Here is a 46846-nt window from a genome sequence, read left to right as displayed (position 1 = left end):
GCGCGCGGTCTGCTCCGCAGACGCGACGCGCCGCCGCTACGCGGCGGTTCAACTGCCCTGCTTCGCAGGACAGTTGATGGGGCGTCACTCCGTGACGCCTGGTTGGATCGCTCCGCGATCCAACCACTGGAATTCGCTCCGCGAATTCCAGAAAGGCGGCTGGCTGCGRGGTGGGGGCTCGTATTTCGGCTTCTCTTGGATTCTGGAATCCTGCAATGAATTCAAGAGTAATTATCGAGACTCTTCAGTGYGGCAATTGTGTTTCCATTCCTGACCTTCTGGAACCTCAAGAGGCCGTGGTGGCGCGGATCCTGAGTCTGTACCWGCAGAGGCACTCTGCTGACTGCCTTCTGTATGTCCAAGGTTCCTCGGTATTACCGGTTCGGCACGGAAAAACAGAGAGGTGCTGAACGCCCCTGTGCAGCACGACGGGAGGCTGCTGTTGGGCGTCTCCTCGGYGCTGGTGGCACTCGTGAGTTGATGTCTACTCATGTTCGGCTCATGTCATAGGACTTGAGTTGCTTGTGCGCTTTGTATGGCGGGCGGGCTGCTGGGCTCGACGGCAGGCATGGGTGGAGGCCGGCCGACGGGTCCACCATCACAGCAGGTATCCGGCAACTTCTAGCGCTGTGTGGCGACAACGCCTCACAGCACCATGCCGAGMTCATCGAGCGTGCTCAGGCCCATCTGTCGGGTAGGCCCGGTGCTCCTGGGGGGGCATTCTGCGGGGACTGACAGCAGATCAGCGGGCAGTCTCTAAGAACTCCTTATCGGCGTACGGCCTTAGATGGTGTCTCACGTGGCAATCTCGCCCGCTGCGGGGCCATAGGCGATGAGGGTGGGCTCAGTCGTCAGGACGGCCAGCTGAGCCGGCCGTCCACCACGGCCGGGAGAGACGTGGGCATCTCGTCGGTGACCCAGGCAAACTCCAGGGCCGCAAGCGTGGCTCCGCGGTCTGTCCAGACGAGGATCTCGCCGACGTAGGCGCCGGACGGGTCATGGACGTGCGCATCGACGGGCACGAGCGCTGTCGGTAGCGCTTCATGTTCGCAAGGTTCCCGGACCTGCAGGTCAACGCTCACAGAATCGGGTCCCCAGACGGCGGTCACCTCAGTGCGGTCCAGTTGACTCCGCAGTTGCGCCGCGCCGACGAACTCCGCCGACAGGATGTGTTCAAGTACTGCCCGTTCGTCGGCGTTCAACGAGCGCGGGTTGATGGATAGAGGAGCCATGCGCCCATTCTGAGGTGGCGGAGCGACCAGCCCAACGCCTCCACCGGCCGTCGCCGGGGTGGCCGGCAGCGGCATCATGATCGTTCATGGGTGGGGATCTGTCGCAGCGGCTCGTGCCGGATGATCTATGGGCCATGGTCGAGCCGGTACTGCCGCCCTTCCGCTCGCGCCCGCAGGGCGGTGGCACCGCGCCGGTCGACCAGCGTGCCGTGTTCACGGCCGTCGTGTATGTGCTGACCAGCGGGTGCGCGTGGCGGTATCTGCCACCGTCATTCGGCGTGTCGCCGGCGACGGCTCACCGGAGGTTCTCCGTCTGGACCGCATCCGGAGTGTGGCGTCGGCTTCACCGCGTGGTCCTGGACGAGATCGGAGCCCGTGGCGGACTCGACTGGCGTTCCGTGATCGCCGACGCCGCCTCGGTGCGCGCGAAAAGGGGGGTCCGCTGACAGGGCCGAATCCGGTCGACCGAGGCAAAGCGGGCAGCAAACTGCACGTTCTGACCGACGCGCAGGGGCTGCCTGTGGTCGTCGGGGTGTCTGCCGCGAACGTCAACGATGTCCAAGCGCTTCGCCCGCTCATCCTCGGGATCCCGGCCGTCCGCTCGCGCCGCGGCCCTCGTCGGCGACGTCCCGACAAGGTTCGTGCCGACAAGGCGTACCACTCGGCCGGCAACCTGGCGTGGCTGCGCGAACGCAACATCACTCCACGGATCGCTCGGCCGGGCGTGGAGTCCTCCGAACGCCTCGGAAGGCACCGGTGGAAGGTCGAGAGATCGATCTCCTGGCTCTTCGGATACCGCCGGCTGACCGTCCGCTACGAACGAAAGGGCAGCCACTTCCTCGCCTTCCTCGGACTCGCCGCAGTCATGACCTGCTACAAGAAGCTCGCCAAAATCGCCACGTGAGACACCGTCTTAGAGCGGTCGTCCACGTTGCCTCCTCATTCAGAACTGTCGGCAAGATCCTGCCACCCCGGCCTGTGGCCAGGATTACCGGTCCTGGACTTTGCCAGTGGCCGGACGGACCACTGGTCGCTCATCCTGTCCGTCTGGGCCTGGTGCCTTTCTGGTGATGCGCCGGCCAGGCGTATGCCTCACCCGTGGCTAGGACTCTGCCGACGTTGTCGACGTACAAGGAAGGGGCCCTGGCAAGAATTTCGTAGCCGTGGATCATCTTGGTGACACGGTCGGCCGGTCCGCGTAGCGGGCTGCCGGCAGTCATGTATTCCGCACAGGCGGTGCGTCAGATGTCTACACGGGTGGGTACTGCGTCCGCACGCCCATATCCGAGCACCTGAGCGAGGACTTCGCGGAACTGCCTGATGTCCTCGGACGGTGCTTCGATGACGGGTCTGCCGCACGATCGGGTGACATCTGAACTGGCTTGCCCTGTAGGGCAAGTGGGAAGGATGTCGCTGTGCCCAAGCCTTATCCGGAAGAGTTCCGTCAGGATGTCGTGCGGGTCGCGAGGAACCGCGGCCCGGGCGTGACCGTCGAGCAGGTGGCCGCCGACTTCGGTGTCCATGCGATGACGCTGTGGAAGTGGATGCGCCGCGCGGACATCGACGAGGGGACCAAGGCCGGAACGTCCAGCCAGGAGAGCGCGGAACTCCGCGAAGCGCGTCGGCGGATCAAATTGCTGGAACAGGAGAACGAGGTCCTGCGCCGGGCCGCGGCCTACCTGTCGCAGGCGAATCTGCCGGGAAAAGGATCTACCCGCTCGTGAAGGAGCTGGCCGGGGACGGGGTGCCCGTCACGGTGACGTGCCGGGTGATGAAGCTCGCCAGACAGCCTTACTACCGCTGGCTGGAGCGACCAGTGACCGACAGCGAGTTCGAGGAAGCCGCCCGAGCCAACGCGTTGTTCGACGCTCACCGCGAGGATCCGGAGTTTGGCTACCGGTTCCTGGCCGACGAAGCCCGCAGTCTGGGAGCTGGCATGGCGGACCGGACCGCGTGGCGGATCTGCCGGGACAACCGCTGGTGGAGCGTCTTCGGCAAGAAGCGCGGCAGGACCAGGAAGGCCGGACCGCCGGTGCACGACGACCTCGTCCGCCGTGACTTCACCGCGGACGGCCCGAACCAGCTGTGGCTCACCGACATCACCGAACACGCCACCGGGGAGGGGAAGCTGTATCTCTGCGCGGTCAAGGACGTCTTCAGCAAGAGGATCGTGGGCTACTCCATCGACGGGCGGATGAAGTCCCGCTTGGCCGTCGCCGCCCTGAACAATGCCGTGGCCCGCCGCGACAGCGTCGCCGGGTGCATTCTGCACAGCGATCGCGGATCGCAATTCCGATCACGGAAGTTCGTCCGGGCCCTCGTCGGCCATCAGATGACCGGTTCGATAGGGAGGGTCGGGGCGGCCGGCGACAACGCAGCCATGGAGTCCTTCTTCAGTTTGCTGCAGAAGAACGTCCTTGACCGCCGGCAGTGGGCCACCCGCCAGGAACTGCGGATCGCGATCGTGACCTGGATCGAGAAGACCTACCACCGCCGCCGCAGACAAGCCTCTCTCGGCCGTCTGACTCCCGTCGAATTCGAGACCGTCATGACCACACCGGCCCACCTGGCCGCGTGACACACCTGTCACCCAACCCTGCATCAGACCCGAGGGGCCAAGGGCCGCGAGCCGAGTCAGGCGGTGGTCCAGCGCATTACCGTCTCTCCGTCGGCGGAGAGCCACGTGCCGTCGCCGATCGGTACGGCGCAGACTCCGGGCGTCTGCGGGTAGTTGAGTTCGGCGAGGGGTCTGAGTGTGTGGGCGTCGAGCAGGAGGTGAGTGCCCTCCTCCGCCCACTGTTCCTCGGCTGCCGCGACCAGAATCCGCCTGTCGTCGACGAATCCCGGGGTGTAGCCGACGAAGACCCACTCGTCGGGGAGAACATCGCCTGCCTCGATCACGACGTCGTCTACACCCTCCTGCGTACGGCAGAGGTAGCCTCCGCCAACGTCCTGGCTGACCAGCACCCCGTCTGTACCGAGGCCGACGTACGGCTCCTCAGCGGTGCCCGCCGGCCGAGCGTCGAGCCTGCCGGCCGTGTAGGCGATCAGGAGACACTGCGTACCGTCCTGGCCCATGGACGCGGTGAGCAGAACCTCGGAGCGCGCGACCGGGAATTGCTGGAAGGCGTACGTCGCGGAGAAGGACTGCAGGACACGCTCGGCAAGTACCTCTCCGGTGTCCAGGTCGAGGGCGCGGCAGATGTCGCCCTTGGAAAGCCCGTCCGCCCCGAGGGGGCCGGCCATGGTCGCCAGAAGGACACGCCCGGCCGGGTCGGGCGTGCAGGCGCCGGAGGCCTCGGGTGAATGCTGCCAGTCCCGGTGCCGGCGTTCCCAGCGCACGGTTCCGTCGGGTTCTTGGACAGTGACGGCCTCCCGGGTGATGGTGGCCAAGGCACCATCGGGCAGGGGCGAGCAGTAGGTGTCGGAGCCGTCAGCGGCCGGGGCGGGCCACGTGGTGCGGTCGGCGACCACCTGAGAGTGATCGGTGCTGATCCTGCTGGTGGTGATCGTGCCCTCGTGCCGGGTGACGAGCCAGTGCGCGCCGTCGCGCAGAAGCCAGCCGTCCATGTTCCCCAGCGCCTCGGAAACACCAGGCAGGGACTCGCTGGCGAGGAGCCGTGCGGGTAGGCGGAGGTAGTTCATGTGCTCTTCCTGCTCCGTGTCCGGGGTGTAGCAGCTGGGCCAGTAGAACTGCCGCCGGTGGGTGGGTTTGTCGTCACCATACGTCGGTCCCGCGAGCATGCCCTCGATACGGATGATGGGTGCGCAGAAGTCGGGGCAGACGCTGCGTTGGGCCGCTCCGCGGGTGGGCAGCCAGTCGTCCGTGCCTTCGCTGTGCAGGCGGCTGAGGTAGTGGAGGTTGTTCTGTTCCGTGTGCCCGCCGGGGACCTTAGGCGGTCTCGGGGTCTGCGTACTGGCCGGGGAACCGCAACGGGGTGTGTGCGGAGGCATTGCGGTTCCAGGCGGTGGCGCCCCGCTGGGTGGCGCGGCTGTGCCAGGCGGTGGCACCGGTGTGGTCGACGAGTTCCGTGGGTGTGCCGACGAGGGCGGTGACGATCGCGAAGAAGCGGGCGTCGACGAGGTCCTGGTCGCCTTGGGGGTGTGGGGTGGTGCGGCGCTCGGCTTGGGCGATCGGGCGGTGACCGTCGTATTCCCAGGTCATGGTGGTGCTGTTCGATGAGTCGGTCTGTGCTGCCAAGCGGCTGCCGTCCCCGGTGAAGAGGGTCTCGGCTACGACGGTCCCATTGTCGGTGTGGGGCGCTTGGCGGTGCGGCGCCCGAGCAGGTCGTAGCGGTAGGTCCACCGGGTACCGTCGGACGTGGTACAGGCGGTCAGCCGGTCGGCCGTGTCCCACTCGGTTCGCCAGACGTCGGGCTTGCGGGGTATCCGCTTGTTGCGCCGTTCGATGATGCGGCCGGCTGCGTCGTAGGTCGAACCCCGCAGGCCTGCCGCGGGCCACCAACTCAGCTCGGATCGTCCGCTCCGGCCTCCATGAGGCACGCGTCCCGGGTGGCACAGAGCCTCGCTGCCCCGTAGGTCGGCGGTCAGCCCATGGGGCACCGCATGCGCCAACTGCCGCTCTGCTGCCGTAAGTTCATCAGCACCCCGCATCGTCCCCCGCGGGATCGACTCCGAGCCTCCGGAGGCCTACTCATCTGGGGAGCGGAACGGCTCCTGCTATTTCGCTACTTCCGTTGCGTAATTCGCCTGGGCGGCGCTAGTCTTCCTTTACGAAACGGTCGTAGCGTTGAAGGGTGGGGCTCATGGAACCGGGAGTACGGCGCGGCCGGCCGCGCAGCGAGGTGGTGGACGGGCGTATCGCGGGGGCGGCGCTCGAGTTGCTGCTCGAGCGCGGGTACGACCGGTTCTCCGTCGACGAGGTCGCCGTGCGGGCCGGAGTCGCGAAGACCACGCTGTACCGGCGGTGGCCCACCAAGGACCATCTCGTCGTCGCCGTGGTGGCGCGCCTTCAGGACGAGGTGCCCGTCGAGTACCGGGGTGATGTGCGCGCCGACCTCATCCGGTACCTCGAAGCCATCGTCGACGGGCTCAACCGGATGCGGCTCGCCGGTCGGCCCGAGGGTTCCGGTGACAGCTCCGCCGGGCTCGTCGCCGAGGTGGCCGCTGCGGCCGCCCGGCACGCGGACATCGGCGCCGCCGTGCACGCCATGTTCCTCCGGCGCAATGCGCTGGTGCTGCGCATGCTCGAACAGGCCCGTGAGAACGGCGAGCTGACTCCGGACGTGCAGCCCGAGGTCGTCTTCGACCAGCTCGCCGGAGCGCTGTACTACCGGCTGCTCATCACCGGGCAGCCCATCGACTACGCCTACGTCGACCGGCTCGTGACCGGTGCCCTGCGCGGCGCGTCCGCCTGACGGCCTCGCCCGTGGTCGGCAGCGGCGCCGTGGGCCCCGCCGGTCCGAACACCCCGTGCTCCGTATCCAGTTCTCCGACGAGAGGAAGAACCATGACCGCCATCCGCTTACCTTCCGCCACCGCGGCCGATCCGCACGCCGATCCTCTGCCCGCCCCCGCCCCGCGTCGGCGCCGACGGCGCCTGTGCCTCGGGGCCGGGGCCGCACTCGTCGCCCTTCTCGCCGGGTACACCGCCTGGACGCAGACCCACCCGGTCCGGCTTTCCGCTTCCATCGAGATCGAGGCCTCCTCCGAGGAGGTCTGGCAGGTGCTCACCGACCTGCCGGCCTACCCGCGATGGAACCCGTTCATCACCTCGACGGAGGTGACGTCGAAGGGCGGCCGTCTCGAAGAGGGCGCCACCCTGCGCAACGTGATGCACGACAGCAGTGGTGACACCGTCTTCACCCCGGAGCTACTGACCGTCGAGCCGGGCCGCGAGCTGCGCTGGCTCGGGAAGATGGGGCCCGGCTGGATCGCGGACGGGGAGCACCGGTTCGTGATCGAGGAGATCGGTGACCATCGCGTCCGTCTCACGCAGAGCGAGCGATTCACCGGTGTCGCGGTGCCCTTCGTCGCGGGGCGGCTCAAGACGGAAACGCTGTCGCAGTTCCGTGCGATGAACGAGGCGCTGGCTCAGAGGGCCGAAGCGGCCGGCTAGGGCCGGCCGGGGCCCCGCAGGGTCCTGGGCCGGCGCCTCCGGGGGTCGGCGGGGCCGCCCCGCCGTGCCTGTCCGTCGGCCCCGCCGTGCCCGTGGCCGAGGGTTCGGGTCGTCCCCGACGTGGAGCGTCGGCCGCAGGGCCGAGCGCAGCTAGGGCATCAGTGACGGCGCCAGCCCGTGGGCACCGGCTTTGACCTCGTTCACGTTCGGCCCGCATCGAGCGTCACATCCGTGGCTGGAGTTTCGTCGCCACAGCGTCGAGGACCCATTCCAGGCCTGTCGCGAAGGATGTCTCGGCGTCGACCTCCGTGCCGTCGTGTACGGCCTTGGTCAGGGCCGGGAAGCGGCCTGTGGCCAGCATTTTTGTCACATGCGGGCCGTGGGCGCGCTGCCACTCCTCTTTGGACAGGCCCGTGGCGCGTTCGGCGCGCAGGTTCGCGGTCTCGCGTCTGATGGCGCCGTTGAAGTAGGCGCTGACGGTCTCCGCGGCGCGCATGGCTGTGTCGATGTCGGTGCGTTCGACGAGGGCGGCGAGCGTGGCTTCGGTCACGGCGAGGCCGTTCGGGCCCAGGGTCGGGCGGCCCCCCAGCAGGTCGGCCAGCCACGGGTGGCGGAGAGCCGTCCGTCTGGTGCGGTGGGCGAGGGTGCGCAGTGCCTCCCGCCAGTCAGCGGGCTGCTCCTCGGGGAGGATCTCGCCCTGGACCTCGTCCAGCATGAGGTCGAGCAGTTCCTCCTTGGTGGAGATGTATCCGTACAGGCGCATCGGGCCGGCGTTGAGCCGGGCTGCGACCTTGCGCAACGACACCGCTTCCAGGCCGCCTTCGTCGGCCAGTGCGATGGCGGCGGCGACGATCCGTTGCCGGTCGAGCGGCACGGGGCGATTCGGCGGTTCCGGCCGGTCCCAGACAGTCATGGTCACACCGTACTCTTGCGATGCATCGTATCGAATCAATACAGTGTATCGCCATGAGACCTCGTATCGCTGTGATCGGGAGCGGCCCCGCCGGTCTTGCCTTCGCCCGCGTCCTGCACCGCCACGACTTCCCCGTCACCGTCTTCGAGCGCGACCCCTCCCCCGACGCGCGTCCCCCGGGCGGCACGCTGGACCTGCACGAAGGGCTGGGTCAGCTCGCGCTGGACAAGGCGGGGCTGCTGACGGAGTTCCAGGCACTGTCCCGCCCCGAGGGGCAGGCCATGCGCATCCTGGACCCGGACGGAACGGTTCTGCGCGACTGGCCGCCCCGTCCGGACGACCGGGCCAATCCCGAGATCGACCGCGGGCAACTCCGCGACCTGCTGCTCGGGCCTCTCGATGTCCAGTGGGGCCGGAGCGTGACGCGGGTGGCGGCAGGGACCGGAGATGGCGTACTGGTCCATTTCTCGGACGGCGGGCAGGAAGCCTTCGACCTCGTGGTCGGCGCGGACGGTGCCTGGTCCCGGACCCGCCCGGCCGTCTCGTCCGTGACGCCGCACTACACCGGCGTCACCTTCGTCGAGACCTCACTCGACAACGTCGACACCCGTCACCCCGGCCTCGCCCGGTTGATCTGCGACGGTTCCACGGCCGCCTACGGGGTGAACCGGGCTCTCGTCGCTCAGCGCAACAGCGGTGGTCACGTCAAGGTGTACGCGCAGTTCCGTGCACCCCTGGACTGGCACGCTGATCTGGACCTGGCCGACGCCGAGGACGTGCGAGCGAGTCTGCTGGCTCGGTTCGACGGCTGGGCCGCTCCCGTCCTCGATCTCCTCCGTCACGGCGACGCGTTCATCCACCGTCCCCTCTACGTCCTGCCCGTGTCCCACGCCTGGGGCCACGTTCCCGGGGTGACGCTTCTGGGTGACGCCGCCCACCTGATGCCCCCGTTGGGAGCGGGCGCGAACCTCGCGATGCTCGAGGGCGCCGAACTCGCCGAGGCCCTCGTCACCCGCCCCGGAGATCTCGACGAGACCGTCCGTGCGTTCGAGGAACAGATGTGGGCACGAGCCGGGAGGTGGGCGCAGATGACGACGGCCGGGCTCGACCGTCTCGTGAGCCCGGACCCCGCCCAAGCCCTTGCCCTCTTCGACGAAGTCCACCCCTCCTGAACCCCCAACACCATCCATCGCCACATTTGGAACGTACGTGCGTCAATTTGACGGCCTCTTGTTCATTCCTTCGGGTGGCGCGTGAACGCCAGGGGGTAGTGCCATCCGGTCAGTTCGGGAGGTACGCGCGTGTCTGGTGCTCCAGGGGTGGTTGGCCGGGTCTCCGGAGGCGGCTCGCGACCTGCGGCAGCGCCGTAACGCGCGATGTCACTGCGCGTAAACCCCATGGTGGGTGCTGGCCGGGACCCTTCCGCCCCGGCTGTACCCGGCGCTGCGGGTGCGCTGAGCTTCAGAGCGTTCCGACCCCTTGCCCCCGTGTCCGGGGCTCGTGAGGTCCCTCGCGCACCGTCGACCGATCGGAGACGTCACCATGAGCACACCTCCTTCCGTCCCGCTCCGGGTCGCCCTCGTCAACGGAAGTTTCGAGCAGCCGTCCGTCACCGACATGGCCTTCCTTCCCGACGCCTCCCAGACCCAGGCGCCGCGGCACGTCCCGGGCTGGCTCACCACCGCGACCGACCACATGGTCGAGGTATGGCACTCCGGGTTCAACGGCGTTCCCTCTGCGGAGGGCGAGCAGTTCGCCGAACTCAACGCCAACCAGGTCTCCACCCTCTACCAGGACCTGCCGACCACTCCCGGCACCAAGCTGTACTGGCGGCTCTACCATCGCGGTCGGCAAGGGCAGGACACCATGGCGCTGGACATCGGCGCCCCGGGGAGCGTGGTGGAGCAGCGTTCCATCACCGACGGGAACACGGCCTGGGGCTACTACACCGGCACTTACACCGTCCCGGCCGGGCAGACCACCACCCGATTCGCCTTCCGATCGGTCTCGGCGGCCGGCGGCAACCGCGGGATCGGCAACTTCCTCGACGGCGTGTTCTTCGGAACCGCTCCGTACGTCGTGCTCACGAAGACCGCCGTACCGGCGGGTCCGTTGGACGTCGGCGATGTCGTCACCTACCGGATCACGGCCAGGAACGAGGGCGGCGGGGCCGCTGAGCGGCTCACGCTGACCGACGTCCTGCCGCCGGGGACCACGTACGTCCCCGGGTCCCTGCGGGTCATCGACGGTCCGAACGCGGGTGTCAAGACCGATCGGGCGGGTGACGACCAGGCCGCGTACGACTCCGGGAGCAACACGGTCGTCTTCCGGCTCGGCACGGGAGCGTCCGCCTCCCAGGGCGGCAGCCTGGCCAACACCGCCTCGCTGCCGGGGGGCACCACCGTCGAGTACCGGGTCACCCTCGGTCTGGAGACGGCGGGCACTCGGGTGACCAATACCGCCGTCGCCACGTACGAGAACCGGCTCGGGGCCACCCCCGAGCCACTGACGTCCACGTCCGACGAAGCCGTGACCGAGGTCAGGCCGGCCGCCGATCTGGACGTGACCAAGTCGGCCGACGCGACCACCGTGACCGTCGGGCAGACCGTGACCTACCGCCTGACCGTCCACAACGCCGGCCCCAGCCCCGCGACCGGTGTCACCGTCGCCGACCGCCTTCCGAACGGGCTCGTCTTCCTGTCCGCCGACACCGCCACCGGTGCCTACGTCCCCGAGACCGGGCAATGGTCCGTCGGTGCACTGGCCGTCGGCGCCCGCGCCACCCTCAGCCTCAGGGCGAAGGCCACCAGGCCCGCCCGCCTCACGAACACGGCCACCGTCACCGCCGTCGAGAAGGACCCCGACCCGGCCGACAACACCGACTCCGTCACCATCTGCGTCGAGCCCGCACCGGACTGCTGCGCCCCGTGCGTACCCCGTACCTGAGAGGCTGTCGACCCTAAGACGGCTGTGCGGACCGAACTGCTGCGAACGGCCGAGGCCTCGGCAACGGCGTGAGTCGGTGCCGGCCGGCAGGCGGGGTGTCATGCCAGGCAGCGTGGTCGAACCGCAGGTAGGAAGGCACAGCGCGTGGCGGTGGGCGTGTCGCCCTTTGAGCGACACGCCCACCGCCAACGTCCGTCCATCGTCGCCAAGGCCGCCCCGCGACCCAGGGCATGGCAGACCCGGCGTCAGGCCGCCCGGATCCGGTCCCGTACCTCCGGCTGCGGCGCGAAGCCGGCCGACTTGTACGTGGCGATGCCACCGCCGTTGGAGCTCAGCGTGCACACGCGCACGCTCGACGCGCCCATCTCCCGCAGCGCGGCAGCCCCGGCCAGGGTGATCGCCCGGCCGTAGCCGCGACCACGGTGGTCCTCGTGTACGCCCATCGGCTCGACCACCCCCGGCTTCCCCGGGCCTGCCGACCAGACCGTCACCACCGCCGCCACGTTGTCCTGGTCGTCGTAGGCGCCCAGGCAGCGGGCGTCTTCGTAGAACGGTCCCGCCGCCATCCCGTGCCAGTACGCGCGCGAAGGCCTTGAGGTGTTGAACGCCGACCGCAGGACGTCGGCGAAGTCCTGCGCCTGCTCCGGGCCGATCTCCCTGATCCGCACGCCGGGGTCCTCCACCGGCTCCGCGAGGTCGCGGAAGAGCGGCGTCCACGGCTCGTCGACGCCCCAGCCCTCCTTGCTCAGCAGGTCGTGGAGCAGCAGTCCCAGAGGTGCCTCGATCGCCACCGCGCCTTCCGGCAGCACGCCGCGCTCCGGCATTGTGAAGTCCTCGACGAGCCGCCGCGCCAGGTCCTCGTCCTGGAAGGCGTCCGGAGCGACCGTCATCCGCAGCACCGTCGGCTCGTCCAGCATCCCGACGGCGAGGATCCGTCCGTCGCGGCTCCAGGTCCGGATCACCGCGGCCGTTTCGGCCGTTCCCATCCGGTAGTTCCAGCCGACGTCCCCCGCATGCAACTGCATCGGCGCTCCGTCGTGCTGCCATTCCCGCAGTGCGGCCATGGCCTCGCGTACCCCGTCGACCACCGGCGTTCCCAGCACAATCGTCATAGCCGGGATCACACACCCCATCCCGAACGTACGCAACCGATTATCCGACCTGGCAACTTCCGCGACAGCGGCGTCCTGGTCGTCCGGGTTCGCCCAGCTGCTTCGCCCAGCCGCTTCGCCCAGCTGCTTCACCGAGCAGCGTGATCATTCCGCGGAAAAGAGCCGTGCTGCCCGCGGCCGAGCTGACACCATGCGGTGTCATGGCAGATGGCAACCCCAGGACGTTCCAAGCGGGTCAGACGGGCCTCATCGTCCGGATTCCCGAGGCGGAGCCGTACGTCCGGAGGTGGCGCGAACGGCTCGACCCGTCAGCTCGGGCCGGAGTCCCGGCCCACGTCACCGTGCTCTTCCCGTTCCTCGACGAGAGCCGAATGGACGCGCTCGTCCACGCCGCTCTCGCCGACGTGCTGGGCGGCCAGCAGGCCTTTGACCTGAGGTTTGAGCGTTGTGGGCGATTCCCGGGGGTGCTTCATCTCGTCCCCGAGCCTGACGCGCCGCTGCGGCAGCTCACCGAGGCAATCGCTGAGCGTTGGCCCGAGGCTCCGCCGTACGGCGGCCGGCATGCCGAGATCGTGCCGCACCTGACCATCGCTCAAGGTCAGGAGGACGGCGTCCTGGAGGAGATCGAGGCCGGCCTCGCGGGCAGGCTCCCGTTCACGGCTCACGTCGCCTCGGTCGAACTTATTGTTCACGACGGCGTGAAGTGGCAAGAACGGGCGTCGTTCCCGCTCGGAGAATCAAGCAGGTCGTGACGCTTGGCCGGCCGGCCGTAGCGGGCGATCGGCGTGGACGGTCGTCCGTGACCGTGGCTTCGGTCGACGAGGGGTGTCAGCTCGCCGCAGCTCGGGTGAGCAGCCGTTCCATCATCTTCATCGGCAGTGCGGGGTGAGCGGCTGCGGCGCGGACGACTCCGGGGTCGGGGTTCGCGAGCAGTGCCTCGATGACGTCCGGCGGTGAAGCCGGGTGGGTGGCGATCGGGCGGAGCGCCTTGCAGGCGGGTCCGGCGTCTCGTGCCATGCGGCGGAGCAGCGTGGCGGGGCAGCCGGGGTTGTGAGCGAGGGCGCCGTATACGGGTGGTCCGTGGCGGTCGGCCATGTCGGTGAGCTGGTGGCCGGTGAGCCCTGGGTGTGGTGCGATCCTGCGGGCGACTCCGATGTCGGGATCTCTGGCGAACCGGTCGACGAGCGGCGTGGGAAGGTCGGGGCGCGCGGCGGCGAGGGGGCGTACCTGGGCCACGCGGCTCGCGGCCAGTCCGTTCAGTTCGGCTTCGCTCGCGTTCAGGATCCGCGGCAACGGCCCGCTCGGGAGCCGTCGCCGGCCTGCGAGCGCGGTGAGGTAGGCGAGCGGTACGGAGGCGTTTTCCGCGACGGCCAGTCGGACGCCGGGGTCGGGGTCCTCGGTGAGCCGGAGGATCAGCGGTGTGCCGATGCTGGGATTGCGGGCGAGGGTCCCTCGTACGAAGGCCGCTGGGTGGGTGGCCAGGTGGGTGTGGAAGTGCGGTGGAAGGTCGGTCCGATCCGCGATCTCGGCCGGTGCCCCGGCTTCTTCGGCGTCGAGGAAGTTCTCGAGACCGGCGGGCGGGACCGCCGGGTTGGCGGCGGCGGCCAGCCGGATCCTGCGGATCCCCGGGGCGTGGTCGGAGCAGCCTTCGGTTCGAGGGTGGCAGGCCGCGCAGCGCGTGGGTGCGGGGCTGCCGCCGTCGGTGAGGAGTGCGGCGAGCAGCGCGGGCGGGATGCGGTCGTTGTGGGCGAGGCTCACGCGTACCACGACGTGGGGGTGGCGGGCGAGTTCCTCTGCGAGGTCGGGGGCTTCGGCCGCCTGCGCCGCCACGTTCGGGGCGGGGTCGCGGGTGAGGGTGGCGAGGACGTCGGGTGGCAGGTCGGTGACGTAGTGGGCCAGGTCACCGCGGACTTCTGGGTCGTGGTGTCCGGCGAGCTCTCGTATCACCGCGGTCGGTGCGATCCCGGCCTGGGCCGCGGCCAGCAGGGAGGGGGTGTCATGGCGTGGCACCTCGGCCCAGGGGACCTTGCCGTTCGCGATCAGGCAGTGGACATCGACGTCGTCGTAGGCCCGGAGGATGCGCGCCTGGCGCTCGGACAGGTCATCGCGATACGTCAGAACGTGGCGGACGTCTTCGTCGCCCGTCATCGCGAGCGGCTCGAACAGGTGCTCCGGGAGGGCTGGGTTGGCGGCGAGTCCTTCCAGGACGTCCTGCACGGGATCTTCCTTTCACGCCCGTGAAGGTTGGCGCTCTCGTCGCGCTTGCTGCGCTTGCTGCGCTCGTCCTTCCGGGCGGCGTGCAGAGAGCGATGGGGTTAGCCGTCGCCGGGATTCGAACCCGGGTTTCCGGCTCCGGCGAACCGGCGACCGGGGTCCTTGGCCACTGGACGACGAGCGCTGCGTGGCCAGCGTACAGCTCGGAGCGGGAGAACCACATGGGGATTTCTCTGCGCTGAGAGCAGGGCATGGGTGGGGCGGGTGTCGGCCAGTAACTCGGTTCGGAGTCGGGGCTGTTGCCTACGTCGGCGATTCGGCCATGCCCGGGGTAGGGCTCGGGGCCCGTTCCGTACGGATCGGTGCACACGGCACGAACTCATTTTCGCCTGCTTTCGGGGTTCGAACGCCGTCCGAATCGCGTGTGCTCGACGCGAAGCGCTTGGTCGTTGAACCGTCCGAATCCCCCACTCGCTTGGCTGGAGGCCTTGATGCATCCCCTTCCCTCTGTTCGGGCCGTTCTGCGTGCTGTTCTTCCGACCGTGCCTCGGCTCCTGGCCGTTCCTGTGCGGTGTCGGTGTGGTCGCGGTGGCAGTTGTGCGGCACGTCCGGATGCCAGGTGGGTGGCATGAGCGCCGCTTCGGGCGAGGCGTCGTCCGTGGCGGGCGCGGAGGCGCCCTCGGCGTCCGAGCAGTTGCTGTTCGGCGGCGAACTCGCGTACGACCAGGGCTGGAACTCCCACCGCGGCACATGGGTGAAGCTCGGTATGTGGAGCATGGCCGTGAGCTTTCCCCGGCAGGTCGGCGTGGCCGTGCGGCTGTCTCGGCGGGCTGACCGCCGGGCTCTGTACACGGTGGCCGGCAGTGAGATCGGCCGCGGTGTGTCGCAGGCGCTGTCCTTGGTGGCGGTGAACTCGCTGCTGACCGAGTTGCTGGCGTCGGGCGTCCTGTCCGATCGGCTGCGGGCGGCGCTGCCGGCGTTGGTGTTCGTGTCGGTGATGGCGGTCGTCTCCTCGCTGCTGAAGTCGGCGTCGACCGCCTCGACGGGAGTTCTGGAGCCGAAGGTCCAGCGGGTGGCCACCGAGCGGTACCTGGGGCTCGTCGCGCGGGTGGAGATGGACGCGATCGAGGACGACGCGTTCCACAAGCTGATGGACTCGGCGCAGTGGGGCGCCGACGCGGCGCGGCGGATGGTGGGCTACTGCACGGCTGTGGTCGCCTCGGGGATCTCCCTGATCGCCGCAGCGAGCGTGCTGACGGTCCTGCACGTGGCGCTGCTGCCGCTGCTGGTCGCTATGGCGCTGCCCAGTGCCTGGGGGTCGCTGACGATGGCGCGGGCGCGGTACGCGAGCTGGCACCGGTTCGTCCAGCATGCGAGGGCCGCTCAGCTGATCAGCCGGCTGCTGATCGACCAGCAGGCGGCGGGTGAGGTCCGGGTTCACGACGTGGGTCCGTTCCTGCTGGAGCACTTCCGGGGGATGGCGGAGACGAGCGAGCGGGAGCAGACGCGGCTGGCGTGGGTGGCGGCGCGTACGGGGCTGGTGGCCGACGGGGCTCGCGGGGCGGCGACGGTGGCCGCGTACGGGGTGCTCGGGCTGCTGCTCTGGAACGGGCAGATGGCGCTCGCGGTCGGCGGCACGGCGGTTCTCGCGATCCGGGCGGGGTCGGCGAGCATCACCGACCTGGTGCTGCGGGTCACCGACATCCAGGAGGAGTCGCTGTTCGTCGCCGACCTGGAGCGGCTGTGCGCCGAGGCGGAGCGGCGGGCGATCCCGGAGTCGGGTGTGGACGTGCCGGAGGACTTCGACGCGATCCGCTTCGAGAAGGTCTCCTTCTCCTATCACGGTGCTGACGAGCCGTCGCTCCGGGAAGTGGACCTGGTCATTCCCCGTGGCAGGACCGTCGCTCTGGTCGGGAGGAACGGGTCGGGCAAGTCGACCGTTTCGAAGTTGTTGTGCGGGATGTACATGCCTTCTTCGGGTCGGGTTCTGTGGGGCGAGGTCAGTGCCGCCGACGCGTGCCGGGCCCGGATCTTCTCTCGGGTCGCGATGGTTGCGCAGGACTTCCAGCGATGGCCCTTCACCGCCCGGGTCAACATCGGCATCGGCCGCAGCAACGCGGCGATGGACGACTCGGCCATCGAGTCCGCGGCGGCCTACGCCGGAGCCGATGAGGTGCTCAAGGGGCTCCCCCGCGGCCTGAACACCCTCCTCGCCCGTGGCTACAAGGGTGGGCAGGAACTCTCCGGTGGGCAGTGGCAGAAGGTCGGCCTGGCTCGGGCGAAGTTCCGGAACGGGCAGGTCCTCGTGGTCGACGAGCCGACCAGTGCTCTGGATCCGGTGGCCGAGCAGCGGGTCTTCGACCAGATCCACCGGCTCGCGGGAACCGGTCAGACCACTGTTCTCATCACTCACCGTCTTCACAGTGTCCGGCACGCGGATCTGATCTACGTGCTGGAGGAGGGACGGGTCATCGAGCACGGCACGTTCGAGGAGCTCATGGACCCTGCCACCGGGACGGGTGCGTTCCGGGAGGCGTACGAGCTGCAGGCCCGTCAGTTCCTGTCTCCGGGGCTTCCGGGGCAGTCCAGGGCTGCCGGTGCGGGGAGCTTGGCGGAGGGGACGGCTACGTGAAGGTCTGCGTCTCCGGGTTCGTGGCCGTGGCCCTGGCCGGATCGGGATCGGGATCCAGCTTCCGTTCCGCGGACCGGTACGAGCGACGCGACGCCGCTCTCCCCCGGTGCGAAGGAGCCGACAGATGAGTGGCGCGAAGCGGCACACCGAGCCGGTGGACGTGCACCTGCTCGCGGTGCGTGACGGGGAGAAGGGGGCCGAGGTGCTGCTCTCTCGCCGAGCCGGCGACGTCTACGCCCGGGGCCATTGGCATCTTCCGTCCGGTCACCTGGACGGGCCGCACGAGGATGTCGTCACCGCGCTCGTCCGGGAGACGAGGGAGGAGACCGGAGTCCTCGTCGACCCGGCCGATGTCCTCGCCGCCGTCACTGTGCACCACCGCTCCCCCGGCGGCGGCGCGCGCGTCGGGTTCTTCTTCGAGGTCCGGCGGTTCTGCGGCGAACCGCGGGTCATGGAGCGCGAGGTCTGCGACATGATGGGGTGGTTCCCGTTCGACGCGCTGCCGGCGCCGATGGTCGCGTACTGCCGGGCGGGGATCGACGCGTATCGGGCCGGGGTCCGGATCGCGGTTCATTTCCAGGAGCCGGGCGACCCGATCGCGTACGACCCGGGGGTGGACCGGGTCCGTCTCGTCCCCGGGGGCGGTTCTGCGGGGGTACGGCCGGACCGGGCGGTCGGTGAGCTCGCCGACCGTATCGACGTCGGCCCCGTTGCCTCTGCCGATCCCGTTGCCTCCGTCGGCGACGACGGCGACGACGGCGACGGCGACGGCGACGGCGACGGCGACGGCGCAGGGTGATGTGGGTGACGGGCTGGAACGCCATATCGTCGTTTGGGGACGGCCTGGCTTCGTCTGGAGCCCGGAGCTGAGGAAGGCGCGGTCTCCGGGTGCCCAGCGTGACTGGGGTGACCGCGCCTGCTGGGTCGGCGGCAGTACATCGCTCATCGAGCACAGGATCGGTCGCCAGGTCCGGGGCTCGAATGGCTCGACGCGCGGGAACTGCGGGTGCTGATGGCTCCGTACGACGACTGGCAGGACGAGGGCGCGCGGGACGAAGGGCACGTCGCAGTGGTGCAGCGGCCCGACTGGAGGGCCGTACCGCCCGGGTCGATCACCAGTGACGACCTGGCAGGACCACGAGTGGCGGCCCTGCGGACCGACCGCCGCGAGGAAGCCCGCCAGAGGGTCTCCGGCCTGAGTACGGAGTGGGACCCGCGACGCAACGTCCGCGCGGTCGAGCGGCTGTCCGACGGCCGGATCGTGGCGACGCTCGACGCGGTCCGGTTGGAGGCCTGGCTTCCTTCGGGGCAGCGGCAGTGGGCTGTCCCGGACGACGGCGTTGGGGGCCGCGACGTCGTCGTGGCCGCCGATGAGCGATCGGCGTGGGTCGGTCTGATGCGGCCCATGTGGCAGGAGCGTCCTCAGGCCGTGGTTCGGCTCGCGCTCCAGGACGGGGCTCAGCTCGACCACCTCGCTCCCTCCGGAGCGGTGTCCCTGGTGCGCGGTGCTGACGGGCTGCCTGCCCTCGCGCCCGCCGGAACGAACGGGGAGCGGAGCAGGTTGCGCATCCGGCGTGGCAGCCGGATCTACTTTCGGGAAACCGTCGCGACGGACGGACGGCGAAAGCCCGGATCGGGTGCGGACTGGCTCGCGGTGGCGGGGCCGGGGGCCGTTCCGGTTGCCGGACGGCCGCGTGAGGCGGGGAAGGCTGAGGTCCGTCTTCTCTCTTCCTACTCCTGGACGCCTGGCGAGACACACTTCGCCGGCCCGGTGCGGAGACCGCCGACGGCGACCTGATCCATGCCGGCAGCGTCTACCACCGCAACGGGCTCCAGCCCGGCGAATCGTTCGTCGTGCGGCGCACGGTGGCGGGCGAGGAGCCGAGGTGGGAATTCAGGACGGACCGGAAGGCCACGGACCTCGACCACGACACGGAGTCCGTGTACATCACGTACGACGACGGCGAGTTCGTCGTGCTCGGTCTCCGTGACGGTCACGTCCGCCTGCGCCGGCACCTGACCGTGGGCGGTGTGCCCGTCGTGGCCACCGCGCTGACCGTCACCGAACCCGGCCAGCTGCTCATCGGTACCGGTGACGGGCGGATCCTGGACTGCTCGGTTCTCCGGGAGCGGCCCATGCCGGGCAGGCGCGCCGCGTGGCTTGCCGATCCGAGCGGGTTCGGTCCACGGGCCCTTCCGCGTACCGCTTCGGGGTGACCGCCCCTGCCGGGGGCGTCAGCTCTCCTCGGGTCGCTTCGTCGGTACCGGCTGAAGTTCGGGCCAGGTCGCCAGCACGCGTTCGCGCATGGCCCTGGTGAGGGCGCTCACCTCGCGTAGTGGGGGGATGTCGGTGGTCATCCGGCTGACGACGCCCAGCCGGTGGACCAGTCTCTGCCGGGCCGTCGCCGTACCCCATTCCCAGTCCTCGTGCGGGATCCGCGCCAGGTGGTCGGTGCCGTCGCGGTGGGCTCGTTCCACCAGTGCGTCGCCTCGGAGCAGCCAGCCGGCGCACGCGTCGGTGAGGCCGTCCTGGATGTCGATGGCGGAGCCGGTCGCGGTGCTCCAGGCCGTGCGGTAGGCGCGTTCCGCGCGCTCCAGCAGCCGCTGGGGTGCCGAGGTGACGCACCAGCAGGTCGGGAAGCCGATGTGCAGGTAGGCCAGCTCCATCAGGCCGCTGCCCAGTGACGCCTGTTCGAAGTCGATGAATCTGACTCCCGCGGCGGTGTGGAGATCGTTTCCGGGGCAGGGGTCGCCGTGGAGAAGGGCGTGTCCGGGCGCTTGGTCGAGTCGCTTCAGCAGGTCGCCGAGCTCGTCGGGGACGCCGGGCGTGACGGGAACCCGGAGGGCCGCCGCCAGGCTGAGGAAGGAGTCGATGTCGGCGGTGCTCGGGCCCTGCCATCGGGGTAGTACCCCTGCGTCCTGCGGGCCTGCCGTGGCGTGCAGGCGAGCCAATGCGGCCGCGTAGTCGACGATCCAGTCGCCCGACGGACGCCCGTGTTCCAGGTGTTCCAGCACCAGCACCTGTTCGCCGGGATCTGCTGCCAGCAGTACGGGCACCACGGGCGATTCGGCGCGGGCGGCGAGCCGTAGGGCGGCCACCTCGCGGGCGTAGCGCTCGTCGGCATCGGCGCCGTCGACGACCTGCTTGACGACCACCGTCCGCTGCGGCAGCTCGACACGCCACACGCGCGAGCGCGGGCTGCTGTCCAGACCGTGGGAGCGAATCGGGGTTCCCAGCTGCGCCCGTAGCGCTTCCCCGAACGGCGGTCGTGACCCCATGGACGTTTCCTTTCACGCAACCGGGCGGGACGGCCCTCGGCAGGCCGCCGGTTGTCATCGGCCCATTCTCGGTCACCTGGACGGCCTACGCCGTCGGGTGCGCCGACCGCCGACCGCCCCTGCCGGTTCGCCTCCCGGGAACCGGCAGGGGATGTGCGTGGCTGTTCAGTCCTTGCGGGAGCTGTGGAAGATCCGGCCGACGATGGCCGCGGCCTGCTCCGGGTGGTTCTCCAGCCAGGTGCCGAGGTGTTCCCGTACGGCCTCGGCGACGCAGGCACGCACCTCGGCGCCGCCCAGCTCGCCGCGGGTGGAACCTGCGAACTCGGGCCGGTCCAGCTTCAGTGACACGACCGCCGTCAGGCCCTCGCCGACCTGGTCCGCCGTGAGATCGTGGGCGGTCTCCCTCAGGAGCCGGCGCTCCCGCGCGTGCGCGTTGACCGCGGCCGTCACCCCGTCGCGGAAGCCGTCCATGTGTGTGCCGCCGTGGGGGGTGGGCGCGCTGTTGGCGTAACTCCGGAGCCGTTCCTCGGGGGAGCCGTGCCACCGCAGGGCGACCTCGACCGTGCCGGCGATCCGGGGGTCCTCCCTCTCGAAGGCGATGATGTCCGGGTGGACGGACGCTCCCGTCGGCGCGTCGAGGAAGGCGACGAGTTCCCGGGCCCCGCCCGGGAACCGGTACCTCACCGATCGGGCCCCGCCATGGGGGCGTTCGTCGGTCAGCGAGATGTCCAGGCGCCGGTTGAGGAAGGCCAGTTCCCTGAAACGCTCCGCGAGGACCTCGTACGAGATCTCCACGGTCTCGAAGAGGTCGGCGTCGGGCCAGAAGGTGAGGGTGGTCCCGGCTCGGGTCGTCGTTCCCGCGCTGGTGGGTGGTGTGAGCGCGACGCCGCGTGCGTACTCCTGGAGCCAGTGGATTCCCTCGCGCCGCACCTCGGCTGTCAGGCGGCTCGTCAGGGCGTTGGTGACGGCGAGTTCGATACCGGAGAGACTCATGGCCACGGTATCGCGGCCTCCTGGACCCGCTCCGGCGTGCATCCTGGTGAGCAGGGCTTCGAGGCCCGGTCCGTCGTCGTCCCCGGCGTCCTCGACTCCGATGCCCGGACCGTCGTCGGCGACGCGTACGCCTCCGTCGGTCGTGAGGGTGACGTCGACGGTGCCGGCACGGCCGGCCAGGACTTCGCTCACCGCCCGGCCGACGACTTCGAACACCAGCTGGTGGAGGCCCCTCGGGCCGGTCGATCCGACGTACATCCCGGGCCGTGTCCGAACGGCTTCCCAGCCCTCCAGCACCTTGATGTGGCTGGCATCGTACGCGTCGGCAGCGTCACTCATGAAGTCCCCCAACGGTGTCTTCGGTGAAGCCCCCAGCCTAGGCAGATCCGGGGAAAATACCAGGTCAGGGCCGTTTCGAAGAGGGTGTGGGCGGGCAGGTGGGCGCCTGGCGGGAGGGGGTCGGTCCCGGCACTCGCGCGCCGTCGCCGGAGGGCGTCCGTAGGCTCCCGGGGGCCATTCCAGAGCCTCTTTCCGTCGCCCCCGAGGTCTCAGATTCAGTTGGGCAGCTCGTGGGGGCCGTCGTCGTCGTCGGGGAGGCCGGCGCACGTGATGCCGGCGCCCCGGACGCTCGTATCCACGTGAATGGGCCGCTCGCGGAGACGGCGTCATCGGGCCGCGGGCGCGCCCTCCCTGTCGATGCCCGAGGTCCGTTCCTCCGCGTCGGCCAGCCAGAAGAAGACCGGCGGCAGGCCGATCTCCAGTACGGTCAGGGCGATCTGGAACCACTGGGGCCAGCCGTGCACGGCGAGTGAGAGCAGTCGGCCCACTCCGCCCAGCAGGAAGATCGCGGCGAGCCGGCGCACCGCCGACGCCGGGATGGGGCGTTGCCGTGCCGCCCAGAGCCAGGCCAGTCCGTAGCCGGCGAAGATCGCCCCCATGAACCGGCCCCAGCTGTCGATGGTCGCGCCGGCGGAACCGGCGCCGGGGATCGCCGCGTTGCCGAGTGCGACGTGGGACAGCCCGATCGCCAGGCAGGCCCAGCCCATCATCTGTGTGAGTACGCGCAGAGCCTTGGCCATGACCCCTCCAGGTCGTCTCGGACGACAGTTGGTTGACGTGTGTCTACTACGTTGCTCGCCCCAGTAGACACATGTCAACTAGGCTTCGAGCCGTGCCTCCTCGCAAGCGACTCACCCCCGCCGACCGCCGCGCCCAGCTTCTCGCCGTCGGCGCGCGGCTCTTCGCCACGCATCCCTACGCCGACGTCCTGATGGAGGAGGTCGCCGAACAGGCCGGTGTCTCACGGGCCTTGCTCTACCGTCACTTCCCCAGCAAGCACGCGCTCTTCGCGGCCGTCTACCAGCAGGCGGCGGACCAGTTGCTCGCCGAGACGCGATTCGACCCCGAGCGCTCCCTGACGGAACAGCTCGTCCAGGGCATGGACGTCCACCTCGACTACTTCACGGCGAACCGCAACGCCGTCCTCACCGCGAACCGGGTCCTGGCGGGCGACCCCGTCATCCAGACGATCATGAACAACGAGCTCGACGCGCTCCGCGCCGGACTCCTGGCCGTACTTCCGCTCACCGACGACACCACCCGCGCGGCCGTATCCGGCGTACTCAAGAGCTGGCTGGTCTTCGTCCAGGTGCTCAGCGTCGACTGGCTGAGCCATGAGACCTGCACCCGCACCCAGTTGCGGGACATCTGCGTCGGCGCGGCTCTCGGCGCGCTCCGGCCCCTGCTCGGCACGGACGCCGCCACCGAGCCCGGGGATCCCGCTGTTGGGGAGATCCGGAGAAGTTGAGCAGTTGTCATGTCCGAGGGCTTCCCAGGGGCGCCTACCGACTAGTAGATACCGGGGGTAACACCAACCCGGGAGGCTTCATGTCACACGCCAGGCCACGAATGAGAGCGGGTGCCGCCGCCGCGGCGGCAGCCCTGTGCCTCGCCGCGCTCGCCGTACCCTCCGCGAACGCCACCCCCGCCACGGCCGCCCCCACCTCGGTCGTCGGCGGCACGGCGTCCACGCCGCTCCCCGCCGAACTGGAGCAGATCCGCGCGACCGAGGCCGTCGCACTGTACGGCAGCCCCGAGGAGCGCCCGCAGGCCGAGCGGAAGACCTCGCTCGTGTCGATCGGCGACTCGGAGATCTCCGGCGAGGGCGCCGGTGCGTACTGGCCCGGGACCGACGGTCCGACGAACTGGTGCCACCGCTCGCAGGACGCCGCGATCTACCGGACCGGCATCCCGGCCGACGCCCCCACGAACATCGCCTGTTCGGGTGCGGCCTCGTACCACGTCAAGATCGGCGGCGTGAAGCAGTACGCGGATCAGCTCGTGCAGAGCGACCACCTCGCGATCAAGGCGCGCAACACCCGCGTCAAGATGGTGGTGGTCGTCCTCGGCGCCAACGACGACGTGCAGTTCGGTCCGGTGATGACGGACTGCGTCACGCGCTGGGTCCTCAGCCAGGGCACCTGCGAGCCGAAGTACGCGCCGGGCTGGCAGGCCCGTGTGGACGGCATCGTCCCGAAGGTCGCCGCCACCGTCACCGACCTCAAGAAGGTCATGCGCGACGCCGGCTACACGGACGACGCGTACAAGCTCGTCCTCATGAGCTACCCGTCCCCGATCAGCCCCGACATGGCGGACAACCCGAACTTCCCCGGCAAGCTGCCCGGCGGGTGCCTGGGCTACGACTCGGACGCGGCCTGGGGCCGCAACACGGCGGTCCCGGTGTTCGAGCGCGGCGTCCGCAAGGCTGCCCAGCTCTCCGGGGCCGACTACCTGGACGCGTCCCGGCTGTTCCACGGGCACGAGGTGTGCACGGAGCAGACGTGGGCGCGCGGCTTCTTCTACGACGGATCGTTCCCGCCGGACGAGAACTCGGTCCGGCAGTCGTACCACCCCAACGCCACCGGCCACGGGGCGTTCGCGTCCTGCTTCACGCAGTTCTACAACTCCGGCCTGCGCGAGGCGTCGTGCGCCGACCCGGCCTCCACCAATGCCCCGAAGCTCTACGCCGGCGCATGGGATGACATGTTCAAGCCAATCAAGAACGCGGCCACCGGTCAGTGCCTCGACGCCGTCGGCGGTTCCTCCCGCAACTACACGGCCGTCGTGGGCTGGGACTGTCTCGGCGGCCGCAACCAGACCTGGTGGTACGACTCCGAGCGCGGCTCCCTCCACGTCGGCCTGTCCCACGACCGGTGCCTGGACTCCCGTGACATCGCCGCCCCCAGCGCCGCCATCCTGTGGAACTGCCACGGCGGCGCGAACCAGAAGTGGACCAGGCCCGCGGACGGCACGATCCGCCCGGCGACCGCGACCGGCCTGTGCCTGACCCAACCGGTCGCGAACAAGGCCGTGGCGCTCCAGGCCTGCAACGGCTCGGCCGCACAGCGCTTCGTGTAGCACCTCACCCGCGCCGAAGACGCTGGGCCTCCGCACCGACGACGCCGGGCCTTCCACGGAAGACCCGGCGTCGTCGCCTTCGGCTGTTCCGGGGCAACGCCGCTGCCGCCCGGCCGTCCGTCGCGGTGGTCACGGCCGGGGCGGCCGGGGCGGTCGGCCCCTCGGTCAGTACGACCGCTGCGTCGGTTCCGGCTGCGGCAGGGCCAGTTGGCGGATCGTCGGCAGGTCCGCGTAGAGGTGTTCGCCGGGGCACTCCGTCGGGTAGCCGTCGCGGTGGCCCGAGATCCTGTTCAGGGTGACCACCTGGCCCTTCTTGTACAGGCCGTTGTCCGCCGCCGCGACGAGGTTCACGGTGCCGGCGGGGTCGTACCCGTACAGGCCGAGCTTCCACGCGGCGACGCCCGCGATCGCGTCGAGCACCGGCTGCGTGGTGACGGCCTCGTTGTAGTTGCCGAGGACCGCGATGCCGGTGGTGTCGGTGTTGAAGCCGTACGTCTGGGCGCCCAGGACCGGCTTGTCGATGCCGCCCGCGCGGCCCTCGAAGACGGTTCCGCACTTGTCGACCAGGAACTGGTAGCCGATGTCGTTCCAGCCCTGGCCCTGCACGTGGTAGAGGAAGATCGCGCGGATGATGTCGGCCGACTGGTCGCAGGTGTAGTCGTTCGTACCGGCGGTGTGGTGGACGAACACGGCCTTCGTCTCGGCCGTGTACGTCGGAGGGTCGAGGACCAGCGACTCGTCCGCGCCCCAGCCGGAACGCGGGGTGACGGCCGGCTGCCCGTTCGCCGCGAGCGTCGTGGCGGCTCGCGCCTCCCCGCGGGCCCCGTCGGTCGTCGGGTCGACGAGTTCGACCCGCAGGCCCTTCGGCAGGCTCGTCCGGGTGCCGGATGCGGCGGCGACCCGGACCTGCACGCCGTTCGACGGACCGGTCCAGAGCGGCTGGGTACCGGCTCGAACCCCGGGGGCGCGGCTGTCGAGGCCCGTCTCCGGGGTGCGTACGTCGAGGTCCAGCGCGCGCCAGGCGGACCAGACGCCGGTGCGGTGGTCGCGGGTGCGGACCTCGGCCGTACCGCGGAGCTCGGCCCGGGGGTCGGTCCAGGTGAGCCCGATCATGCTGAACGGCTCGGTGGCGCGGGCCGGCAGGGCGCGGCGTGCGGGATCGGTGCCGTCGAGCCGGATGCTCCGCAGTCCGTGAACGGCGCCGCCGGTAACGGCGGACGCGGGTTCGGGTGTCGGGGCGGCGGCCGTGGTGGATGCCGTGAGGCCGGTGGAGGCCAGTACGACGGCGGCGAGTCCGGCCACGGTGGCGGCGCGGCGGCCGGTACGGCCGAGGAGCTGGGGGATCACGGTGTTCCTTGCTGGCTGGTGGGGACGGGGGCGGGTGCCGAACGGGGGGCGGCGGCGTCGGATTCCGTGCTCGCGCAGCTGCCGCGCCCGAAGGCGCCCTCCGCGGTGGAGCGCTGGACGTGCCGGCCGGCGACGGTGAGGCCGCAGCCGGCCCGGCCGCCCTTCTCGCCGAGGGTGACGCTGACGGCGGGAGTGGTGCCCTGCGGCAGGCGTACGGTCTTCCGCCACGGCAGGCGGGCGTTCCTGACGATGCCTTCGGCGTCCGCCTCCCGGTAGGCGATGTCGGCGGTGCCCTCTCCGAGGACCTCGTACGCCACTTCGGTCTGCGCGGTCGCGGGACCCCGTCCCGTCATGGCGTTCCCGTCGGCCTGACCATGCCCCCGCTCGGAGGGATCGCCGGACCCGAGGGTTCCGTAGGCGGCGAGCGCCCCGCACACGACGAGCAGGGTCGCGGCGGCCGCTGTCACGAGGACTCGGCGGCGTTTCCGTGAATCCGTTGCGGATTCACGGAGTTCTGGCCCTTCCGGAACCGGCGGGCCTTCCGTGGACGACATCGTCGCTCTTTCGTTCGATGGCGGATTGCGCTGCGTTATACACCGCCGGGTTCCTCGGAGGCGAGGGCACGGAAGAATCGGGCGAATCCCCCCTTCCCCCTGCCCTCCGGCTGCCGACACGCCGCCAAATGCCCGTAATATCACGATGTATGACACAGCTGCGTCGTTCACGCGAGCGGTCCCCCATCCGCTCGACTCCCACCCGCCTGGCAGACATGTCACCTGGGCCGATGCCCCGCCCGGAAAGTATGATGAGGCGATGTCTGACATGACCGAGACCACGCCCGGCTGGCTGACCAAGGACGAGCTGGAAGTCGCCCGCGCCCAGATGCCGATCCTGTACGTCGAGGCCGTGCCCGTGCGCGTGGACGACAGCGGCGAAGTCACCAGCATCGGAGTACTCCTGCGCATCGGCGCAGAGGGAACGATCAGCCGCACCCTGGTGTCAGGGCGTGTCATGCACCACGAGCGGGTCCGTGACGCGTTGCTCCGCCACCTGGAGAAGGACCTCGGTCCCATGGCCCTCCCGCGCGTACCGGCGTCCCTGCAGCCCTTCACGGTCGCCGAGTACTTCCCCACGGCCGGCGTCACGGCCTACCACGATCCGCGTCAACACGCCGTCTCCCTGGCGTACATCGTTCCGGTGACGGGTGACTGCCGTCCGCGGCAGGACGCCCTGGACCTGGTGTGGTTCAGCCCGCAGGAGGCGGCGTCCGCCGCCGTGCAGGGCGAGATGCCGGGCGGACACGGGATGCTGCTGAAGCAGGCGCTCGCCCATGTGGGGCACACCTACTGACGGCACCGCCGCGTTCACTGCGTACGCCGGAAGGGGCGCCGGTTCTCCTCCGGCCGAGGACGGAACCGGCGCCCCTTACACCCACCCGGGTCAGGACACCACGCGCAGGTGGGTCGGCCAGCCGATCTCCTCGCGGTTGAAGAGCCGGAACATCTTCTTGATGTCCGTGGGATTCAGCTTCACGCACCCGTTGGACTTGTAGTCGCCGGCGCCGTCCCAGCGGCGCCGCTCAGTGCTGCCCGCGCTGCCGTCCCGGTTCATCTCGGAGTGGATGAACATCTCCGTGCGGGTCAGCGTGCCCTTGGAGCACTTCATGTCCTCGAGCTGGATCGCGTAGCCCTTGATGAGGTTGCCGTTGTACGTGGGCGTCTTGAGCTTGATCTTCCAGTTGCCGTTCGGCAGCCAGCCCCTGGCGCGTGCGCAGTCGTCCTTGTCCTTGAGGCCCGACCCCGCCCGGTAGGTGGCCCAGAGCTTCGTGCCCCTGAAGACGGACAGGCGCGAGTCGGTCGGGTCGCTCTGGTTCTTGTCGAAGACCAGGGTGGTCGGCGCGTCCGCGGGCTTCGGCGGCGCGACCGCGGCCCCCTGGGCGAGGGCGGCCGGCGCCAGGGCCAGCACGGTGGCCGCGGCCGAGGCGATCACGGCTCCGCGCAGGCGACGTCCGCTGCTGCTGTTCATGATCATGTCTCTCCCTTGGATGGTCGGGTGATCAGGTGGTCAGACCGTCGCGAGGCGTACCTGTGCCGTCTTCGTGCCCTTGAAGGTGAACGAGAACTGCTTGCGGACACCGGAGTTGCACGCGGTCTCTGCCTTGTACTGGCCGTTGCCGGCGTTGATGCGGACCTTGGCGCACTTGCCGTCCATGCTGGTGTCCTGGAGCCAGCCGGACACCGTCACGTTGTTGCCGGAGCAGCGCAGGCTCCAGCTCGCCGACGCACCGTTGATCACCGGGGCGGCGGAGGACGGGCAGCCGGCCGCGTTCGCCGGGGCGGCTACGCCGAGGGCGAGTCCTCCTGCGAGTACGACGGTCGACAGAGCGGCGGTGACGGTCTTGCGGACAGCGGACATGGGTGCCCCCTTCGGGCGGACTGCTGGCGGGAACGCGGACCGTGACGAAGCCCTGGACGCGTCGCCCACCGAGGGGGCGTGCTGTCCGGGGTGCCGGCCGCAGAACCAGCATTGCCGGATCGGCGGTGTGAGGGGAAGCCGATCCGGTCGCTGCCCGAGGCGCATCGATGCGCCCTGCATTGCAGGGCCCTGACCTGGGGTTATGCTCCACTGCATGAAGGCCGTACGAGCGGGAGGGCATGACAGGGGTCGTTGTTCCGCGCTCGGGCGGCCCGTCCTCCTCCCGAGACCTTCGCCCTACACGGGAGCGGAGGACTGCGGGCTCGTCGCCCTCTGGTACTCCGGCGCCTTGACGGGGGCCTGCTGATTCACCAGCAGGGCCAGCCAGGTGTCCGCGTCCACGCGGCCGGTCTCCGGCAGAGCGTGCGTACGCTGGAAGTACTTGAGGTCGTCCGTGGTCACCGCGGTGAACCTGCCCGAGACCGCCGTGCCCCCAGGCCCACGTTGTTCAGCAGCTCCTGTACGGCCCGTACCTCGAGTTCACCGGAGCCCTGCTCGACGTCCACGACCAGCTCGGGCCAGGTCTTCTCGCCCACCTTGCCGTCGGCCTGCAGGTCGTTCCGCTTCTGGAAGTCCACGACGGCGTCCCAGGTGTCCTGCCGGAAGAAGCCGTCGGCCCGCAGGTCGTAGCCGCGGGCGTTCAGGAGGTACTGGAGGGCGCGGGCGCGGGTGAACTGGTCCTCCACGCCCATGCGCAGCAAAGGCCATTTGTACGGTGCTTCGCTCGCCGATACGGCGCCCGGCGCACCGGCGGCCGTGGTGGCGGGGTCCTCCGAGGAGAGCCGGTCGTGGACCATCGCTCCGGCGGCGAAGGCCAGGGCCACGGCCGAGACGAACAGGGCCGGGAGGAGCCATCGGGGGCGGAGCCGGGCGGGCGTGTGGCTGGATACGTGCTCGGCGGCTGCGGCTCCGGGCCTGGCCCCGGCCACGGCCTTGACCCCGGCTGCCTCTCCGCCCACCCCGCGCGCCCCCGCCCCGGTGGCGCTCGTTCCCGCGTCGTCGGGGCGCCCGGAGGTCGTCCCGGTCGTTCCCGCACTCCTCTCGGTCCCGTCCGTCGGCGTGGCGGGGGCGTCTCCCCCGCCCTCAGCCTCCCGCTGTCGGCTGTTCTCCCGCCACGCGGCGCGGCACAGTGCCCGTGCCTGTTCGAGTTCCGCCGCAGGGGCGCGCAACTGGGCGTGCAGGTTGTCGACCACCCGCAGAGAGGCGGTCGACGTGTGCCTCGGGTTCAGATAGCGCGACAGGGTCGTCTGGTCGACCCCCAGCCTCGAAGCGAGCGCCTGCTGCGTCGGCCGGGCACCGCCGGACGAGCCGCCGGCCTCCTCCCACCAACGGCGCAGCAGTTGCGCCAGTCGAATCCCCGCGCTCTGCTGCCGGTCCTGGCCGCCTCGCTCGTGCATCGTCATGTACGTGCCTCCCCGTCCTCGTGCGGAAGAGCCGGGCCTCGACACCGTCTGCATGGCCGCATATCAGCAGGTCAGGTCTGTGCGTGACAGTAGGCGTGGCGATGTCGGCCTCGGCGGCGCCGATCGTAACGACGTTGCCGTGGGGTCCTGCACCGGCCTCGCGGGCCGACCGGGCCCCCGTACCGCCACCGCGCGGCAGCTCACCGACCCGCGTTCACCCGAAGGAGTAGGCAGGGTGGCACGGTTGCGGCGTCGGCGGCTCACCCGCAGGGAGGTACGGGTGCGGCGGTCGCGCGCCGGTCTACTGCACGTTGAGGCGGAACGGGTGGGAGAGGTCCGTGGGACAGGTGAAGACGCGGAGTTCACCGAAGCGGCCCAGGTTGAGCCCGGGGTCCGTCCCGCTGTCCAGGGTCAGCAGCAGGCGCATCCGGGTCCCGCACGCGGCGCAGTCGATGCGGACGAGATCGGTGAGGTGCCAGCTGGGCCAGCCTCCCGCCTTCCAGCCGGGCAGGCAGGCGAACGTGCGGGCGTACTCGGTGTCGCGGGCTTCGGCCCACTCGTGCGCCGTGTCGACGAGGTCCTCGGGAAGTTCGTCCTCCTCGGGCAGGTCGACGACGGGGAACGGGTCCAGAACGCACGGGTTCGGTACATAGATGGCCTCGGCGTGCTCGGGCCGGGGCGGGTCGCCGAGGATCGGGCCGACCGACCCTGCGGCTCGGTACCGCAGTTCGACGTTCGGGCCCCAGTAGCGCGGCTGGCCGGGCGGTTCGGCGTGGTCGTCGGGACACCACAGCAGCTGGAGCAGGTCCGTCCCTTCCGGCACGGGCAGGCCGGGAACGTCACCGGCGCGGAGCTGGAGCACCGGGACCATCGGAACGGGTACGGCGGGAACTTCCCCGACCGTCCGGATCCGCTCCCACGTGACCAGGTCGAGCGATCCGGCACCGTCCATGATCCGCCGCTGCGCTGCGACGTCCTCCTCGCTCATCACGTACGCACCGCCGCCCCGCGCGCGGCGCCGTTCCTTCATCCGGCGGTCGCACTCCTGCCAGGTCTCCTTGTCCTCGTCCGAGAGCTTCTCCCGCTTGTGGACCACGTGCGGCGCCCGGCACACCGGCCAGGGCTCGTCCTCCGGCCACAGCAGCGGGCCGCCGACCGAGCTGTCGTGCGGGCCGGGGTGACCCGCCGTCGGACGGAGGAGTACGGCCTGGCGGGTGTGGGCGGCGAAGGCCGGCACGTCCTCGATCAGGGTCTGCGGGCCGAGCATGTCGGTGTTCACGGTCGTGGTGCCCCCGGGGGTTGCGTACGGATGGTGGTGTCGCGCGAGGAGGAACCGCGTACGCGATTCAGGCGGTCGTAGTGTCCTGCTGCCGGCGCACCATCTCGGTGATCCAGACCGGCGCGAACGGCGATGTGCAGCCCGGGGACGTCGGGTAGTCCTTGAGCACACCCAGGCGCTCGCCGATGTCGATCGCTCGGGCGCGGTGTTCCGGGTGCTCGATGCCGATCTGGGCCAGGCAGTGGTTCATCGCCCATTGCAGGCGCTCCGGGGCGTCCCGCATCCGCGCCTCGATGGTGTCGAGGAGTCCCGGGAGGTCGAGGCCCTCGGGCTTCTTCGCGACGCGTTCGGTGGTCAGTGCCCAGCCCGCGCTCGCGACCACGGGATCCGGATCGGCGAGCCAGGCGAGGCGCAGCTCCTCGGCGTGCGGGTTCTTCTTCACCACGTAGTTCACGAGCCAGTCGTGCACCTTGGGCGTGCGCGCGTCGCGCGTCATCGCGTCGAGCTCGTCGCGCCCGAACGCCTTCGGTCGGCAGATCAGCAGGGCGAGCAGCCTCGCCGCGGTGTCGCCCGTCTCCCAGAGGCGGGCCGCGAGGTCCTGCTGCGTCTTGAGCCGCTTCGCGAGCGCGCGCAGTTTCCCGAGGTTCACACCGTGGTCGTCGCCGTGCCGCTCGTTCACCGCGCGTGCCTTCGGGTCTTCGAGGTCGGCCAGCTCGGCCATCACCTCGGCGAGCGTCGTCTCGGCCACCGCAGCCTCCTGTCCGTCCTGTGCGAGAGCCAGCCTACGACGGAGGCCGGCCGGCGCGCGGAGCGCACCGGGACCGGACGTGGTCCGGCCGGGACCGGACGTGGTCCGGCCGGGGCAGGACGACGTTCGTACGGGATCGGGGGCGGCGCTCGCACGGGCAGCGGCCGTGCGCCCGTGCGCCCTGCGGAGCGCTCGTGGTTCGTCCACCGTTCATGGCACGATCAGCCTTCGGAGGCCGCTCGTTCGGTCCGTGCCTGGAGCGTCGTCCCGCCCTGTCGGAACTCTTCCCTGGACGGACATCGTGACCGCACGTACACGTGGGTGGGGCCGTAGCCTTCGCCTCGCCCTCACCGCCCCTCTGCTGGCCGCCGGTGTGCTCCAGGCGACCCCGGCCCACGCCGCCCCGGCCGACGACATCCGGATCAACGAAGTGGTGACCACCGGAAGCGTCGAGGATTCCGTCGAGCTGTACAACAAGGGCGCCGCGAGTATCGACGTCTCCGGCTGGATCCTCAAGGACGACCAGAGCGGCTCGAGGTACAAGATCGCCTCGGGGACCTCGCTGGCTCCCGGCGCGTTCCGTACCTTCGACGTCCACGGCTCCTTCGGTCTGGGCTCCGCCGACAAGGCGCGCCTCTACCTGCCGGACGGCAGCACGCTCGTCGACAGCTTCACCTGGACCAAGCACTCGGCGCCTTCCTGGTCGCGCTGCCCCGACGGCACCGGCGCGTTCAGGACGGCAGCCCTGACCCTGGGCGCCCCCAACGACTGCGGCGGCACCGACGGCGGCTCGACCACTCCGGTGGCCTGGCCGGGCGGCACCGCGGTGGCCACCGCCGACGGCTCCGACGTCTTCGGAGAGGACCTCAGCGGCCTCCACCAGGAGGGCGGCGTCATGTGGGCGGCGCAGAACTCCGGCACGCTCTGGCGGCTGGTGGGCGACGGCTCGGGCGGCTGGAAGCCGGACACCGCGAACGGCTGGTCCGCGGGCAGGACCCTGCGGTTCCCGACGGGCTCCGGCAGCCCCGACAGCGAGGGCGTCACGCTCACGGGTGCGGGCTCGGCGGGTGGGGTGTTCGTGGCGAGCGAGCGGAACGGGGACGCCTCCGGCACCAGCCGCCTGTCGGTCCTCCGCTACGACGTGGCCGGGACCGGGAGCACCCTCACCGCGGCCCAGGAGTGGAACCTGACCTCCGACCTGCCGTCCGTGGGATCCAACCTCGGCTTCGAGGGCATCACCTGGGTGCCCGACGCCGCCCTGACCGGTGCCGGGTTCAAGGACGCGTCGACCGGCGCCGCCTACGACCCCGCCCGTTACGGCGCCCACACCGGCGGCGTCTTCTTCGTCGGCGTCGAGGGCACCGGCGCGATCCACGGCTACGTCCTCGCCGACTCTGGAGCCTTCACCCGCGTCGCCACCGTCAGCAGTGGGATGAGCGGGGTCATGGAAGTGCAGTGGGAGCCGGGTGCCTCGCGCCTGTGGGCGGTCTGCGACGACACCTGCGGCGGGCAGCACCGGACGCTCCGGGTGAACGCGACCGGCGCCTTCGCCGTGACCGCCGTCCACAACCGTCCCGCCGGCATGGCCGACCTCAACAACGAGGGCTTCTCCGTGAGCGGCGCCGAGGCGTGTGTCGGCGGCTCCAAGCCGGTCTACTGGTCGGACGACAGCAACACCGGCGGTCACGCCCTCCGCAGGGGCACCCTGACCTGCTGACCGGCGCCCTGCCCCGCAGGGCCCGGGGCTGTAGCGGAACCCGATCCCTCCTTTCGGACGTCCTGATCAGCGACGTGAGAGGGAGGAATCGAGGGTGGGGACAACGGAGACGGGCTCGGGGTCGGGGTCGGGGGCAGAGACGCGGTCCGGGTCGGGGGCGGGCACCGGGGCGGGCCAGGAGCGGGAGCGGGACCCGGAGCTGGACTCGGACCGGAAGCCGGACCCGGGCCGGAAGCCGGAGCCCGCGCGCGGCGGGCGCCGACTGATCCGGGGCGGGGTTCGTGGGCGGGATGCCCGAGTGCGCGGACGCCGTTCCGGTCGGGTGATCGCCGCGCTGGCCTGCGTCACGGCGGGGCTCCTCGCCTTCCACTCCGTCCTGCCCAACTCCCCGGGCCGGCTCGGCAGTCTGCTGGAGTCCTTCCTGCCGTGGCTGGGGCTGGTGGTCGTCCCCCTCTCCGTCCTCGCGCTGATCCGTCGGTACGCCGTGGCGCTGGTGGCGCTGTTGCTGCCCGTCGCCGTCTGGAGCCATGCGTACGGCGTGCTGCTGCTGCCCTCGGGCGAGCCGGACAGGCGCGAGCTCGTCGTCGTCCAGCACAACGTCAGTGACGAGAACCCCGATCCGGCGGGAACCGCCCGTGCCCTCGCCGCGGGCGCGCCCGATCTGGTCGCTCTCCAGGAGCTGGTGGATCCGGCGCGGGGCTCGTACGAGGCGGTGCTCGCGCCGGAGTACCCGTACCACGTGGTGCACGGCACCGTCGGACTCTGGTCCCGCCATCCGCTGGCCGATGCCCGGCCCCTGGACATCAAGCCCCGGGACATCGCGGAGGGCTGGAACCGCGCGCTGCGCGCCGTGGTGCGTACGCCGTCCGGGGACGTCGTCGCGTACGTGGCCCATCTGCCGTCCGTACGGGTGGGGGCCGGCGGTCTCGCCTCCGCCCGGCGCGACGAGAGCGCCGGCCGCCTAGGCCGGGCGCTGGCCGCCGAGCGGTCGGACCGCGTGCTCCTCCTCGGCGACCTCAACGGAACCGTCGACGATCGTGGTCTGGCGCCCCTGACCTCGCGGCTGGGGGCTCCTGAGCGAGGTTTCGCGTTCAGCTTCCCGGCCGGGCTTCCGCTGGCCCGCATCGACCAGGTGCTGGCGCGCGGAGCCGTGGTCCGGGAGATCCGCACGCTGCCCGCCACCGGCAGCGACCACCTTCCCGTCACCGCGAGGATCGCCCTGCGCTGACGCCCGCCGCGACCGGTCCGTGCGTGGTGGGGCTCAGACCGGCTTGCGCGCCTCGATGAGGAACCGTGTCGTGTGGGCGACGAACGGGCCTTCGTCCTCGATCCGCTCGTGCAGCTGCCGCAGTCGGTCCCCGTACCCGTCGACGGTGAAGCCGGGCACCATCCAGATCACCTTCCGGAGGAAGTAGACCACTGCGCCGATGTCGGAGAACTCGGTGCGCAGGGACTCCGAGCGAAGGTCCACGACCTCCAGACCTGCCGCCTCGGCGGCCGTGCGGGCGTCGTCGGGATGCCGCTTCCGGCGGACTTCCTCCGGCTGGGGTCCGAGGAAGAACTCGACCAGTTCGAAGACGCTGGCCGGGCCGACCTGCTGGGAGAGGTACGTGCCACCCGGGCGCAGCACCCTGGCGATCTCCTCCCACCACACCGTCACCGGATGGCGGCTGACCACCAGGTCGAAGGCCTCGTCCGCGAAAGGCAGCGGAGGCTCGTCCTCATCCGCGACGACCACCGCGCCGAGCGGATGCAACAGCGCGGTCGCCTTGGCGACGTTCGGCGGCCAGGACTCGGTGGCCACCGCCAGCGGCGGGAACTTCGGCACCCCCGCGAGCACCTCGCCGCCACCGGTCTGGATGTCCAGCGCGGCAGAGGCGCGCACCATGCGTTCGCCCATCATGCTCTGGTACCCCCAGGACGGGCGCTGCTCGGTGGCCCGTCCCACCAGCCACGAGAAGTCCCATCCCTCCACCGGGGCGGCATCCGCCTCCGCGACCAGGTCCTCAAAGCTTCGCGACATCTCCGGATCTTCTCAGATCCGGGGTCCGGGCCGGGGCCACGCCCTCGCCAAAGCGAGCCCGGGCCGGACCGGGCCGGGCCCGCCTCACCTCACGTCAGGAAGTCCGCGACCAGTTCCGCGAAGGCTTCCGGTGCGAGTACCTCGATCCCGAGTTCCGTGGCCTTGACCGCCTTCGAGCTCGGTTTGCCGTTCGCGGACGGGGCGGCGACGAGGATGGACGTCTTGGCGTTGACGCTGCTTCCCGCTCGACCTCCGGCCTTCTCGATCAGGGCGTTCATCTCGGAGCGGCCGAATCCCTCCAGCGGGCCGGCCATCTTGCCGGTGACCACGACGACCTTCCCTTCCAGCGGTCCGCCGCCCTGGCCGGCCGACGGGTCCTCGGGCTCGGTCATGTTGACGCCCGCCGCGATCAGCTTGTCGATGACGGGGGCCAGCGCGGCCACCTGCTCCACGATGACCGGGGCCTTCTCCGGGCCGATGCCCTCCACGTCCTGCATCTCCGTCGCGTCGGCCCGGCGTATCGCCTCCATGGTGCCGAAGTGACGGGCGATGCGGCGGGACATGCTGCGTCCCGTGCCCAGCACGCCCAGGGCGCAGAAGACGCGGTTGAGGGGGCGGGTCCTGGCGGTCTCGATCTGCTCGGCGAGCTTGGCGGCCCGCTTGGCGCTGCCGGAGGCGGCGGTGAGCTGGTCGACGGTCAGGGTGAAGAGGTCCGCGATGTCCGTGACGTCGCCGGAGCCGACCAGGGCCGCGACGTACGTCTTGCCGAGGCCGTCGAGGTCGAGCATCTCGCGCCCGGCGGCGTACTCGATCAACGCCGGGAGGGCGCACGCGGTGCCCTTCGCGCAGCGCCAGCGTTCCTGGCGCTTGTCGATCGCGCCGTCGCAGTGGGGGCAGGTCTCGGGCAGCGGCACCTCGCGCGCTCCGGCGGGGCGCAGCCCGACCACGGCCGCCTGGACGCGCGGGATGATGTCGCCCGCCTTGTACACGGTCACGGTGTCGCCGATGTGGAGGTCGCGTCGGCGGATGTCGGCGGGGTTGTGCAGGGTGGCCCGGGTGACGGTGGAGCCGTCGATCTCGACGGGGGCGAGGATCGCGGTGGGTGCGAGGACCCCGGTGCGGCCGACCTCCCACACCACGTCCTCCAGCACGGTCTGGCGCTCGACCGCCGGGAGCTTCACCGCGATGGCCCAGTACGGGAACCGCGTGCCGAAGCCGGCTGCCGTCTGCTCGGCCGTGTCGTTCAGCTTGACCACCACGCCGTCGATGCCGACCGGCAGCTCCGCGCGCGTGGCGCCGATCGCGTCGATCCTCCGCTGCGCCTCGGCGAGGTCGGGGACGATGGTGAGGCCCGCGGGCGAGTCCGCCGTCGTCCGCACGCCCGCGCCGGCCACCGCCGCCAGCGTCTCGGCGTGCGTCGCGTCGGTGCCCTCGGGCAGGAACGGTGTCCCGTCCAGTTCCACCGCGCCGTAGGCCCAGAACGTCATGCGGAGCCGGTACGGGCGGTCCTTCGCCCGCAGGGTGCCCGCCGTGCCGTTGCGGGGGTTGGCGAAGACCTGCGCGCCGTGGGCGGCGCGGACCTCGTTCGCCGTCTCGAATTGCTCCTGGGTGAAGGCGACCTCGCCTCTGACCTCGACGGTGGCCTCCCCTTCGAGGTGTTCCGGGAGGCCGTCGATCTGGCCGATGACGTGGCTGACGTCCTCGCCGTGGCTGCCGTCGCCCCGGGTGATGACCTGGACGAGACGGCCTGCGCGGTACCGGGCGGCCACCGCCGCGCCGTCGATCTTGGGTTCGACGGTGAAGCCGCCGACCGGGGCGCGGCCCAGGCGTCGCTGGACCGAGGCGCCCCAGGCCACCAGCCCTTCGGCGTCGAAGACGTTGTCCAGGCTGAGCAGCCGGGTGGTGTGGGCGATGTCGCCCACGGGGGCGGCGCCGTCGGCGACCAGGCCGGTGGGCGAGTCCGGGGCGGCCTCCGCGGGGTTCTCACGCTCCCAGGCCAGCACGGCCAGCCGCAGCCGGTCGTACGTGGTGTCGTCCATGGCGCTGTCGCCGTCCGTGTAGTACTGCCGCGAGGCTTCGCGCAGGGTTCGGAGCGCGGCCTCGTACTCGTCACGGCCGGTCGGCACGGGCAGGTCGGGCACGCCGGACATCGCCTCAACGGCGGGAGAAGTCGTCATGAGGAGATCTTCTCGTGGGGGTCTGACAACGGCGTCCGGAGCGGGGTTCGGTGGCCCCGGCCGGCATGCCGCTCGCGCTGCGCCGCTTGTCGTCATGCCCCTCCGCGCTTCCCTCGCGGACGTCGTGTGCCGGCGGTCGTCGCGGCGTCATTGGCCCGACAAATGGCGGCCGCCCAGGCGTGGTTGACGCGCGTTGACCGGGGCGTCAATCTCGGGGGGACTCCCATCCCTGGGTCACCTCGGATTCGTGAGGCCTTGGAGGATCGATGTTCCGACGCTCCCCGACTTTCCCGCCCCTGCGCCTGCTTCTCTCCATCATCATGATCATGACCGCGTCCCTGACCGGGGTGATGGCGACCGCCGGCGCCGCCCAGGCCGACGGCTGCTACACCTGGTCGCGCACCCTCTCCCAGGGCACGTCGGGCGCCGACGTCACGGCCCTCCAGATCCGTGTGGCCGGATACCCCGGCTACGGCGGGGTGCTGGCCATCGACGGCGACTACGGGCCGGGCACGGCAGCCGCCGTCAAGCGCTTCCAGAGCGCCTACGGGCTCGCCGCCGACGGCGTCGCGGGGCCCGCGACGTTCAGCAAGATCTACGCGCTCCAGGACGACGACTGTACCCCGCTCCACTTCTCCTACGCCGAACTCAACACCTGCAACACCACCTGGGCCGGAGGAGCGGTGAGCGCCGCGACCGCCAAGTCGAACGCCCTGCGCACCATGTGGAAGCTGGAGGCCCTGCGGCACGCCCTCGGCGACCAGAGCATCCGTGTGACCAGCGGTTTCCGCAGCCAGGCCTGCAACGCCGCCGTCGGCGGTGCCTCGTCGAGCCGCCATCTCTACGGCGACGCGGCCGACCTGGGCTCGGGACCGCACTCGCTGTGCACGTTCGTGCAGCAGGCCCGCAACCACGGATTCAACGGAATCCTCGGTCCGGGCTATCCGGGGCACGGCGATCACGCCCATGTCGACCACCGGGACAGCCGCTTCTGGTCCGCCTCCGCCTGCGGCATCTGACGCGTGCTCACCCGTCGCGTACACGATGCGACCCTGACCGGTCCCTGATTCTTCCTCGGCCGGTCCCGGACTCGTCTCCGGGCCGTCCCTGACCTGTCCCTGACCTCGTGTCTTCCGTTCGGGCCCGGCTCGTGGCCGACCCGGCTCCGCCCCCCGCGTTCCCGGCCCTGCGCCCGCCCGCCCCCTCCCCCGCCGAGCGGGGCGCGAGGGGGCGGGCCCGTGTCAGGGGCGGGGTCCACCGCCGCCTCAGGCACCCGGGCGGGCGTTGTCAGTGGCCATGGATAGTCTCCGGGCATATCGCAGTTCAGGGGCTTCGTCCCCTTGTTTCGAGCTGCGCGGATTCTGACCGGACAGGCGGAGGGGCACGGCTCATGGCGTGGCTTGCAGCGGGTGAGGAATACGAGATCACCCTCGATGACGGACGGGTGGTCGCCCGGCGTTCCGGGGGGCGGCAGTTGAAGAGCCTCCCGAAGGCTCTGCGCGACCATCCCGAGGCCGACCGGCTGCGGCGGCTCGCCGAATGGCTGGACCGGCACGCGGCCGCTTGCGTGGCGCAGGTCGACACCTGGATGGTGTCCTCGCTGCCCGTGCCCAGCGCGCTGATCGCCCGGGTGTGGCCGGACGAGGCGTGGCAGTCCGCACTCCGTGACATGGCGGTGGTGGGCGACGACCCGGACGAGGTCGGCTTCCTCCGCGACGTCACCCCGGACGGCGAGCTGAAGGTGGTGGACCTGGACGGCGAGACCGTACGGCTGTCGCCGCGTACGGTGACCCTCCCCCATCCCGTGCTGCTGCCCGATCTGGACGACGTGCGGGACTTCGCGGCCGAACTCGGCATCACCCAGCGGGTGGAGCAGATCCACCGGGCGACCTGGGTCAAGCCGTCCGCCGGGCACGCGGCGGCGGCGACGGAGGTACGGGACTACGCGGGCGGGAAGTTCGCTTCGCGTTTCGGGCTCGCGGCGCGGGCCACGGCGCTCGGATACCGCGTGTCCGGCGGCTACGCCACGTGCAAGGTGCGCGACGGGGGCCGCGGCACGGAGGCGTCCGTCTGGATCGGCGAACCGTACTGGGACGGGGAGTCGGAGACCGGGGCCCTGGGCTGGCACGACAAGGACGGCCGCGCGGTGCGGCTGAGCGAGGTCGGGCCGGTGGCCTGGTCCGAGGGCATGCGCATGGCCGCGGCGCTGTACGCCGGCCGCACGATCGAAGAGGGTGAGGACGCGTGACCGGCACGACCGTTTCCGACAACAGGGAGCTGCTGAAGGCCGGAGCGGTGCTCCCGGCCGACGCCGAGGGGGCGGGCGACGCGGCGGTCGAGCTGACCGCGCGCACGTACCGGCACGCGGTGCTCGGGGAGGAGCGGGTCGTCGTCCGGCTCGCCGCCGCCGAACTCGGCCCCGCCGAGGACCTCGCCACGGGCTTCCTCGGCCTCGAACCGCACGGGGACCCGGTCGTGGTGGGTCTCGGACAGCGCCAGGAACTGGGCTTCCCCGAGTGGGTGCTCGTGCATCACCCGGCGGACGGGCATCACGCGCTGGCGGTCGTGCCGGAGCTGGACCGGCTGGCCCGACAGGCGAAGACCAAGCCGAAGGCCGCCCTGGACGCCTGCCACGAACTGGCCGGACGTCTCGCCTCCGCCGTTCCGCATTTCCTGCCCGTCTTCTACGAGCAGTCCGCCCGGGTCTTCCTCGGCGTCGAGAACGCGACGTACGCGGGCCAGTTGTTCGGGCGCGCCCGCAGCAGCGAGGCGCAGCACGGGCTGTCGGTCGACGAGGACCGGCTCGACGCCGTGTTCCTCGAGTTCGCCCTGGCCGGCGCGCTGCCGGTGAAGGTGCTCACGAGCTACGGCAAGGAGCTGTCGGCCCGGCTGGAACCCGCCGAGGCATACGAGCGTTTCCGGCGGCTGTGTGTGCGCCGGACCGCCGGCGGGCTCGCCCCGTCCGCCCAGGCCGCCGTGGAGCTGCGGCGGCTTGCCCGCGCCGCGGGTCTGTCCGGCAGCGAGGAGGAACAGGACTACCTCGCCGAGCTCCTCCCCCTCCCGGCGACGCTGCGGGCGGCCGCCGGATGGTGGAAGGCGCACCGCGCCGCGCTGGTCGCGCTCGCCCGCCGCGTCCCGTCCGTGCGCGGCACGCTGCTGTCGATGACGCCGCCGGGCAACGAGGTCGAACTCAGTGACCTGTGGCTGGACATCCTGGTGGAGTCCGGGGCCGACAAGGGTCTCACCGCCACGGACGTCGCGCCGGAGGAGAGCTGCGCCGACGGTGCGGCCGGCTGGCTGGAGCGTTTCCACGCCGCCCGGCACAGGGGCTGGGGCGCCCGCCCGACTCCGGCGGTCCTGCTGGACCTGGTGAGCCGGGCGGCGGGGCGGCTGCGGTCCGACCTCGCGGCCCGGACCGACGGCGAGGACGCGCTGCGGATCGGCGTCGAGGACGTGGACCTGCTGGACCTGCTGCTCGCGCTGGAGATTCCGGTCGCCGACCCGGTGGCGCCCGGTCGCAACCGGCGGGACGAGGCCCTGGGTCTGGCGGACTGGGCGCGCGGCGAGCACCGCCGTGATCTGGTCGCCCTCGCCGCCGACCCCCGCTTCCGTCCCGCGTTCCGCGCCGGCGCGAACGGGTTCAACGGTTCGTCCGACGACGCGTACGTGCTGCGGCGGCTCGCCGAGTCGCCCGGTGGCCGCCCGATGCTCGCGGAGTGGGTACGCGATGTCGCCCGCGGTTCGACGGCGGCGGGGCTGCCGGGGCTTCCGGGTGCCATCGCGCGCCTGACGTGGCTGCCCGTCGAGGCCCTCGCGCTCGCACCGCAGGAGGTCGCGGCGGCGGCGGCCGCCGACCTCGGCGAGACCTTGGCACGCACCCTGCGCGGCGGTCTGTGGGAGGAACTCCGCTGGTCGGCGTGGGAGGAGGCGCTCGCCGAGCTGGCTCCCGGGCGCGCCGGGCTCGACGGACTGACCGTCGTCGAGGCCTGGCCGTACCTCATCGTGGCCAATGACGTACAGGTGCGGGTCATCGACGCCGACTCGACCGTGCTCACCCACGATCTGCGGCTGCCGTCGGGGCAGCACCGTCGGATGGGGTTCCACTACGTGGACGGCGCCCTGATGGTGTTCTGGCGGTTCTACGGGCGGTCCGGCGAGGCGCAGGGTTACTGGCACACCGCGCCCGACGTGGTGTTCACCCTGGACGGCGGCGCCGAATTCTGGTCCATGCGTTCCTCTCACGTCAGTCTGCCGCTGCCCGGCGGGGGCCGCACCACCGGCGGAGGGGTGCTGCACCGCGGTGACACGAAGGTGCCCGGGGAGCGGGCGCTGGTGTCCGACGGGACGGCGTACTGGGTGTGGGAGTCGGAGGAGCGGCAGGGCCCGAACGGCTGGGTCGAGTACGACCCGGTCCAGGGCGGGTACGGCCGGCGGTCGCAGCCCGGGTTCCTCGCCGACGCGCTGCGTTCCCACGGTTCGGGCGCCGAACTGCTCGCGCACACCTCGTGGCTGCGCCCGGCTCCGGCGGTCGAGGGTTCGGTGCTCGGCACGTGGCCGGACGGGCTGCTGGGCTGGCGTGTCGTACGGCTGCCCGACAAGAGCTGGCAGGCGGAGGACACGGCCGGGCGCCGCGTCGTCCTGCCCGAGGGCTCCGACGCGCCGCTCGCGGCGGTCTCGTTCCCCGGTGACGACCGGCCGAGGGCCGTGTCCCAACAGTGGCGGGTGCTGTCGCTCACCGACCCGGACGGCGTGGTCACGGCGAAGACCGACGGCAATCTGAACCAGCTGTACGGAACGGCCGGCGCGCCCCTGCCGCCCCTGTCCCACCTGTACGCGCTGCGCACGCGGGACGCGGCGGGGTCCGCCGCGCTGCGCCGGGCGGACGCCGGGACGGCCGGCACGCTCCTGAAGGCGGCTGCCGCCGCGGAGCGTGCGGCGGACCTGCCGGAGCTGGTGAGCTCCGCGCTGCCGGGGATCTCCGCGCCCGATCTGATCGCGGGAGTCGTGAAGGTGCTGCACTTCGCCGTGCAGCAGCAGAAGGCCCTGGACTCCGTGGCCGCGCGGCTCGACCCGGCCGCCGAGCGGGAGGTGGTCCGGCGGGAAGGCCCGGCCGACCGCCTGCTCGGTACGGCGCTGAGCGGCGTCATGAGCTCCGGGTACTACCGTCTGGGCTCCGACGAGGACCTCGCCCACCGCTTCCTGGAGGGGCTGGCGTCGGCACGGGCCGACACGGACGCCACGGCTCGACCGGGGCAGACGCACTTCGACCTGCCGTCGCTGCCGTACTCCGGGCTGCCTTTCACCTCCCTCCTCGACGAGCCGGCCGCCCTCGCGTACCGCGCCATCGCTCCCGGCAGCACGGACGAGCACCGGGCCGCGCTGCTCGGCGTCCTCGGTCGGATCGACGCGCTGGGACTGGCCTCCACGGCAGGGTCGGCCGGACACTGGCGAAGGGTGACGGTCCACCTCGGCTCGTCGCACCTGCACAACCCGGACGGCCGGGAGCACGGGATGTGGCACCGCTCCGTCCTGCCGCTCGGCGGGGGATCGGTGCTCGGCATCACGGAGCACAACGAGAGCGTGCCCGACGGACGGGAGTTCGGGGCGCTGCTGTACGACCCGAGCGGTCGGTTCGAGGTGCCCGGCCCCTACACCCTGCGCGCCGAGGCACCGGTCGGTGACCGCGCGCGGGGCGCCGACTGGCTGGCCGCCTTCCTGCGGGAGGCGTCGAACCGTACGGCGGTCTCCTTCGTTCCGGAGGCGGCGGAGGAGTTCGGGCGGCTCACCGGGGTGTCCGGTGCGCTGGCCCGGCTCGTCATCGTGGGCATGCCCGATGTGGACACCTGGGAGAACAACTTCCTTCCGGCGGACCTGCGCAAGACCCTCGGCCTGAAGGTGGCCGAGGCGCGACTGGCGCGCGACGAGCTGCGGGCGCTCTCCATCGAGGTGCGCAGGGCCGTGGTCGCGGCGCTGCTCCCCGAAGACCCGTCGCTGCTGTGGAGCGTGGGGCCCGACGTGGCGGCGGCGGCAGCCGTGTGGAACGCCCGTGTGGGGCGGCGTGCGCAGGTCCCCGACTGGCTCGCCACGGAGGCCACGCGCGCCGCGCGCAGCGGCTGGTCCGTGCACCGGGCGCTTCCGGCACTGATCGACCCCTCGGCGTCCCCGGAGCTGAGCGTCGACGTGGCGTGGCACATCGAGGGCGACCGGCCGGTGACCGTGGCCCCGGCCGACAACCCGTTCACCACATCGGTGCTCACGGGTTCGATGAGCCTCACCGCGTGGCTGGCCCACCGGCTGCCCGCCGGTGATCCCGTACGGGCGGCACTCCCCGGTGCGCTCACCGCTGTGCGGCAGCGGCTCGCCTCGCCCGACCTGCTGTTGTCCGTGGGGCGCTATACGAGCCTCCCGGAGTTCCGCAAGGTGGCGGGCGCGCCGACCGAGAGTGCACCCGATCACGAGCGGTACGGCGCGGTGCTCCTGGCCACGCAGGACAACCAGCCCCAGCCGGCGCTGCGGACGTCACTGCTCGACTCCACCGGGTCCGATCCGTACCTGGTGGCGCTGCGGGACCCGGACCAGCAGCAGACCGCGGTGGAGGCGGCGCTGCTGCGCGCGCACGATCCGGTGTTCGCGCGGCTGCTGGCCGATCCGGGCGCGCCCGCGGCCGGCGAGACCGGTCAGGACGGCACCTGGTGGCCGCAGGATCCGTCGCGTTCGGTGCCCGCGCTCGTGGCGGAGGTCGCCGAGGCCCACGGTCTGGGGGCGGACGCGGCCACGGTGTACCTGATGCTGCTGGCCATGCCCGACCCGACCGACCGGAACACGGCGCGGTGGACGGGGTGGAAGCCGGCCCGTCTCAAGGCGGCGCGCGCCGAGCTGGAGGCCGGCGACCTGGTCGTCTCGGCCGTACGGGCCAGGGCGGGACGCTCGCTGTTCCTGCCCGGTGCCTGGGTCGAACAGGCGACGCCGGTGCTGCCCGTCGAGCAGTGGAAGCTGCCGATGTACGGGCTGGTGGCGGGCAACCGTCCGGTACTGGGCTCCCTGGTGCCGGTCGAACCCACGGCGGAGTTGTTCGCGCGGGCGTGGCAGCGGATCGTCGACGGTGATGTTCCGCGGTTCGAGGAGCTGAAGGTGCGACGGACGAGACGACGTCGATGAGGGGGTGACGGGGCTGGGACCGGCGGGGTGTCGCCCGCCGGTCCCGGGGCCGGGGCGGGGCCGTGAGGCGATGGGTCCTGGCCGGCCGGGCCGGTGCCCGCGGTGGTGTCGCCCGGACTGCCGTGTCGGTGCGGCGCACTCCGTCCTCGGTGTGCGCCGCACCGGGCGACCGCGCCCGGTGCCTTCTCTCGCCCGGTCCACGGCCCGTCCGTCCCTTCTCCCTCTGTCCGCGCCTTCATCCATGGCTCCGCGCCTTGGTCCGTGGCTCCACGGAGTCCCGTCCCCGAGGCCCGTTCGTCCCCGCGCCGGCTCTCGTGCTCGTATCCGCATGCGCAGCTGTATCCCTTTCGTCTCGCACACCCGGAGGAATTCCCGAATGACCGTCACCGCACAGGCCGTGCCCGCCCGGCAGGTCCAGCCGGCCGAGGAGCGCCACGCCGCCGAGCTCGCCTTCCTCGCCGCTCAGGACCCGGGCCCGCGTCCGCCCGGCTGGGCGCTGACTCCGCGCGCCGTCGTCACGTTCGTGTGCGGCAGCGAGGGCGTGGAACTCGTCCTGCCCAAGCGGCAGGCCGGACTGCCGTCGAAGCTCGAGATCGCTCCGAAGTTCGTCGGTGAACGCGCCCTGGTGGAGCGCTGTGTGGTCACCCTCGCCGGAGAGCGCGGACTGCTGCTCACCGGCGAGCCCGGTACCGCCAAGTCGATGCTGTCGGAGCTGCTCGCCGCCGCGGTCAGCGGGACGAGCGCCCTGACCGTGCAGGGGACGGCGGGCACCACGGAGGACGCGTTCCGCTACGGCTGGAACTACGCCCTCCTGCTCGCGCAGGGGCCGACCCCGCAGGCCCTGGTCGACTCCCCCGTGCTCGCCGCCATGCGTACCGGACGCGTGGTGCGCGTCGAGGAGATCACCCGCTGCCTGCCCGAGGTGCAGGACGCCCTCGTGTCCATCCTGTCCGACCGCCGGATCACCGTGCCCGAACTCACCGCCACCGAGGACGGGGTGGTCGGCGCCGCACCGGGCTTCACCGTCATCGCCACCGCCAACCTGCGCGACCGCGGGGTCTCCGAGATGTCCGCGGCGCTGAAGCGCCGGTTCAACTTCGAGACGGTCGGGCCGATCGCGGACGCCGACGCCGAGGCCGTCCTGATCCGGCGTCAGGCCGTCGCGGCGGTCCAGCGGGCCGGTGCGTCCTTCGGAGTGGACGATGCCGTCCTCGACGCGCTCGTCACCGTCTTCCGGGACCTCCGTTCCGGTCGCTCCACCGAGGGCTGGGACGTCGAGCGGCCGGGCACGGTGATGTCCACGGCCGAGGCCGTGCAGGTGGCGGCGTCGCTGGGCGTCGCGGCCGCGTACCTGCCGAGCGGGGACGTTCTCGACCTGCTGCCGGGCCACCTGCTGGGTGTCGTGCGGAAGGACGATCCGGCCGACCACGCCCGGCTCCTGGGGTACTGGGACGGCCCGGTCCGTCGCCGGGCCGAGGGCGGCTCGGCGATGTGGCGTCGGCTCTGGGACCTGCGCGGGAGCCTGCGTTGACGAGCGTCGATCCGCGGGCGGCCGTGGACGAGTTGGCCGCGTCGCGCGAGCCGTACCTGCTCGGAGTACGGCACCACAGTCCGGCGCTGGCCGCGGTGGTGCCCGCCCTGCTGGACGAGGCGGGCGCCGAGGTGGTGTGTGTGGAGCTGCCGGCCGACTTCCAGCTGTGGC

At 71.2% G+C, this 46846-nt stretch carries 41 protein-coding genes (1 of these 41 cut by a window edge); 21 read left to right on the top strand and 20 right to left on the bottom strand.

The genetic code is table 11. The features are described 5' to 3' along the window. Nucleotides 1-851 precede the first annotated feature (851 nt). Nucleotides 852-1232 (bottom strand): hypothetical protein, encoded by a 381-nt coding sequence (locus tag ASD33_RS35570; RefSeq protein ID WP_157870080.1) that lies wholly within the window; start codon nucleotides 1230-1232, stop codon nucleotides 852-854. An 86-nt stretch (nucleotides 1233-1318) separates the two neighbouring features. On the opposite strand from ASD33_RS35570, the gene ASD33_RS35165 reads away from it, so the two are divergent. Both ASD33_RS35165 and ASD33_RS24615 read left to right on the top strand, forming a co-directional pair. After that, a protein-coding gene (locus tag ASD33_RS35165) for an IS5 family transposase (RefSeq protein ID WP_107103805.1) occupies nucleotides 1319-2136 on the top strand; the annotation gives its coding sequence in 2 pieces (ribosomal slippage) (nucleotides 1319-1661 and nucleotides 1661-2136; 819 coding nt in all). A gap of 511 nt (nucleotides 2137-2647) precedes the next feature. Next, a protein-coding gene (locus tag ASD33_RS24615) for an IS3 family transposase (RefSeq protein ID WP_107103807.1) occupies nucleotides 2648-3810 on the top strand; the annotation gives its coding sequence in 2 pieces (ribosomal slippage) (nucleotides 2648-2932 and nucleotides 2935-3810; 1161 coding nt in all). Nucleotides 3811-3866: 56 nt separating this feature from the next. On the opposite strand, the gene ASD33_RS24610 is transcribed toward ASD33_RS24615, so the two are convergent. From ASD33_RS24610 to ASD33_RS34500, 3 genes are all read right to left on the bottom strand, one after another. Beyond that, nucleotides 3867-4877, bottom strand: a complete 1011-nt coding sequence (locus ASD33_RS24610; RefSeq protein WP_157870079.1) for a hypothetical protein — start codon at nucleotides 4875-4877, stop codon at nucleotides 3867-3869. Nucleotides 4878-5124: 247 nt separating this feature from the next. Then, complete coding sequence (locus tag ASD33_RS24605; protein WP_056564483.1) at nucleotides 5125-5397, bottom strand: hypothetical protein; 273 nt, start codon at nucleotides 5395-5397, stop codon at nucleotides 5125-5127. 68 nt (nucleotides 5398-5465) lie between these two features. Next, nucleotides 5466-5846, bottom strand: a complete 381-nt coding sequence (locus tag ASD33_RS34500) for an RHS repeat domain-containing protein (protein WP_079044988.1) — start codon at nucleotides 5844-5846, stop codon at nucleotides 5466-5468. 152 nt (nucleotides 5847-5998) lie between these two features. On the opposite strand from ASD33_RS34500, the gene ASD33_RS24600 reads away from it, so the two are divergent. Together ASD33_RS24600 and ASD33_RS24595 are read left to right on the top strand one after the other, a co-directional pair. Then, nucleotides 5999-6610, top strand: coding sequence for a TetR/AcrR family transcriptional regulator (locus tag ASD33_RS24600; RefSeq protein WP_056564480.1), 612 nt, complete (start codon nucleotides 5999-6001; stop codon nucleotides 6608-6610). Nucleotides 6611-6702: 92 nt separating this feature from the next. Further along, nucleotides 6703-7311 (top strand): SRPBCC domain-containing protein, encoded by a 609-nt coding sequence (locus ASD33_RS24595; RefSeq protein WP_079044987.1) that lies wholly within the window; start codon nucleotides 6703-6705, stop codon nucleotides 7309-7311. 223 nt (nucleotides 7312-7534) lie between these two features. On the opposite strand, the gene ASD33_RS24590 is transcribed toward ASD33_RS24595, so the two are convergent. Beyond that, nucleotides 7535-8224, bottom strand: a complete 690-nt coding sequence (locus tag ASD33_RS24590; protein ID WP_056564653.1) for a TetR/AcrR family transcriptional regulator — start codon at nucleotides 8222-8224, stop codon at nucleotides 7535-7537. A 53-nt stretch (nucleotides 8225-8277) separates the two neighbouring features. Between ASD33_RS24590 and ASD33_RS24585 the strand changes: the two genes are divergently transcribed. Continuing rightward, nucleotides 8278-9396: an NAD(P)/FAD-dependent oxidoreductase gene (locus tag ASD33_RS24585; protein ID WP_056564477.1), complete on the top strand. Its 1119-nt coding sequence runs from the start codon at nucleotides 8278-8280 to the stop codon at nucleotides 9394-9396. Nucleotides 9397-9766: 370 nt separating this feature from the next. Beyond that, nucleotides 9767-11170: a DUF11 domain-containing protein gene (locus tag ASD33_RS24580; RefSeq protein WP_079044986.1), complete on the top strand. Its 1404-nt coding sequence runs from the start codon at nucleotides 9767-9769 to the stop codon at nucleotides 11168-11170. Between the two features lie 245 nt (nucleotides 11171-11415). Here ASD33_RS24580 and ASD33_RS24575 read toward each other — a convergent pair whose 3' ends face one another. Next, nucleotides 11416-12282: a GNAT family N-acetyltransferase gene (locus ASD33_RS24575; RefSeq protein ID WP_056564474.1), complete on the bottom strand. Its 867-nt coding sequence runs from the start codon at nucleotides 12280-12282 to the stop codon at nucleotides 11416-11418. A gap of 200 nt (nucleotides 12283-12482) precedes the next feature. On the opposite strand from ASD33_RS24575, the gene ASD33_RS24570 reads away from it, so the two are divergent. Next, nucleotides 12483-13034 (top strand): 2'-5' RNA ligase family protein, encoded by a 552-nt coding sequence (locus tag ASD33_RS24570; protein ID WP_056564647.1) that lies wholly within the window; start codon nucleotides 12483-12485, stop codon nucleotides 13032-13034. A 76-nt stretch (nucleotides 13035-13110) separates the two neighbouring features. On the opposite strand, the gene ASD33_RS24565 is transcribed toward ASD33_RS24570, so the two are convergent. Continuing rightward, nucleotides 13111-14499, bottom strand: coding sequence for a hypothetical protein (locus ASD33_RS24565; protein ID WP_056564471.1), 1389 nt, complete (start codon nucleotides 14497-14499; stop codon nucleotides 13111-13113). 625 nt (nucleotides 14500-15124) lie between these two features. Between ASD33_RS24565 and ASD33_RS24560 the strand changes: the two genes are divergently transcribed. The 4 genes from ASD33_RS24560 (at nucleotide 15125) to ASD33_RS24545 (ending at nucleotide 19345) form a co-directional block, all read left to right on the top strand. Beyond that, nucleotides 15125-17128: an ABC transporter ATP-binding protein gene (locus ASD33_RS24560; protein ID WP_056564469.1), complete on the top strand. Its 2004-nt coding sequence runs from the start codon at nucleotides 15125-15127 to the stop codon at nucleotides 17126-17128. A 124-nt stretch (nucleotides 17129-17252) separates the two neighbouring features. After that, nucleotides 17253-17927, top strand: coding sequence for an NUDIX domain-containing protein (locus tag ASD33_RS24555; protein WP_079044984.1), 675 nt, complete (start codon nucleotides 17253-17255; stop codon nucleotides 17925-17927). 213 nt (nucleotides 17928-18140) lie between these two features. Beyond that, nucleotides 18141-18926 (top strand): hypothetical protein, encoded by a 786-nt coding sequence (locus ASD33_RS24550; protein ID WP_157870077.1) that lies wholly within the window; start codon nucleotides 18141-18143, stop codon nucleotides 18924-18926. 56 nt (nucleotides 18927-18982) lie between these two features. Then, nucleotides 18983-19345 carry a hypothetical protein gene (locus ASD33_RS24545; RefSeq protein WP_056564463.1) on the top strand — a complete coding sequence of 121 codons (363 nt, stop codon included), beginning with the start codon at nucleotides 18983-18985 and terminating at the stop codon, nucleotides 19343-19345. Between the two features lie 18 nt (nucleotides 19346-19363). Here the strand turns inward: ASD33_RS24545 and ASD33_RS24540 are convergent, their stop codons facing one another. The 3 genes from ASD33_RS24540 to ASD33_RS24530 all read right to left on the bottom strand — a co-directional run bounded on the left by ASD33_RS24540 (nucleotide 19364) and on the right by ASD33_RS24530 (nucleotide 22479). Next, the gene (locus tag ASD33_RS24540) at nucleotides 19364-20407 is read right to left on the bottom strand and encodes an aminoglycoside phosphotransferase family protein (RefSeq protein ID WP_056564459.1); all 1044 of its coding nucleotides are present in this window, start codon (nucleotides 20405-20407) and stop codon (nucleotides 19364-19366) included. 165 nt (nucleotides 20408-20572) lie between these two features. Continuing rightward, complete coding sequence (locus ASD33_RS24535) at nucleotides 20573-21739, bottom strand: ATP-binding protein (protein WP_056564643.1); 1167 nt, start codon at nucleotides 21737-21739, stop codon at nucleotides 20573-20575. A 326-nt stretch (nucleotides 21740-22065) separates the two neighbouring features. Beyond that, a complete protein-coding gene (locus ASD33_RS24530) occupies nucleotides 22066-22479 on the bottom strand; it encodes a DUF4345 domain-containing protein (RefSeq protein ID WP_056564456.1) in 414 nt (137 codons plus the stop codon). A gap of 92 nt (nucleotides 22480-22571) precedes the next feature. On the opposite strand from ASD33_RS24530, the gene ASD33_RS24525 reads away from it, so the two are divergent. Further along, a complete protein-coding gene (locus ASD33_RS24525) occupies nucleotides 22572-23207 on the top strand; it encodes a TetR/AcrR family transcriptional regulator (protein WP_056564453.1) in 636 nt (211 codons plus the stop codon). A gap of 101 nt (nucleotides 23208-23308) precedes the next feature. Then, entirely contained in the window at nucleotides 23309-24817 is a 1509-nt protein-coding gene (locus ASD33_RS24520) for a ricin-type beta-trefoil lectin domain protein (protein WP_242427212.1), read from the top strand. Nucleotides 24818-24982: 165 nt separating this feature from the next. Here the strand turns inward: ASD33_RS24520 and ASD33_RS24515 are convergent, their stop codons facing one another. Continuing rightward, a complete protein-coding gene (locus tag ASD33_RS24515; RefSeq protein ID WP_056564445.1) occupies nucleotides 24983-26164 on the bottom strand; it encodes an N-acetylmuramoyl-L-alanine amidase in 1182 nt (393 codons plus the stop codon). After that, nucleotides 26161-26631, bottom strand: coding sequence for a hypothetical protein (locus ASD33_RS35860; protein ID WP_199863584.1), 471 nt, complete (start codon nucleotides 26629-26631; stop codon nucleotides 26161-26163). The genes ASD33_RS24515 and ASD33_RS35860 overlap by 4 nt, the downstream gene beginning before the upstream one ends. Nucleotides 26632-26977: 346 nt before the next feature. Between ASD33_RS35860 and ASD33_RS24505 the strand changes: the two genes are divergently transcribed. After that, on the top strand, nucleotides 26978-27514 hold the full coding sequence (locus ASD33_RS24505) for an NUDIX hydrolase family protein (protein WP_107103808.1): 537 nt from the start codon (nucleotides 26978-26980) through the stop codon (nucleotides 27512-27514). Between the two features lie 90 nt (nucleotides 27515-27604). Here ASD33_RS24505 and ASD33_RS24500 read toward each other — a convergent pair whose 3' ends face one another. The 6 genes from ASD33_RS24500 to ASD33_RS24480 form a co-directional block, all read right to left on the bottom strand. After that, on the bottom strand, nucleotides 27605-28189 hold the full coding sequence (locus ASD33_RS24500) for a L,D-transpeptidase (RefSeq protein ID WP_056564638.1): 585 nt from the start codon (nucleotides 28187-28189) through the stop codon (nucleotides 27605-27607). 39 nt (nucleotides 28190-28228) lie between these two features. Then, the gene (locus ASD33_RS24495) at nucleotides 28229-28579 is read right to left on the bottom strand and encodes a hypothetical protein (protein ID WP_056564437.1); all 351 of its coding nucleotides are present in this window, start codon (nucleotides 28577-28579) and stop codon (nucleotides 28229-28231) included. Between the two features lie 297 nt (nucleotides 28580-28876). Next, the gene (locus ASD33_RS36530; RefSeq protein WP_242427213.1) at nucleotides 28877-29041 is read right to left on the bottom strand and encodes a peptidoglycan-binding protein; all 165 of its coding nucleotides are present in this window, start codon (nucleotides 29039-29041) and stop codon (nucleotides 28877-28879) included. Then, nucleotides 29038-30042 (bottom strand): peptidoglycan-binding protein, encoded by a 1005-nt coding sequence (locus ASD33_RS24490; protein WP_242427216.1) that lies wholly within the window; start codon nucleotides 30040-30042, stop codon nucleotides 29038-29040. Before ASD33_RS24490 ends, ASD33_RS36530 begins: the two co-directional genes overlap by 4 nt. Nucleotides 30043-30343: 301 nt before the next feature. Further along, entirely contained in the window at nucleotides 30344-31321 is a 978-nt protein-coding gene (locus ASD33_RS24485; protein WP_057574018.1) for a hypothetical protein, read from the bottom strand. 67 nt (nucleotides 31322-31388) lie between these two features. Next, complete coding sequence (locus tag ASD33_RS24480; protein ID WP_056564635.1) at nucleotides 31389-32042, bottom strand: DNA alkylation repair protein; 654 nt, start codon at nucleotides 32040-32042, stop codon at nucleotides 31389-31391. 328 nt (nucleotides 32043-32370) lie between these two features. On the opposite strand from ASD33_RS24480, the gene ASD33_RS24475 reads away from it, so the two are divergent. After that, entirely contained in the window at nucleotides 32371-33786 is a 1416-nt protein-coding gene (locus ASD33_RS24475) for a lamin tail domain-containing protein (RefSeq protein WP_079044983.1), read from the top strand. A gap of 298 nt (nucleotides 33787-34084) precedes the next feature. Further along, on the top strand, nucleotides 34085-35014 hold the full coding sequence (locus tag ASD33_RS24470; protein ID WP_242427218.1) for an endonuclease/exonuclease/phosphatase family protein: 930 nt from the start codon (nucleotides 34085-34087) through the stop codon (nucleotides 35012-35014). Nucleotides 35015-35047: 33 nt separating this feature from the next. Here the strand turns inward: ASD33_RS24470 and ASD33_RS24465 are convergent, their stop codons facing one another. Together ASD33_RS24465 and ligA are read right to left on the bottom strand one after the other, a co-directional pair. Continuing rightward, nucleotides 35048-35809, bottom strand: a complete 762-nt coding sequence (locus tag ASD33_RS24465) for a class I SAM-dependent methyltransferase (RefSeq protein ID WP_056564432.1) — start codon at nucleotides 35807-35809, stop codon at nucleotides 35048-35050. 89 nt (nucleotides 35810-35898) lie between these two features. After that, nucleotides 35899-37986 (bottom strand): NAD-dependent DNA ligase LigA, encoded by a 2088-nt coding sequence (gene ligA / locus ASD33_RS24460; protein WP_056564429.1) that lies wholly within the window; start codon nucleotides 37984-37986, stop codon nucleotides 35899-35901. A 266-nt stretch (nucleotides 37987-38252) separates the two neighbouring features. Here ligA and ASD33_RS24455 point away from each other — a divergent pair, with 266 nt between their 5' ends. The 5 genes from ASD33_RS24455 to ASD33_RS24435 all read left to right on the top strand — a co-directional run. Next, nucleotides 38253-39005, top strand: coding sequence for a D-Ala-D-Ala carboxypeptidase family metallohydrolase (locus tag ASD33_RS24455; RefSeq protein WP_056564426.1), 753 nt, complete (start codon nucleotides 38253-38255; stop codon nucleotides 39003-39005). Between the two features lie 371 nt (nucleotides 39006-39376). After that, a complete protein-coding gene (locus tag ASD33_RS24450; RefSeq protein ID WP_056564424.1) occupies nucleotides 39377-40234 on the top strand; it encodes a DUF4132 domain-containing protein in 858 nt (285 codons plus the stop codon). After that, complete coding sequence (locus ASD33_RS24445) at nucleotides 40231-45144, top strand: hypothetical protein (RefSeq protein WP_056564421.1); 4914 nt, start codon at nucleotides 40231-40233, stop codon at nucleotides 45142-45144. The genes ASD33_RS24450 and ASD33_RS24445 overlap by 4 nt, the downstream gene beginning before the upstream one ends. Before the next feature lie 376 nt (nucleotides 45145-45520). Continuing rightward, the gene (locus ASD33_RS24440) at nucleotides 45521-46675 is read left to right on the top strand and encodes an AAA family ATPase (protein ID WP_056564418.1); all 1155 of its coding nucleotides are present in this window, start codon (nucleotides 45521-45523) and stop codon (nucleotides 46673-46675) included. Next, on the top strand, nucleotides 46672-46846 hold the beginning of the coding sequence (locus ASD33_RS24435; protein WP_056564415.1) for a DUF5682 family protein. It continues 3611 nt past the right edge of the window; 175 of the gene's 3786 nt are visible here — the first part of the coding sequence; its start codon is at nucleotides 46672-46674; its stop codon lies beyond the right edge, outside the window. Before ASD33_RS24440 ends, ASD33_RS24435 begins: the two co-directional genes overlap by 4 nt.

This window comes from Streptomyces sp. Root1304 (assembly GCF_001426405.1).
Taxonomy (GTDB): domain Bacteria; phylum Actinomycetota; class Actinomycetes; order Streptomycetales; family Streptomycetaceae; genus Streptomyces.
Note: the sequence above shows the minus strand (reverse complement) of the source record. Positions and strands in the feature narration are given on the sequence as shown.

Excerpts from the sequence above, each read along its gene's own strand:
- ASD33_RS24535 (WP_056564643.1), bottom strand. The coding sequence starts at position 21,739 with ATGAGTGACGCTGCCGACGCGTACGATGCCAGCCACATCAAGGTGCTG.
- ASD33_RS24580 (WP_079044986.1), top strand. The coding sequence starts at position 9,767 with ATGAGCACACCTCCTTCCGTCCCGCTCCGGGTCGCCCTCGTCAACGGA.
- ASD33_RS24560 (WP_056564469.1), top strand. The coding sequence starts at position 15,125 with ATGAGCGCCGCTTCGGGCGAGGCGTCGTCCGTGGCGGGCGCGGAGGCG.
- ASD33_RS35570 (WP_157870080.1), bottom strand. The coding sequence starts at position 1,232 with ATGGCTCCTCTATCCATCAACCCGCGCTCGTTGAACGCCGACGAACGG.
- ASD33_RS24540 (WP_056564459.1), bottom strand. The coding sequence starts at position 20,407 with ATGGGGTCACGACCGCCGTTCGGGGAAGCGCTACGGGCGCAGCTGGGA.
- ASD33_RS24480 (WP_056564635.1), bottom strand. The coding sequence starts at position 32,042 with ATGGCCGAGCTGGCCGACCTCGAAGACCCGAAGGCACGCGCGGTGAAC.
- ASD33_RS24450 (WP_056564424.1), top strand. The coding sequence starts at position 39,377 with ATGGCGTGGCTTGCAGCGGGTGAGGAATACGAGATCACCCTCGATGAC.
- ASD33_RS24575 (WP_056564474.1), bottom strand. The coding sequence starts at position 12,282 with ATGACGATTGTGCTGGGAACGCCGGTGGTCGACGGGGTACGCGAGGCC.
- ASD33_RS34500 (WP_079044988.1), bottom strand. The coding sequence starts at position 5,846 with ATGCGGGGTGCTGATGAACTTACGGCAGCAGAGCGGCAGTTGGCGCAT.
- ASD33_RS24550 (WP_157870077.1), top strand. The coding sequence starts at position 18,141 with ATGGCTCCGTACGACGACTGGCAGGACGAGGGCGCGCGGGACGAAGGG.
- ASD33_RS24495 (WP_056564437.1), bottom strand. The coding sequence starts at position 28,579 with ATGTCCGCTGTCCGCAAGACCGTCACCGCCGCTCTGTCGACCGTCGTA.
- ASD33_RS24490 (WP_242427216.1), bottom strand. The coding sequence starts at position 30,042 with ATGACGATGCACGAGCGAGGCGGCCAGGACCGGCAGCAGAGCGCGGGG.
- ASD33_RS24600 (WP_056564480.1), top strand. The coding sequence starts at position 5,999 with ATGGAACCGGGAGTACGGCGCGGCCGGCCGCGCAGCGAGGTGGTGGAC.
- ASD33_RS24590 (WP_056564653.1), bottom strand. The coding sequence starts at position 8,224 with ATGACTGTCTGGGACCGGCCGGAACCGCCGAATCGCCCCGTGCCGCTC.
- ASD33_RS24455 (WP_056564426.1), top strand. The coding sequence starts at position 38,253 with ATGTTCCGACGCTCCCCGACTTTCCCGCCCCTGCGCCTGCTTCTCTCC.
- ASD33_RS24555 (WP_079044984.1), top strand. The coding sequence starts at position 17,253 with ATGAGTGGCGCGAAGCGGCACACCGAGCCGGTGGACGTGCACCTGCTC.
- ASD33_RS24610 (WP_157870079.1), bottom strand. The coding sequence starts at position 4,877 with ATGAACTACCTCCGCCTACCCGCACGGCTCCTCGCCAGCGAGTCCCTG.
- ASD33_RS24570 (WP_056564647.1), top strand. The coding sequence starts at position 12,483 with ATGGCAGATGGCAACCCCAGGACGTTCCAAGCGGGTCAGACGGGCCTC.
- ASD33_RS24465 (WP_056564432.1), bottom strand. The coding sequence starts at position 35,809 with ATGTCGCGAAGCTTTGAGGACCTGGTCGCGGAGGCGGATGCCGCCCCG.
- ligA (WP_056564429.1), bottom strand. The coding sequence starts at position 37,986 with ATGACGACTTCTCCCGCCGTTGAGGCGATGTCCGGCGTGCCCGACCTG.
- ASD33_RS24440 (WP_056564418.1), top strand. The coding sequence starts at position 45,521 with ATGACCGTCACCGCACAGGCCGTGCCCGCCCGGCAGGTCCAGCCGGCC.
- ASD33_RS24505 (WP_107103808.1), top strand. The coding sequence starts at position 26,978 with ATGTCTGACATGACCGAGACCACGCCCGGCTGGCTGACCAAGGACGAG.
- ASD33_RS24605 (WP_056564483.1), bottom strand. The coding sequence starts at position 5,397 with ATGACCTGGGAATACGACGGTCACCGCCCGATCGCCCAAGCCGAGCGC.
- ASD33_RS24595 (WP_079044987.1), top strand. The coding sequence starts at position 6,703 with ATGACCGCCATCCGCTTACCTTCCGCCACCGCGGCCGATCCGCACGCC.
- ASD33_RS24500 (WP_056564638.1), bottom strand. The coding sequence starts at position 28,189 with ATGAACAGCAGCAGCGGACGTCGCCTGCGCGGAGCCGTGATCGCCTCG.
- ASD33_RS24530 (WP_056564456.1), bottom strand. The coding sequence starts at position 22,479 with ATGGCCAAGGCTCTGCGCGTACTCACACAGATGATGGGCTGGGCCTGC.
- ASD33_RS24520 (WP_242427212.1), top strand. The coding sequence starts at position 23,309 with ATGAGAGCGGGTGCCGCCGCCGCGGCGGCAGCCCTGTGCCTCGCCGCG.
- ASD33_RS24585 (WP_056564477.1), top strand. The coding sequence starts at position 8,278 with ATGAGACCTCGTATCGCTGTGATCGGGAGCGGCCCCGCCGGTCTTGCC.